Below are 57,182 nucleotides of genomic sequence, written 5' to 3'. Positions count from 1 at the left end.
CTTCAGGAAGACCGCGGTGCCGCCGGACTGCTCCGAGACGCCGTCGAGCACGTCCTGGCTGTCCTGGTAGATCGAGACGAGCTTCGTGTAGGTCTCGTTCGAGGCGTCGTCGGCGCGGGCGGCGAAGACGTTCGTGTAGAGCAGGGAGGCGGGGTCGCTCGGGTCGTCCTGGGCGATCGCGTCCTCGGCGTTCAGCCCGGCGTTCTCGATGAAGTCGTTGTTGATGACCGCGGCGGCCACGTCCGGGAGCGACGTCGGGGTGAGCGAGGCCTCGAGCGCGGTGACCTGGACCTTCGAGGAGGGCTCCACGTCGTCGACGTTCGAGAGCACTCCGCCGCCGTCCTTCAGCTCCACGAGCCCGGCCGACTGCAGCACCAGCAGCGCGCGCGCCTGGTTGGTCTCGTCGTTGGGGATCGCGATGGTGGAGCCGGCCGGGATGTCGGCGACGTCGTCGTACTTCGAGGAGTAGAGGCCGAGCGGGTAGATCGCGGTCGCGCCGATCGGGACGAGGTCGGCGTCGGCCGAGGTGTTGTACTGCGCCAGGTAGGCGATGTGCTGGAACTGGTTGAGGTCGATCTCGCCCTCGGTGAGAGCCGGATTGGGCTGGTTGTAGTCGCTGAAGTCGACGATCTCGATGTCGATCCCGGCGTCGGCGGCGGCCTTCTCGTAGGTGGCCCAGTAGGGATCGCTCGCGCCGACGACGCCGATGCGGACGGTGTCGTCGCCACCGCCCGCGCCGGAGCAGCCGGCGAGGAGGAGGGCGGCGGAGGCGGCGATCGCGGAGGTCGCGAGGAGTCGGGTGCGCAGAGTCATGGCTGTGGGGATCCTTCCGTGGAGAGGATCCGGGCACTCGGCGCCGGCCGGGCGGTGCTGGTCACCGCCGGCGCTGCGACCGGCCTTCCGGTCGCTCGGCGCCGCGACTGCGCGGATCCCGGGGATCACCTTATGAAGGTGGCCGGACCCGCGCGAAGGCCGCGCGTAACACGGCGACTCGGAGCGGCGCCGCCGCGCGCTCAGCTCGCGAGTGCGCCGTCCTCGCCCGCCGACGCCTCGTGCGTGGCGATCCGCTTCGCGATCGCGTCGCGCTCGGCCCGGAGCGACGCGATGGTCGGCTTGTCCAGGCGGGGGTCGGCCAGGTCGGCGAAGGGGCTCGCGGCGCCGGTGCGCGCGGACACGAGCGCGGCGTACGTCTTCGTCGCGGCGCGGAGCTCGGCTCCGGCCCGCTCGACCTTCCGCGGCTTCGACTCCTTGTCCGACACGAGTCGGGCGTGCTTGTCGAGGGCCTCTACCAGTGCGCGGTGCGCAGCGTCAATCTTCTTGCTCATAGGCGCATTATGGCGCAAGATCGGCGCACAGCACCGAACGCGATCCCGCACCCGCCCTCCGTCACCCTTCGCGAGATGCCACCTGTGACGACGACACGCCGTGGCGGGGCGTCACAGGTGGCATCTCGCGGGGAGAGGACGGACGGGTCAGCGGGCGACCGGCGTGGAGACGGACGACGCGCCCGCGCTGGTGGCGACCGCGTCGAGGACCCGCTGCACGTCGAGGGCGTCCGCGAACGTGGGCGTGACGGCGGTGCCGCCGGCGATCGCCTCGACGAGGTCGACGACCTGGTGCGTGAAGAGGTGCTCGTAGCCGATGCCGTGCCCGGTCGGCCACCAGGCCGACATGTACGGGTGCGCCGGCTCGGTGACCTGGATGCGCCGGAAGCCCTGCGCCTCCTCGGGGTCGCGGGCGTCGTAGTACTCGAGCTCGTTCATCCGCTCGAAGTCGAACGCGATCGAGCCGAGCTCGCCGTTCACCTCGATGCGGTTGGCGTTGCGGCGGCCGGTCGCGACGCGGGTGGCCTCGAAGACGCCCAGAGCGCCGCCCTCGAAGGAGGCGGTGAAGGCCGCGGCGTCGTCGACGGTCACGGCGCCGCGCGGGGCGTCGGCACCGGCGCGGCCGCCGAGGCCGACCTGCTCGCTGAGCACGGGGCGCTCGGTGGTGAAGGTGCGCATCGTCGCCGAGACGGAGGTGATGCCGCGGCCGGTCAGCCACTGGGCGGTGTCGATGCTGTGCGCGCCGATGTCGCCGAGGGCGCCCGAGCCGGCGCGCTCCTTCTGCAGGCGCCAGGTCAGCGGCGCCTCGGAGTCGGACAGCCAGTCCTGCAGGTACTGGGCGCGGACGTGGCGGATGTCGCCGAGGCGGCCCTCCTCGATGAAGCGCTTGGCGAGGGCGAGGGCCGGGGTGCGGCGGTAGCTGAAGCCGCACATCGCGACCTTGCCGGAGGCGGCGGCCGCGGCGACCATCCGCTCCGCCTCCTCGACCGAGTTGGCGAGGGGCTTCTCGCACAGCACGTGCTTGCCGGCCTCGAGGGCCGCGACGGCGATCTCGGCGTGCGTGTCGCCCGGGGTGCAGATGTCGACGAGGTCGATGTCGTCGCGGGCGATGACGGCCCGCCAGTCGGTGGAGGCCTCGCTCCAGCCCAGCCGCTCGGCGCGCTCGGCGGTCGAGTCGGGGTTGCTCCCCACGAGCACGGCGAGCTCGGGGCGGAGGGGGAGGGGGAAGAAGCGGGAGGCGGTGCGCCAGGCGTGCGAGTGGGTGCGGCCCATGAAGGCGGTCCCCACCATCGCGACGCGCAGGGCTCGGTCGTTCGACATCGTCGTCCTTTCGTCGGCCGTACGACCCTGCCACGGGTCGGGGCGCGGGCGCTACCGCGCTCGGCGAGGCCGCCTCCACGGCGACGCGCCCGGGCTGCACGGACAGGAGCGTGTTCATAGGGTTCGGAGAGCGCTCTATCACGGACGGAATGTCTCAACCGCCGCCGTCAGATGTCGCGTAATCCCGCGGATCCCCGCCCTGACGCGGTAGCAGGGAGCCCTCCGGGCGACTGGGCGATCACCGCAACCGCCTTCGAATCGGTTCAGAACTTTTGCTTGACCCGCGACGTAAGTGGAAGTAGCTTCATCCGCATGGTCACCGCAGACCCCCGCAGCACTGCTGCACAGCCTCTTCCCCGCACCTCCGACGAGTCTCAGCAGCTGCTTCTGCAGATGCGCGGCATCGTGAAGGTCTTCCCCGGCGCCCGTGCTCTCGACGGCGTCGACCTCGATGTCCGACCCGGTGAGGTGCACTGCCTCCTCGGCCAGAACGGCGCCGGCAAGTCCACCCTCATCAAGACCCTCGCCGGGGCCCACCAGCCCACCGAGGGCGAGATCCTCGTCGACGGGAACGTCGTCACGATCCCGTCCCCGACGGCGGCCCTCGCCCTGGGCATCGCGACGATGTACCAGGAGCTCGACGTCGTCGACGGCCTCTCCGTCGCCGAGAACATCTTCCTCGGCCACGAGCTCTCCCGCGGCGGCTTCACCGCCCGGGCGAAGGCCACGAGGATCACCCGCGAGCTGATGGAGCGCCTCGGCCACTCCGAGATCTCGCCGAACCGCGAGGTCGGCACGCTCTCCGCCGCCGGCAAGCAGATCGTGCAGATGGCCCGCGCCCTCTCGCACGACGCGCGGGTCATCATCATGGACGAGCCCTCCGCGGTGCTCGACTCCGAGGAGGTGGAGAACCTCTTCCACGTGGTGCGCCAGCTCACCGCCTCCGGTGTCGCCATCGTCTACATCTCGCACCGCCTCGACGAGATCCGCGCCATCGGCGACCGGATCACCGTGATCAAGGACGGCGCCACCGTCGCGCAGAACCTCGCGGTCGCCGACACCCCCACCTCGAAGCTCATCACCCTGATGACCGGCCGCGCGGTCGAGTACGTCTTCCCGGACCGCCAGGAGCTCGACGTCGAGGCCGAGACGCTGCTGAAGGTCGAGAAGCTGGGCCTGCAGGGCTCCTTCTCGGACGTCTCCCTCGAGATCCGCGCCGGCGAGGTCGTCGGCCTCGCGGGGCTGGTCGGCTCCGGCCGCTCCGAGATCCTCGAGACCATCTACGGGGCGCGCCGCGCCAGCACCGGGACGGTCAGCGTGGCGGGCAAGCGCCTGCGCGCCGGGTCCGTCACCTCGGCGGTCGACGCCGGCATCGGCCTCTGCCCGGAGGAGCGCAAGAGCCAGGGCCTGCTCCTGGACGAGCCGGTCTACCGCAACATCACCCTCTCGACCTTCGACCGCTTCGCCAAGCGCGGCTTCCTCGACGAGCGCTCCGAGCGCGCGGCGGCGGCCGAGCAGGCGGTCTCCCTCGACCTGCGGCCCTCCGGGGTCGACCGCGACGCCCGCACCCTCTCCGGAGGCAACCAGCAGAAGGCGCTCCTCGCCCGCTGGCTGGTGCGCGGCTGCCGCGTCCTGCTGCTCGACGAGCCGACCCGCGGGGTCGACGTCGGCGCGCGGGCCGAGATCTACACCCTGATCAGGGACCTCGCGACCAACGGCGCCGCCGTGCTCGTGGTCTCCAGCGAGATCGGCGAGGTCCTCGGACTCTCCGACCGAGTGCTCGTGATCTCCGACGGCGCCGTGGTCCACGAGGGCCCGGCCGATTCGATCGACGAGCACCGCGTGCTCGATCTCGTCATGGAAGGAAGTGCAGCGTGAGCGGACAGCTCGACACCGCGTCGCCGTCGATCGGCGGTCCGCAGGAGGACGCCGCCCGTCACGCGTCGGCCGCGACCGGAGGCGCCTCCGGGGGCGTCCCGACCAAGGACTCCCGCTCCGGGGTCGCCCGCCTCATGCAGGGCTCCCTCGGCCGCAACGTCGGGCTGCTGCTCGCGCTGGTGATCCTCTGCATCGTCGGATTCGCGACCGCGGGGGAGCGCTTCGCCAGCGTCGACAACGTGCTCACGATCCTCCGCCTCGCCGCCGTCATCGGCGTGCTGAGCATCGGCATGACCTTCGTCATCACCTCCGGCGGCATCGACCTCTCGGTCGGCTCCGTGATGGGGCTCGCGACGGTCTGGGCGAGCACGGTCTCGACCCAGTACTACGCGGCCAACACCTCCTGGCTGGTGATCGTGCTCACCGCGGTCGTCGTCGGCCTCGTCTGCGGCCTGATCAACGGCGCGCTGATCGCCTACGGCCGGGTCGTCGCCTTCATGGCCACCCTGGCGATGCTCGTCGCCGCCCGCGGCTTCGCCGAGCTGATCTCGAACCGCCAGACGCAGGTCGTCACGGTCACGCCGTTCCTCGACTTCTTCCGCGCCGACGTGCTCGGCATCCCGGTGCTCGTGCTGATCTTCGTGGTCGTCGCCGTCGCCGGCTGGATCCTGCTCAACCGCACCACCTTCGGACGCCGCACCATCGCGGTCGGCGGCAACCCGGAGGCGGCCCGTCTCGCCGGCATCAAGGTCCGCCGCCACACCATGTACGTCTACGGCCTCGCCGGGCTCACCGCCGGCATCGCCGCCGTCATGATGCTCGCCCGCACCACCGCCGGCAGCTCGACCAACGGCCTCCTCTACGAGCTCGACGCCATCGCGGCGGTCGTCGTCGGAGGCACGCTGCTGGCCGGCGGCCGCGGCACCATCGTCGGCACCGTGTTCGGCGTCCTCATCTTCACGACCCTGACCAACGTGTTCACGCAGAACAACATGTCGACCTCGACTCAGGCCGTCGCGAAGGGCGCGATCATCGTCGCCGCCGTCCTGCTGCAGCAGCGGTTCGCCGCCCGCGGCAGGAAGTCCTGACCCCGGGGCTCCGGCCCCGCTCCTCCACACACAGCAACCCACCCGACCACTCAGGTCACCTCTCCGCAGGACACGTGTGCCCTCGGACCCCTCGGATCGATCGAAGGAGATCACTTCCATGCCCGCACGCCCCTCCACCCGCAGCCGCCTCTCCCGCACCGCCCGACTCGGCTCGGCCGGCGTCGCCTTCGGCGCCGTCGCGCTGATGCTCACCGGCTGCATCTCGAACGCCCCGGTCGAGACCGGCAACGCCGCCTCCGGCGGGACCGCCGCCGCCGTGGCCGCCTCGGACAACGACGCCTCCGGCGACAACGTCGTCATCGGCTTCACCGCTCCCGCCGCCGACCACGGCTGGATGGGCGCGGTCAGCCGCGCCGCCATCGCCGAGGCCGAGAAGTACGACGACGTGGAGCTCCGCACCGCGGAGGGGACGAACGACGTCAACCTCCAGATCAGCCAGGTCGAGACCTTCATCAACGACGGAGTCGACGCGATCGTGCTGCTGCCGATCGACGGGGCCGCGCTCACGCAGGTCGCCACCCAGGCGATGGACGCGGGCATCACGGTCATCAACGTCGACCGCGAGTTCTCCAGCCCCTTCGCCGCCCGGTCGACCATCCTCGGCGACAACTACGGCATGGGCGTCAGCGCCGGCACCTACATCTGCGAGGAGCTCGGCGACAACCCCGACGCCGTCGTCGCCGAGATCGCCGGCATCGACTCCCTCCCTCTGACGCAGGAGCGCAGCCAGGGCTTCGCCGACGCGCTCGACGGCTGCGGACTCGACGTCGACAACCGCGTCGCCGCCGACTTCACCGTCCAGGGCGGAGAGCAGGCCGCGGCCAACCTCCTCCAGGCCGCGCCGAAGATCGACGCCATCTGGAACCACGACGACGACCAGGGCGTCGGCGTCCTCGCGGCGATCGACACCGCCGGTCGCGACGAGTTCCTCTTCGTCGGCGGCGCCGGCTCGGCCAACGTGATGCGCGCGATCGAGGCCGACGACTCCGTCGTCAAGGCCACGGTCGTCTACCCCTCGACCCAGGCCGCGGACGGCATCAAGCTCGCCCGCCTCGTCGAGCAGAACAAGTCGATGGCGGACACCAGCTCGCTCGGCGTCCCGCGCCAGATCCAGCTCTTCGCGCCGGTCGTCACCAAGGACAACGTCTCCGAGTACCTCCCCTCGGCCTTCGAGTCCTGATCGACCCCACCAGCCCGGGTCGGCGCGGGAACCACCCCGCGCCGGCCCCACCTCGGCGCCGCTCCGGGATCACTGACGACCCGCAGCGCAGCGCCACCGGCATCCGCGAGAGGAGGAGGAGTGCAAGACACCGGCCCCAGGGCCGGACAGGAGGAGACCGGATCCGCTCAGTCGTGCGGACAGCGACGGACCCGGCCTCTGCGATGAACACCTCATTGAAGGAATCACATCACGCATGAATGGTAAGCGATCCTCGAGAAGAAGCATCAGGCGTCTTCTCGCACTCGGCATCGCCGGGATGGTGACGGTCTCCGGACTCACCGCCCTCGGCCTGCCCGCCTCGGCCCACGACGGAGTGGACCACGGTTCCGAGGGCGGCGCAGCCGCACTCGACTGGACCAACTACGAGAAGGTCCTGCTGACGAAGAACGTCGGCGAGCCCCTCGACCTGGCTGTCCTCCCGGACAAGTCGGTGCTCCACACCGCTCGGAACGGCGAGATCCGCCACACCGACCCCAAGACCGGCACCACGCGCGTGGTCAACACGATCCCCGTGTACCAGAACTCGGAGGACGGGCTGCAGTCCGTCGGCATCGACCCCGACTTCGCGGAGAACAACTGGGTCTACCTGGTCTACGCACCCCCCGGGAACACGCCGACCGGTGCGGCCCCGAACATGCTGCCCGAGGGCGCGACCGACAGCTACTGGGACCAGTGGAAGGGCATCAACCGCCTCTCCCGGTTCAAGTGGACCGGGTCGGGCCTCGACCTCGCGAGCGAGCAGAAGATCATCGACATCGAGACCCAGCGCGGGCAGTGCTGCCACGTGGGCGCCGACTTCGACTGGGACGCCGACGGCAACCTGTACCTCTCCACCGGTGACAACACGCCGGCGAGCGCGCCGGGTGCCGCGGGTTTCGCGCCGAACAACGACGCGCCCCGCATGAACCCGGGCTTCGACTCGCGCCGCGGCGCCGGCAACACGAACGACCTCCGCGGCAAGATCCTCCGGATCACCGTGCAGGAGGACGGCTCGTACACGATCCCCGAGGGCAACCTCTTCCCGGTGGGAACCGAGAAGACCCGCCCCGAGATCTTCGTGATGGGCGTCCGGAACCCGTTCAAGATCGACGTGGACGCCGAGACGAACACCCTCTCCTGGGGCGACTACGGCCCCGACGCCACGAAGGCCGCTGCGGCCGACGGCGTCCGCGGCCCGATGGGCTTCGTGGAGTGGAACGCGACCGGACTGGACGAGCCGCACAACTCCGGCTGGCCCTACGTCCACGGACCCAACGCGCCGTACAACGAGTGGAACTTCGAGACGGCGACGCCCCGCGGCTTCTTCGACCCGGACAACCTGAAGAACAACTCGCGCTGGAACACCGGCCTCGTCGACATCCCGGACGCCAAGGCGGCGACCCTCTACTACGGCGACAACCCCGGCGACCAGCCGTTCGACGAGCTCGTCAACTTCGGCACCAGCACCGGCCAGGGCCCCATGGGCGGACCGGTCTACCACTACGACGCGGACAACACCTCCACGTCGAAGTTCCCGGAGTACTGGGACAAGAAGACCTTCTTCGGCGAGTTCTCGCAGGACTACATCGCGGCGTTCACGCTCGATGAGCAGCGCGCGGTCACGCACATCGAGGACTTCCTCCCCAACGCGGCGCTCAGTCAGGCCGCTCAGCCGATCCACGACAACCCGATGGACATGGAGTTCGGCCCCGACGGGTCGATGTACGTGATCGAGTACGGCGACGGGTTCTTCCGCGCCAACCCCGACGCGGGCCTCTACCGGATCGACTACGCCGAGGGCAACAAGGCGCCGCAGGCCCGCTTCACCGCGACCCCCCTGTCCGCCTCGCAGACCCCGCTCGAGGTCACGTTCGACGCCAAGGGATCGACCGATCCCGAGGGCGACGCGCTGACCTACGACTGGGACTTCGACGGCAACGGCACCTTCGACGCCACCGGAGTGACCGTCAAGAAGACCTACACCGAGCTCGGACAGTTCACGGCCCGTCTGCGCGTCACCGACGCCAAGGGCAAGTTCAGCCTGACCTCGCGGGTCATCTCGGTCGGCAACCAGGCACCGCAGATCCAGATCCAGACGCCCGGCAACGGCGCGTTCTTCAACTGGGGCGACGCGATCCCCTACCAGGTGACCGGCAAGGACGCTGAGGACGGCGACCAGATCGTCAGCAGCCGCGTGGGCTGGACCTACGGCCTCGGCCACGACGAGCACGCCCACCCCGAGGTCACCGGCACCGGTGCCAAGGGAGCGTTCCCGACGTCCAAGGACTCGCCCGAGCACGGCCCCGGCGCGCTGCTGTACGGCACCGTCGTCGTGACCTACACGGACGGCGGCTTCAACGGCCTGCCCCCGGCTGCGGCCGAGGCGACCCTGCGGCTGAACCCGAAGACGCAGGAGGCGGAGCACGCCGCCCGTGAGGGCGTCCTGCCCTACGCGGACACCACCGCCAGCGGCGGCAACGCCGTCAGCGGACTCGGTGCAGGATCCTTCCTGCGCTGGGACCCGGTGAACTTCGCCAACCTGACCGGCGTCGTGGTCCGCGCCACCGGTGAGGGCACCGTCGACCTCCGCTGGAACGCTGCCGACGCAGCGCCCTTCGGAACGGCGACCATCCCCGCCGGAGCCGGCTGGAAGGACGTCCTCGTCCCCTTCGGCACGAACCTGCCCCGCGGCACCGGCTCGCTCTACGTGACCTCGCCCAGCGGCCTGTCGCTCGACTCCCTCACCTTCCAGGGTGCGGGTGCCGGTGACAAGACGGCTCCGACCGTCACCGCGACCCTCGACCCGGCAGCGCCTGCGGGCGTCGGCGGCGTCTACAACAAGCCCGTCACCCTCGGCCTCGCCGCCGCGGACAACGGTGCGATCTCGACCGTGCAGTACTCCGCCGACAACGGAACGACGTGGACCACCGTCCGCGCCGTCAACGGCGCGTACTCGGTTCCGTTCACCACGAACGGCGCCCGGACGATCCAGTACCGCGCCACCGACACGGGCGGCAACGTCTCGGCGGTCGGCACGGTGACGTTCACGATCGACCTGGCCGCGGCGAACGCCCCGACCGCCGCGTCGACCACCACCGTGGCGCTCTCGGCTCCCCGCGTGACCTTCGGGGCACCGGGCGAGGCGACCGTCACGGTCACCGGTCAGGGTGGGAACCCGGGCGGAGAGGTCGTCCTCTACGAGGGCGCCACCGAGCTGGGCCGCGCGACGCTGAAGGACGGCACGGCGACCTTCGCCCTGCCGAAGACCCTCGGCGCCGGCACCCACACCTTCCGTGCGGCGTACGGCTCGGACGCCACCTTCAAGGCCTCGGAGGGCACCGCCCGCCTGATCGTCTCGAAGGCCGCCTCGGAGCTCACCGCGACCGTCTCGCCCAACCCGGTCAAGCCGGGCGCCAGCGCGCAGGTCACGGTCGACGCGAAGTCCTCGACGGGTGTCGCCGGCACCGGTCAGGTGAGCGTGATGGTGAAGAGGAACCTCTCCACCGTCGCGATGCTCACCGGGACCCTCGACGAGAACGGGCACGTCGTGGTGACGCTCCCGAAGCTCGCGGCGGGCAGCTACAAGCTGACCGTCACCCACACCGCCACGGCGGACACCAACGCCGCGTCGGCACTGCTGAACCTCACCGTCCAGCAGTAGCCCTCGCGCACAGGGGCCGGCCGGCTCGACCGGGCCGGCCGGCCCCCCACCCCCCGCACCACCTGCCATTTCGAAGGAGAAATGATGCACCACCACCACGCATCCATCACGGCCAAGCCGATGAGCCGACGCTCGCTGATGACGGCCCTGGCCGCCTCGACGGTCGCGGTCGGCGTCGGAGCGGGAGCCCTCGCGGCACCCGCCGGGGCCGCACCCGCGCCCTCGTCCGGATCCACGCGCCTGGTCCCGATCAACCGCATCGGCATCCAGCTCTTCAGCGTCCGCGACAAGGTCTCCTCGCTCGGCTTCCGGGCCGTCTTCGAGGAGCTCGGCCGCATCGGCTACAGCGAGATCGAGTTCGCCGGGTACACCCAGGGCAACGTCGGAGCGATCACGCCGCAGCAGATCCGCCAGCTGCTGGACGACAACGGCCTCCGCGCCGTCGGCTCGCACGTCGGCACCAACCTCCTCCGCTCGGAGCTGGGCAAGCAGATCGAGATCGCGCAGATCCTCGGCACGCCGCACCTCGGCACCGGCAACGCGCCCACCAACGTCAACACCAAGGCGGGCTACCTCGCCGCGGCGGAGGAGTGGAACCGCTGGGGCCAGCAGGTCTCGGCCGCGGGCATGAAGCTCTACCAGCACAACCACGCGGGCGAGTTCGGCTTCGCCACGGACGACCCGTCGTCCCGCCTGTACGACCTGTTCTACGACAACACCGACCCGCGCCACGTGTACCTCGAGATGGACGTCTACTGGGCGTACGTCGGCAAGAAGCTCTACCCGGGCTTCGAGCCGCTCGACTACATCAAGCGCAACCCGCGCCGCTACCCGATCCTGCACCTCAAGGACGGCAAGACGAACAACGCCAACACCAACGGCTACGACATCGTCGAGTTCGGTGCGGGCAACCTGCCCTACCAGGCGTTCCTCTCGGAGCTGCGCGACCGAGGCCAGCGCTTCGGCGTCTGGGAGCAGGACACCGCTCCCACGCTGGCGACGCCGCCGAGCACGGGGAACTCCCTCGAGGCCGCTTCCCGCAGCTACTCCGCGATCGCTGCGCTCCGTGGCTGAGCGCACCCCGCGCCGCGCGCGCCGCACCGACAGCACCACCACCAGCACGACGCGCACGAGCGCACCGAGGAGAACCCCCATGAAGTGGAAGACGCCCACGGCGGTCCTCGCGGCCGCCTCCCTCGCGATGGTCGCCGCGCCGTCCGCCTTCGCGGCGACGACGGACTGCACCACCGAGCTCGGCAACCAGACGATCACCGGCGACCTCAACGTCGCCGCGGGTCAGACCTGCGTGCTGGGCAACGTGACCGTCACCGGCAACGTCATCGTCGGCGACGACGCCTGGCTGGACGCCACCTCGGCGACCATCGGCGGAGACGTCATCGGCACCGACGCCTACGGCATCTCGATCGACGGCACCAGCGTCGCCGGAGACGTCGTGTCGTTCTCGGAGGGCAGCCGTAACGGCTTCCTCTACCTGCGCGACCTCACGGTCGGCGGCATGGTGGAGGCCGGCGGGATCGACGTCGAATTCAGCGACCTCTCGGTCGAGGGCGGCGTGAGCACCGCGGCGGCGAACTACGTCGACGTGGACCGCACGAGCGTGGGCGGCGACGCCGTCTTCGCCGACAGCGACTTCGGCGTGAACGTGCAGGGCGCGATCGTCGGCGGCTCGCTCTCGGTCACCGGCTCCTCGCGCGGCGTCCTCCTGGGCGCGAACGAGGACGGCTCGGCCGCGGCCCTCGGCAACACGGTGGGCGGGGACCTCACGCTCTCGGGCAACTCCGGCAACGTCCAGCTCGCGGGCTCGACGGTCGGCGGACGCATCGCGCTCGCCGACAACGCGCCGGCGGTCAACTTCGGCGCGGGCAACACCGCCGCCGGCGTCGACGGCACCTTCACGGGAACGGCGGCGGGCGCTGCGGCGGCCGGCGACCAGGCCGTGGCGGTCATCGTCCCCGAGCCCGGCAAGGGCGAGCTGACCTGGACGCTCGAGGGCACCAGCAACCTGGTGAACCTCGGGGTCGCCGAAGAGGTCGGCGACCACTTCGAGGCCTCCGGTGAGCTCGTGCCGGTCCGTGTGACCGACACCCGCCTCAACGGCCCGGCCTGGTCGGTCACCGGCCAGCTGAGCGACTTCCGCTCCGGCGAGAAGACGTTCTCGGGCAAGCACCTCGGCTGGACCCCCGAGGTCCTGGAGAACACGGGCGGTGCCGTCGCCGGCGCGGCCGTGCCCTCCGGGTTCGACTCGGGCAACGGCCTCGCCACGCCCCGCGTCCTCGGCTCCGCCGCGGCGCAGCACCCGACCGGATCCTCGGTCCTGGGCGCCGACCTCGACCTGAAGCTCCCGCTCTCGGTCGGAACCGGCACCTACACCGCGACGCTGACGCTCACCGCGCTCGGCTAGCACCGGTGGGGCGGCCTCCGGGCCGCTCCACCCTCCCCCCGTCTCCCCGCGAGACGCCGCTCCGGTCCGCCCCGCTCGTCGGGCCGCGACCGCAGTGGCGTCTCGCGGGGAGGCATCCCCCCTTGCAACGGAAGCCTGATCGATGCCGCTCATGCCACGCACCTCCCGCACCACCGCCGCCCTGCTGCTGATGACGCTCCTCGCAGCCGGCGGCCTCTCGGCTCAGGCGGGTGCCCAGGAGGCGGACCCCGCCTCCACGCCGGTCACCTGGGGGGTGCGCCCCGCCGACACCGAGCAGGGCAGCGACCGGCCGAACTACGCGTACGCCCTCGATCCCGGCGGCCGCCTCAGCGACGCCCTGATCGTCTCCAACTACGACGACGAGGAGCAGACCTTCCGCGTCTACGGCTCCGACGGCTTCATCACCGAGGCCGGCCAGCTCGACCTGCTCCCCGCCGCGGAGCCCTCGACGCAGCTCGGCAGCTGGATCGCGTTCCCCGAGCCCGAGGTCACCGTGCCCGCCGGCGAGAGCGTGCAGGTCCCGTTCGACGTCGTCGTCCCCGACGACGTGACCCCGGGCGACTACGCCGCGGGCGTCGTCTCCTCGATCCTGGTGCAGGGCGAGACCGGAGTCTCGGTCGACCGGCGCCTGGGCTCGCGCATGTACCTCCGCGTCGGCGGCGAGCTCGCCCCGCGCCTGTCGATCGACGGCCTCGCCGTCTCGTACGACGGCGGCTGGAACCCCTTCGCCCCCGGCTCCGCGACCGTCGACTACACCGTCACCAACGCGGGCAACACCCGCATCGCGCCGGGCGCCGAGATCAGCGTCGCCGGCCTCTTCGGCCTCGCGCCGGTGTCCGCCACCGACCCGGAGCCGCTGCCCGAGCTCCTCCCCGGCACCTCCGTCTCGCGCACCGTGACCGTCGCCGGCGTCTGGCCGCTCTTCGTCGCGACCGCCCGCGCCGCGCTCTCGGGCACCGTCGTCACCGCCGACCAGGCCGCCCAGGCCGACTCCGCCGTCGTCGTCCCCGACGTGCCGGTCGCCACCGCCGAGACCTCGGCCGCGGCCGTGCCGTGGAGCGCCGTGCTCCTCCTGGCCCTGCTCATCGGGCTCCTCGTGCTGACCGTCGTCCGCCGCCGCCGCCGGGCCGCGGGGGAGCAGGCGCGCATCGACGCCGCCGTCGCCGCCGCTCTCGGCGCCCAGCCGGAGGACGCCGACCGCGCGGAGGTCCGCTCCTGACCGGGTGCGGCCGGTGCGCTCTGCAGGGGATCGCGCCGTCGTGGCCCTCTCCCGCCCGCCGCGCGCCCGCCGCACGCCGGATCCCCTGCGGATCGCACACCACTCCCGCTCGTCCAGCGCTAGCGGACCACCCGTCCCTCGGCGCGCAGCTGCTCGAGGAAGCCGTCCACCACGGCGGGACTGAGCAGGTGCCCGCGGAGCATCAGCGCCGCACCGCGCACGCCTCCGCTGCCGCCCAGCTCGGCGGTCACCACGTCGAGCCGCTGCGTCGCCAGAGGGAGGGAGCGCTCGTCGATCACCGAGCGCACGGCCGTCAGGATCTCCGGACTGGCGAGGGCGACCGCGCCGCCCAGCACGATGACGGACGGATTCAGCAGGCTCACGCAGGTGGCCAGCACCTCGCCGAGCTGGAGGCCCGCGATCCGCGCCGCCTCGACGGCCTCGGGATCGCGCGCCTTCAGCAGGTCGATCAGCTCGCGCACGGACTGCACGTCGCGGCCCGCCCGGGCCAGCCCGGCGGCCAGAGCGGAGCCGCCCGCGACCGCCTCGAGGTCGCCCTCCTGACCGCCCGCCGCGGCGGGGGCCGTGCGCGGCACCTGGACGTGGCCGAGGTCGCCGGCGGAGCCGAGGGCTCCGCGCTGGAGCAGCCCGGACGAGACGATGCCCGCGCCGATGCCGGTGCCGACCTTCACGAACAGCAGATCGAGGGCGTGCGGGAAGCGCGAGGCCCGCTCGCCGAGAGCCAGCAGGTTCACGTCGTTGTCGACGAGCACCGTGGTGTCGTAGCGCCGGCGAACGAAGGCGGGGATGTCGAAGCCGTCCCAGCCGGGCATGATCGGCGGCCGCACCGGGCGGCCGCTCGCGTGCTCCACCGGGCCGGGCACGCCGACTCCGATGCCTGCGAGCGCGGAGCTGTCGACTCCGGCCGCGGCGAGGATCCCGTCGCAGACGTCGAGCGCGTGGCCGAGCACCGCCACGGGCCCCTGCGCGATGTCGAGCTCCTCGCGGCGCTCCGCGATGATGCGGCCGTCGAAGTCGGTCAGCGCGATGGTCGAGTGCGCCGCACCCAGGTCGATGGCCAGGAGCGAGCGGACGGCCGGGTCGAAGACGAGGCGGGCGGAGGGGCGTCCGCCGGTCGACGGCGCGCGGTCGAGGTGCGCGATCAGGCCGAGCTCGAAGAAGAGGTCCAGTCGCGTCATCACCGCGGTCCGCGCGAGGCCGGTCTCCTCCACCAGCTCGGCGCGGGTGCGCGGTCGACCGTCGGCGAACAGCCTCAGCATGTCGCCGGTCGCGGTACCCGCGCGCTCGGCCACGCTCAGCTCCTTCTCTCGGCCCGGAAGACGGGTTCGGGGGACAGCACACCTGAGGAAACCAGGCGTCGCACGGTCGCGCAATCTCAGCGGGCCCCCCTTGCGGGTCGTGCGCAAGACGGCCATCCGGCGGCGCGCCCCGTGCCCCGCCGAGGCCCCTCCCCACTCCGATCGCCCGGGTGCGCCCCCGCGATCGCCGCCCAGCAAGCCCTTCCAGACAGGAGAGAACGATGACCTCGTCCGACACCACCACCACAGGCGCCCCCCGATCGAGCGGGCGCATCGGCCTCTGGCTGATCGGGGCCCGGGGCAGCGTCGCCACCACGGCCGCCGTGGGCCTGCACGCCATCGCCGCCGGAGCCGCGCCCAGCTCGGGCTGCGCCACCGCGACCCCCGCCTTCGAGGACGTCCCGCTCGCCGGGTTCGCCGACATCGTCGTCGGCGGCCACGACGTCTCGCCGACTCCGCTGCTCGAGAAGGCCACGGGCCTCGCGGCCGGCGGCATGTTCCCGACCTCGGTCGTCGCCGAGGTGGCCGACCGGATCGACGCGACCGACGCCGAGATCCGCCTCGCCCCCGCCGACGCCGCGTCGCAGCAGGAGGAGATCGACCGCAGGGCCGCCGACATCGTCGCCTTCCGCGAGCGCCACGGCCTGGCCCGGGTCGTCGTGATCGACGTCGCCTCGACCGAGGTGCTGCCGGCCGACCGACCGGAGTTCCACGACCTCGCCGCCCTGCGCGCCGCCCTGGCGCGTCCGGGTGAGCGCCTCCTGCCGCCGAGCTCGATCGCCGCCCTCTCGGCCGTCGTCGCGGGCGCGGCCTACGCCTGCTTCACCCCGTCGACCGCGCTGGCCCTGCCGGCGCTGGAGGAGTGGGCGGCCGAGGCCGGGATCCCGATCGCCGGCCAGGACGGCAAGACGGGGGAGACCCTGCTCCGCAGCGTGCTCGCTCCGATGTTCACGGCGCGCGGGATGCGCGTGCTCTCGTGGGCGGGAGCGAACCTCCTCGGCGGCGGCGACGGGCAGACCCTCGCCGACCCGGAGGCGGTGCGCTCGAAGCTCGTCTCGAAGAACCGCGGTCTCCGCAGCCTCCTCGGCGACGACGTCGTCACTCCGCTCCACATCGACAACGTGCCGGACCTCGGCGACGTCAAGACGGCGTGGGACCACGTGCACGCCGAGGGCTTCCTCGGCTCGCGGATCACGGTGCAGACGATCTGGTCGGCGTACGACTCGGCCCTCGCGGCGCCGCTGATCCTCGACCTCGCCCGCCTGCTGGCGCTCGCGGACGAGGCCGGCGTCTCGGGCCCCGTCGGCGAGCTCGGCTTCTTCTTCAAGGACCCGTGGGGCAGCGACGTGCACGGCTTCGCCGAGCAGACCGCGGAGCTGGTGGCCTGGTCCGCCCGCACCGGCGCCCTCGTCGCCGAGCGCCGCACCCCGGTGACGAGCGGGACGCGGAGCGATGGCTGAGCTGCGCGACTACCTCGAGCTCGTCCGCGCGAAGGCCGCGCTGACCGTGATCGGCGACACCGTCGCGGGCGGAGCCTGGGCGGACCGCGGAGTCGGGGTGCGCACTCTCGCGCTCCCGCTGTCCTCGGCGCTGCTCTACTCGGCGGGCATGGCGCTCAACGACTACGCGGACGCCGAGCTCGACGCCCGCGAGCGACCCGAGCGGCCGATCCCCTCGGGGCGCATCCGGCGCTCGGCGGCGCTGGGCACGGCGGCCGCGCTGACCGCGGCGGGGATCGCCGTCGCCGCCGCCGTCGACGGGCGCCGCTCGCTCGCGCTCTCGCTGCCGCTCGCGGCCGGGATCTGGTCGTACGACCTGCTCGCGAAGCCGACTCCGCTGGGCCCGGTCGTGATGGCGGCCTGCCGCGGTCTCGACGTGCTGCTCGGCGCGGGCGTCGACGGCGTGCGCGCGGCGGGCCCCGCCTCCGCCGCCGTGGCCGCGCACACGCTCGGCGTCACCGTGCTCTCGCGCGGCGAGGTGCACGGCACCACTCCGGTCGCGGCGGGAGCGGTCTCGACCGGCACCGCGGCGATCGCGCTGTCCACTGCGGCCGGCGCCCTGGCTGAGCGCCGGGCCGCCCCCGCCGCGGTCGTCGCTGCCGGCCTCGGGCGCTGGCTCCTGCTCGTGCTCACCGCGCAGCTGCAGGCCGTGCGGACGCCGACGGCAGCGGCCGCGCGGAGGGCCACCCGCGCGGGCATCACGGGGATGATCCCGCTGCAGGCCGCGCTCGCCGGCCTGAAGCGGCCGGAGCTGGGGGCGGCGCTGCTCGCGCTCGACGCGCTCGGCTCCCTCCTGCTCCGCCGCCCGCGGACGGCGGACATCACATGAGCGCCACCGGGCCCGTCCTCGGCTACGGCACCAACGGCTTCGCCGACCACGCGCTCGACGACGCGCTCACGGTGATCCACGCCGCGGGGTACCGCGCCGTCGCGCTCACCCTCGGGCACCCGCACCTGGATCCCTTCGCAGCCGACTGGCGCGAGCGGACGCTGGCGCTCCGGTCGCGGCTCGACGAGCTGGGCCTGCGCGTGGTCGTCGAGACGGGCGCGCGCTACCTGCTCGACCCGTTCGCGAAGCACCGCCCCACGCTGGTCGACGAGGAGGCGGGCCCCCGGGTCCGCTTCCTCGAGCGGGCGATCGAGATCGCCGCCCTGCTGGGCGCCGACGCCGTCTCCCTCTGGTCGGGGGTCGTCCCGGCGGGCGCCGATGCGGCGGCGGCCTGGAGGCTGCTCGTGGAGCGGATGCGCGGCGTCGTCGCGACGGCCGAGCGCCACGGCGTGCGCCTGGCCGTCGAGCCCGAGCCGGGGATGCTGGTGGAGACGGTGGCCGACGCGCTGCTGCTGCGCCGCGAGCTCGGCGATCCGGAGTCGGTCGGGCTGACGGTCGACTTCGGCCACTGCGTCGTGGTCGAGCCGGACGGCGTGGTCGGAGCCCTCCGCAGCGCCGGGGACCTGCTGCTGAACGTGCAGGTCGACGACATGCTCCCGGAGCGGCACGAGCACCTCGAGCTCGGCACCGGATCGCTCGACCTCGCGGCCGCCTTCGCGACCCTCGCCGAGATCGGCTACCGCGGGATCGCCGCCGTCGAGCTGCCCCGGCACTCGCACGACGCGCCCCGCCTGGCCGTGGCGAGCCTCGCGGCGATGGAGGAGGCGCTCGGCGGCGCCTCGACGCACGCCGAGCATCCGTGGACCGCGGCCGCCCGCACCGCCGTCCTCGAGCGCCCGTCGCGGATCGAGCGCTTCTTCCCCGCGGCGGGCCGCGAGGCCGGGCGCGAGCCGCTCCGGCCCGCCGAGGACCCGCACGGCCTCGTCCACGGCACGCACGACGACGCGGCCCGCGCCTCCCTGGTGCAGGCCGCCGCGCAGGCGCTCGGCGACGACGACCTGGCCGCTCTCCTCCTCCGCCTCTACCGGGGCGGGGACGGCGCCGAGCGCCGCGGAGTGCTGGCCGGGCTGAACGCCCTCGGCGACCCGGGACCGGCGACGACCCTCGCCGGCCTCGAGCTGACCTCCGACGCCCTGCGCGCCAACGACACCCGGCTCGTCGCCGTGGCGATGGGGTCCTTCGCCCGCCGCCACCTCGACGCGCACGCCTGGCGGCACGGGGTGCTCAAGCTCGTCTTCCTCGGCATCCCGCTCGCGGCGGTCGCCGGGCTGGAGGAGCGCAGCGACGCCGAGCTGCGCGCGATGGCCGGCCGCTTCGCCGACGAGCGCCGCGCGGCCGGGCGCCCGCTCCCGGACGATCTGGCGGTGCTCCTGCCGAGCTGACCGCCCCCGAACGCCGCCCCGACCGCGGGGCACCACCACCGATGAGAAAGGCGCGACGATGCGCATCTTCGACCCGCACATCCACATGACCTCCCGCACCACCGACGACTACCAGGCGATGTTCGACGCCGGCGTCCGCGCGGTCGTCGAACCCTCCTTCTGGCTCGGCCAGCCGCGCACGAACGTCGGCTCGTTCACCGACTACTTCGACGCCCTGATCGGCTGGGAGCGCTTCCGCGCCGCGCAGTTCGGCATCCGCCACCACTGCACCATCGGGCTCAACCCGAAGGAGGCGAACGACCCGCGCTGCCGGGCCGTCCTCCCCGAGCTCGACCGCTACCTCGCCAAGGACGGCGTCGTCGCGGTCGGCGAGACCGGCTACGACTCGCTCACCCCGGAGGAGGACCAGGTCTTCCGCCAGCAGCTCGAGCTCGCCGGCGAGCACGGCCTCCCCGCGATGGTGCACACCCCGCACCGCGACAAGGAGTCGGGCACCCGCCGGACCCTCGAGGTCGTCGCGGACTCGGGGCTCGAGCCCGGGCAGGTCCTCGTCGACCACCTCAACGAGGTCACCGTCGACGCGGTCCGCGACTCCGGCTGCTGGATGGGCTTCTCCATCTACCCCGACACCAAGATGGACGAGACCCGCCTGGTGACGCTGGTCGAGCGGATCGGGCTGGACCGCGTGCTGGTCAACTCCGCCGCCGACTGGGGCCGCTCCGATCCGCTCACGACCGCGAAGACCGGCCGCCTCCTCCTCGTCGCCGGCTTCAGCGCGGGCGACGTGGACCGGCTGCTGTGGCAGAACCCGGTCGAGTTCTACGGGCAGAGCGGACGCCTGGACCTCTCGCCCGTCGCGGGCTTCGACGTGCAGGAGTCGGTCGGCCGCACCTTCGAGGGCAACTCCGTGCTCCGGGGCGCGCCGCGCGTGGCGGAGGTCGTGTGATGCATCTCTCCTACTGCACCAACGTCCATCCCGCCGAGGACCTGGCCGGAGTCGTCCGCCAGCTCGACGTGTACGCCGGACCCGCGCGCGTGGCCGCCGGGCTCGCCCTGGTCGGAGTCGGCCTGTGGATCCCGCGCGACCTCGCGGCCCGCCTGGTCGCCAGCGCCGAGGACCGCGCCGTCCTCCGCGCGGCCCTGCAGCGCAACGGCCTGGAGGTGCGCACGCTCAACGCCTTCCCGTACGCGGCGTTCCACGCCGAGGTCGTGAAGCTCGACGTCTACCGCCCCGACTGGACCACCCCGGAGCGCCTGCAGTACACGATCGACTGCGCGAGGATCCTGGCCGACCTGCTGCCCGCGGGCGCCGACGGCAGCATCTCGACGCTGCCGCTGGGCTGGCGCGAGGGCTGGGGACGGGAGCAGGACGAGGCGGCCTGCCGCAACCTCGCCCGGCTCGTCGAGGAGCTGCGCGACCTGCGCCGCTCCACGGGCCACGCGATCCGCCTGGCGATCGAGCCCGAGCCCGGCTGCATCCTCGACACCGTGGACGACGTCGTCGACTGGCTGCACCCGCGGATCGGAGTGGTCGACCCGGCCTACGTGGGCGTCTGCCTGGACACCTGCCACCTCGCCGTCTCCTTCGCCGACCCGGCCTCGGCCGTGCGCCGCATCCGCGACGCGGGCCTGCGCGTGGTCAAGGTGCAGGCCTCCGCCGCGCTCCACCTGGAGGACCCCTCGGGCCGCGCCGCGCTCACCCCGTTCGTCGAGAAGCGCTACCTGCACCAGACCCGCGAGAACGGGATCGACGGAGTGCTCCGCGTCGACGACCTGCCCGAGGCGCTGGACACGCTCCCCGGCACCGGTCCCTGGCGCGTGCACTTCCACGTGCCGCTGCACCACCGGCCGGAGGCGCCGCTCTCGGCGACCACGGCCGTCCTGGCGGAGGCCGTCTCGGCGGTCGACGCCGCCTGGCCCTACGACGAGATCCACCTCGACGTCGAGACCTACACCTGGTCGGTGCTCGCCGACGCCCCGAGCGACCTCTCGACGGGCATCGGCGCCGAGCTCGCCTGGGCGGCCGCGCACCTGCTCACGCCCGCCTCCCGAGAGGCGCTGCTGGCGCCCCTCCTCCCGCAGGCGGCGGCGCTGTGAGGCCGGTGCTGCTGCTCGACGTGGTCGGGCTGACCTCGACGGCGCTCGCCGACATGCCCCGCCTCTCGCGCCTGGCCCGCGGGGGCGGGCGCCTGCCGCTGGACACGGTCCTGCCCGCGGTCACCTGCAGCGTGCAGTCGACCATGCTCACCGGCTCGATGCCCGCGCAGCACGGGATCGTCGGCAACGGCTGGTACTTCCGCGACCTCGGCGAGGTGCACCTGTGGCGCCAGCACAACCGCCTGGTCACGGGGGAGAAGGTCTGGGAGACCGCGCGCCGGCTGAGCGGGGAGCCGTACCGCGCGGCCAACATCGGCTGGTGGTACGCGATGGGGGCGACGACCGACGTGACCGTCACTCCGCGCCCGATCTACCACGCCGACGGCCGCAAGTCGCCGGACGCGTACGTGCGTCCGCCGGCGCTGCACGACGAGCTGGTCTCGCGCTTCGGCGCGTTCCCGCTGTTCCAGTACTGGGGGCCCACCGCGTCGCTCCGCTCGACCCAGTGGATGGTCGACGCCACCCGGCACGTGCTGGCGGGCGACGGCTCCGGACCGCCCGAGCTGACCACGGCGTACCTGCCGCACCTCGACTACGACCTCCAGCGCTTCGGACCTGACTCGCCCGAGGCGCGCCGGGCCGCCTCGGAGCTCGACGTGGTGCTCGCTCCGCTGCTCGACGACGCGGAGGCGCTGGGCGCCTCGGTGATCGTGGTCGCCGAGTACGGGATCGCCGACGCGGACACCCCGGTCGACGTCAACCGGGCACTCCGGCGCGAGGGCCTGCTCGAGGTCTACGTGCAGGACGGCCGGGAGCAGCTGGACCCGTGGACGTCGCGCGCGTTCGCCGTCGCCGACCACCAGGTCGCCCACGTCTACGTGCAGGACGCGGCGGACCTGCCGCGGGTGCGCTCGATCCTCGAGGGGCTCGACGGCGTCGACGAGGTGCTCGACCAGGAGGCGCAGGCCCGCTACGGACTCGACCACGAGCGCTCGGGCGAGTTCGTCGTGGTCGCACGGCCGGGGGCGTGGTTCACCTACTACTACTGGCTCGACGACGACCGCGCGCCCGACTTCGCCCGCGGCGTCGACATCCACCGCAAGCCCGGCTACGACCCGGCCGAGCTCTTCTTCGATCCGGCCGACCCGCTGGTGAAGGCGAAGGCGGCGGGCAACCTGGCCAAGAAGGCGCTGGGGCTGCGCTACGCGATGAATCTGGTGCCGCTGGACGCGTCGCTGGTGCGCGGCACGCACGGGAGGCTGCCGTCCTCGTCGGCCGACACTCCGCTCGTGCTGGCCTCGGACGCGGACCTGCTGCCGGCCGGAGCCGCGTCGCTCCCGGCCACCGCGGTGCGCGACCTGGTGCTCGCGGCGCACGGCCCGGCCCTCGCGAAGGAGGCGTCGGCGCTCGCGCGCTGAGGGAGGGGACGCCCGGCGGCCTGCGCTCGCGTGCGGGCCGTCGGGCGGTGCGGGGTCGCTGCGGGCGGTCCCGGGCTCCGGTCCTCGCCGCGGGCCCACCCGGGCGGCCGGCGGCTCAGCGCGGCACGAGCCCGGTGAGCCGCGCCGTCAGCCGCTCGACGGGGCCGGCGCCGAGGAACCGCCACCACAGCACGGCGGCCGCGCACAGCCCGAGCACCAGGGCGAGAGCGGCGAGCGGGGTGTCGGCGGAGTAGCCGAGGCCCGCCCGGGCGAGTGCCGCGACGAGCGCCACCTGCAGCACGTAGACCGAGAGCGCGAGCGTGCCGATCGCCCGGAGCGGCACCAGCAGCCGTCGGACCGCGGTGGAGCGCGACGTGGTCAGCAGCACCACCGCGACGTAGGCCAGGAGCACGAGCCCGAGGTCGTGGAGGGTGTCCGGGAGGCTGCCGGAGGGCGACTCGAGGCCGAGCAGGAGCTCGATCAGCGGCCGCAGCGGGTAGACGACGACGGCGACCGTCGCGAGCACCGGCAGCAGCCGGTCGCGCCGGGCACCGTGGCGCAGCAGCAGGGCGCCGAGGAGGAAGAAGGGGAGCAGGTTCGTCACCCGGTAGCTCGGGCCCGTGAACAGCCAGAGCGTGAGCGGCGAGCCGGGTGCCGCGGCGGCCACGGCGGCGTTCAGAGGTCCGGCGACGAGCGCCAGCAGGGCGGCCACGGCGGCGACGACCCGCGAGCGGAGCAGGAGCAGCGGCGTGCCGAGCACGAGCACGACGCCGAGGTACTGCAGCACGATCGCGATCCAGCTGCCCCAGGTCTCGAGCCAGACGCCGAGCGCCACGAGCACGGCCCCGCGGATCGCGTTCCGCAGCAGCACCCGCCCGGGCGAGGCGCCGGGCCGCGCGAGCACCAGGGCCGCCGACATCCCCATCACCAGCGCGAACAGCGGCGACGCGAGGTCGTTCACGTTCCAGGCCAGGAACCCGACGGGTCCCGTCCGCGCGCTCGGCACGAGGGGCATCGCGTGGGCGACGAGCATGGCCGCCACCGCCACTCCGCGCAGCACGTCGGGGGCGACCAGGCGGTCGTGCCGGAGTCGCGGAGCCGTCGCAGTCATCCCGCGAGAGTAGGCGCGCGCCGGCCGCCGCGCCCCGCGCGAGCGCACCTCGCGCCACCGGCCGTCCCGGCCGGGCCGCCGGCCGCCCGGCCTCATCGCCGGCCGCGCGCTGCCGCCCGCTCCGCTCCGTCGGCCAGGGTCTCGGGCCGCCCCGCGGCGATCCGTCGGGAACGGCCCGTCCCGCCTTCCTGCACGGGCCGTTCGCGACGGATCAGCGCACGCCCGCGCCGCCGCCCGCTCTGCGCCGCCGACGCCTCGCGCTCGGCACCGCCGCGACGTTCCGGCCGTGCCCCGGCCTGCTCCGATGCGTCACGAACGGTCCCTTCCGCCCTTCCGAAGCGACCGTTCGCGACCCCTCGGCGCCTCCCTCCCGCCCGCGCGCGCGAGCGCCCCGCACTCGGCCCGCACCGAGCCCGACCGGGCATGCTGGACGGATGACCGACGCCGCCCCGTCCCCCGACCGCCCGCGCCGGGCCCGCAGCCAGCACGTCCTCACCGTGCTCCGGACCGAGCGCCTCACCGGCCACCTGGTCCGCGTGCACCTCGGCGGCGACGGGCTCGACGCGTTCCTCGCCGAGTCCGACCCCGAGCGACTCGCTGCGACCGACCGCTACGTGAAGCTCCTGCTCCCGCCGCGCGGCTCCGACCTCCAGCCGCCCTTCGACCTCGACGCGCTCCGGGCGACCGTCGCCCCCGAGCAGCTGCCCGTGCGCCGCACCTACACCGTCCGCTCGGTCGACCTCGAGGAGCGCTCGGTCGCCGTCGACTTCGTCGTGCACGGCGACGAGGGAGTGGCGGGGCCGTGGGCGCTCGCCGCGGCTCCCGGCGACCGGATCGCCCTCTCCGCGCCCGGCGGCGCCTGGTCCCCGAGCGCCGACCCCGAGGCCGTGCACCTGCTGCTCGGCGACGACTCCGCTCTGCCGGCGATCGCCTCCGCCCTCGAGGGGATGCCCGCGCACGCCCGCGGACTGGTCCTGATCGAGGTGGACTCGGCCGCCGACGAGCTCGATCTTCCCGCTCCGGCCGGAGTGGAGGTGCGCTGGCTGCACCGCGGCGGTCTCGAGGCCGGCCGGTCGCTGGTCGCCGCCGTGCGGGCCGAGCCGAGGCCCGCAGGCGTGCTCGAGGTCTTCGCGCACGGCGAGCGCACCGCGATGAAGCAGCTGCGCGCCCTCCTGCAGGACGAGTGGGGCGTGGAGCGCCGGGCGCTCTCGCTCTCGGCCTACTGGGCTCTCGGCCGCGCCGAGGACCGCTTCCAGGCCGAGAAGCGCGAGCCGGTCGGCGCGATCTTCGCCGACTGACGGGGGAGCGCACTCCGTCCGCGGATCGCCGGGAAGGGACTAGCCTCGGACCCACCTCTACTCCGGTCCCCACGACCGGTCCGCCCGATGGCGTTCCGGCCCTGCGAGCCTCGTGCCCGCCGCCCCCGCCGTCCCGCGGGCTGCTCGACCGAGAAGATGAGGAGGGCCCCCGTGGGAGTGCTGATCTTCGGTGCCTGGCGGCGCCGGATCGAGTTCGAGGACCGGACGCTCGCGCACGTGCGGATCGCGGTGCGCGCGCGGATGGAGCAGGGACTGCCGTTCCGCCTGACCTGGAGGACGCTGCAGGAGGCGGAGCCGCGCTCGCACGCGATCCTCGTGCAGCCGAACGCGGTGCTGGAGTACCGATTCGATCATCCCCGGCTGAACGCCGTGAACCGCCTCTGGCTGCGCGAGCTCCTCACCCCCGCGTCCGGGCGCGACATGGTCGTCGCCGCCGAGCCCGAGCAGGCGCCGCTCCTCGGTGACGACCGTCCGTCCCCGATCCCCGAGGGAGGGGTCGCGGCCTAGTCGGAGCGGAGCCGTTCAGCGCCGGGCGAGGCCGACCGGGAGCCCGCCCGCGAGGGCGGCGGCGGATCCGAAGAGCAGTGCCCCCACCCCGCCGAGGGCGGTGGCGACGACGGTGTTCAGCACCGCGCCGACGAGCGCGACGCCCAGCACGTCCGACAGCCCGCGGTCCGCCGAGGGCCCGTCCTCTCCGGCGGGCGGTCGACGCGGATCGCCGCCTGCTGCGTGCAGGACCTCCCTCGCGCAGTGGATCCTGCCCGGACACGGAGCGCCGCGCAGGACGCCGCGGCCACCGCGCCTGCAGGACTCCCGCCGCGGATGTCGCATCGCCGTGGCAGCCGGACATGTACCTGTGACTCCGCGAAAGGGGAACCATGAGCATCCGCTCCCGAGACGACTTCTCCGAGCTGTACCGCGCCCACTACGACGACCTGCTCCGTATCGTCCGCCGCCGCGCTCCCGCCGCGACGGTCGACGACGTCGTCGGCGAGACCTTCCTCGCCGCCTGGCGTCGCCGGCAGGACCTGCCGGAGAACGTGCGGCCCTGGCTGTTCGGCACGGCCCGGCACGCGATCGTCAACGCCGCCCGCGGCGAGAACCGCCGGCAGGCGTTGGCCGTGCGGATCGGGTCCCTCGCCCCGGAGGAGCAGGCGGATCCGTCGGTCGGCGACCGCCTCGACCTGGAGAGCGCGTGGAAGCGGCTCCCCCTCGCCGAGCAGGAGGCTCTGGCCCTCCACGTCTGGGAGGACCTCCCGCAGGCCGAGGCCGCACAGGTGCTCGGCTGCTCCCGGGCCGCCTACGCGATGCGGCTCACCCGCGCGAAGCGGCGTCGGCCACTTCGTGCAGCGGGAGGCCCCCGGGGCGGTCGCGGCCGCGATCCTCCGGCACCTCCGACCGCTCGACTCGCACCCGCGCCTCCGGTGACGCGCTAGAGCGTCGGGGCCCGGAGTCGTCCTCCGGGCCCCGTCGCTCACACCTGGGCGGTGCCGCTGTCCTCGACCGGGCCGGTCGCGTCCGACTCCTCGGCGATCTCGGTGCCGGTCTCGTCCGCGCGGGCGCGGAGTGCGTCGGCCATCGCGCCGGCGCCCTCGGCTCCGTGGTCGTGCTCGACCTGGTCGATCAGGCCGCCGAGCTTCTCGTCGTTGCCGGCGTCCTCGGCTCCGTCCATCACGGGGCTGTTCTGCTCGTTGTCGCTCATGGCGCTCCTCCTGGGTCGACCGGCCTCTGCGCCGGTGGTCCGACGCTACGCGCGCGGCCCGTGCGGTGCAGGTGATCGACGGGAATCGGCCAGTCCGCTATCGGGGTGCCGACCGACGTTCCCGAGTTCCCCCGAATCGAGCGGATATCGCTTCCGCCCCGCTGGAGAAGTGAGCGGATATCGTCTGCCGAATGAGCGCCTATCGCTTTCCGGCGAGATGAACTGTTCTCTCAGACAAGGACCCCTCAGGTGCCCTCCCTGCTATGATCGGGCGACTTCTGCACCAGGGACCGGGGGTCGTTCTCGGCGGACGATCGATCATCCACACGCCTGTTATCTCGATCATCACCAGTGAAGGCGCGTATGGCTTCGTATCTGTTCGTCTGCTCCGGCGGCGGGCATCTCAAGGAGATGTTCGCCCTGTCGGGGCTCCTCGGAGTCGACCCGGAGGAGCAGCACTGGGCGACCGTCGACAGCGCCCTCAGCCGCACCCTCCTCGCCGACCGGCGCGTGACCCACCTCGCTGATCCGCCGCCCCGCGCCGTGGTGCCGGTGCTCCGCAACGCGATGATCGCCCGCTCCCTGCTGGCCCGCGGCTCCTTCGACGCCGTCTTCAGCACCGGCGCCAGCCCCGCCCTCTCCTTCCTCCCGCTCGCGGCCTCGCGCGGCATACCCGCGCACTACATCGAGAGCGCCGCCCGCGTGCTCGGCCCGTCGATGACCGGTCGGATCCTCGCCCGGGTCCCCGCCGTCTCGACCTACACGCAGTACCGCTCCTGGGCCGACGACCGCTGGAGCTTCGGCGGCTCGATCTTCGACACCTACCGCGTCGAGGACGTCGTCCCGCAGCCGATCCGCCGCGCCGTGGTCTCGGTCGGCACGCAGGACGGCTACCCGTTCCCCCGCTTCTTCGCCGCGCTCGCGCCGCTGCTCGAGGGCGTGGAGGTGCTCTGGCAGACCGGAGCGAACGACGTCTCCGGACTCGGGATCGACGGCCGCCACTCCGTGCCGCACGACGAGCTCAACGCCGCGATGAAGGCGGCCGACGTCGTCATCGCGCACGGGGGAGTGGGCACCGCGCTCAGCGCCATCGAGCAGGGCCGGGTGCCGATCCTGGTCCCGCGCCGCGCCTCGTTCGGCGAGCACGTCGACGACCACCAGGTGCAGATCGCCACACGCCTGGCCGACTCCGGCCTCGCGGTCACCGTCGACATCGAGGGCCTCTCCCGCGAGACGCTCGAACTCGCCGCGGCGAGGCGGGTCGTCTCCGCCGATTCCGCCGTGCCCTTCGTGGTGCACGAGACGGCCGAGAAGTCCTCGGGCCTCTCCCGCCGACTCTTCCCCTCCTCCCGCTGATCCCCGCCCGCGCGACCAGACGTGATGAGAACGACATCCGCGCGTCATCCGCGGCCCGTACACTCTCGAATGGGTTGGGGGGCCGGACGTCACTTCATGTGCGTCGAATTCGGAATGGTCGGCCGACTCGACACTGATGGCGAAAGCTCCGAAGGATTCTCGATATGACTGACACCCCGCGCGGCCTCTCGCGCCGCCTCCTACTCGCCGCCTCCGCTGTCGGAGCCGCCGCGACCGCCTCCGCGCTGGTGGCGACCCCGGCGCTCGCCGCGCCGAACTACAGCGTCATCCCGAGGCTCCCGGGCGAGGTCTCGCGCCTCGACACCAATTTCTCGAGGGACGGCAAAAAGCCGTACGAGGTCATCGACGTGAAGATCGGCAACGACCTCACTCAGCTCTTCGTCCCGCACTCGGCGAAGCCGGGATCCGGCTCCCCGGTTCCGGTGGCGTGGTTCTACCACGCCAGTGGCAGCGCCTACACGGCGCTCTACAATGCGTACAACTACTCGGCCGACCCGCTCGTCGATCTGGGCTTCGTCAGCATCTGCCCGAACTTCGGCGGCCCGAGCAACTACACCAACCCCACGGCGCTCGCCGTGCAGACGGCCGCCACGGCCTGGGTGCAGAGTCTCTGGAACGTCCGCGGGAGCTTCCTCCGCTCGAACTCCGGCGGCGGAGCGATGATGTGCTGGGCCTACGCGAAGAAGATGGTGCCGAACATCTACGGGGCGTACCACGCCAGCAGCGTCTTCGACGTCGAGGACCTCGCGGCGCGCGACGACAGCCAGCCGAACCGCGTCCTCGCGGTGTACGGCGGAGACCGGGCGCTGATGCGCGCGACCAACCCCGCCCGGCTGCCGCAGTCCGCCTGGCAGGGCATGCGTCTGCGCGTCAGCGCCGGCACGGCCGACCAGCTCGCTCCCGCGGAGCTGCACGGCGGACGCCTCCGCCGCCTCGCGCTCCCCGTCGCCAAGGAGGCGACGATCGCGTATCACAGCAGCGACGGCTTCAAGGGTGGCCACACCGTCCCGCCCTTCACCAACAAGGACTCGGTCGAGACCTTCCGCCGCTGGCTCCAGGAGGGCCCCGCCTGATCCGCGGCAGGACCGACGCGACCCCTCCTCCCCGGGGGTCGGCGCCAGGGTCGAGCAGTGGAGGAGGAGGGCACGGCATCGCAGGCGTCCCAGCCGCCGAGAGGCGGCTCGCGAGGGCATCGCGATCCTCATCGAGGCCGACGGGACCACTCCCGTGAGCGCCGCACCGCCCGCCCCATCCTCCACCACTCCGCTCCGACGCCAGAAGGACTCCCTGACGTGATCGACATCCTCCCGCGACGACTCCTCGTCGGCGCGCTCTTCTCGGTCGCCCTGGTGATCGTCCTCGGGATGGGGTACATCTTCTCGACCCGGGAGCCGGCCACCGGCCTCCTGGTGATCGCCGCCGGAATCGGCGGGATCATCGGCGCCTTCGTGCTGCTGCGGGTCCCCGCGCACTGGCTGCCGGCGATGGCGCTCGCGTTCTTCGCGCTCGTCCCGACGCCGCTGACCCCCTCGACCCTGACGTTCCGCATGACGCTCTGGGCGGTCATCCTCGTGATCTGGGCGATCCGGCGCGGGCTCGCTCCCGAGCTGTGGCGCGCCCCCGTCAAGGCGTGGACCCGCGAGCTCGTGCTCTCCCCGTGGCGGGCCGTGGTGATCCTCGCGTTCATCGCCCTCATGCTCTGGTCCGCCGTGGCGACGGTGCGCAGCTCCTTCGCGAGCGAGGGCGTCTCGTGGCTGTTCAGCTTCGCCATCTGCGTGGGCGTGCCGATGCTCGTCTTCGACGCCCAGCGCGAGGCCGTGCTGCTGCGCAAGACGTGGGTGATCCTCTCGGGGCTGCTCGCCCTCTACGCCGCCCTCGAGCTGGTCGCGCAGAGCTCCCCGATCCTCGGGGCCGTCTACGGCGCCCTCGGCTACGAGCAGGACCAGCACTGGTCGCTCTACCGCGCCGAGATCACCTTCGGCCACCCGCTGCTCGCCGGCACCTTCCTCACCGTGGGCGCCGGGCTCGCCTTCGGCTCCTGGCTCCAGGGCTCCCGCAAGTCGGACCTGCTGCTGGGCATCCTGGCCTCGGGCGGCGTCGTCGCGACCGTCTCGCGCGGACCGATGGCGGCCATCGCCGTCGCCGTCGTCGTCGCGCTCGTCGCCGTCGGCTTCCTCAACCCGGACCGCTCGCTGCTCCGGCCCGGCTCGATCCTGATCGCCGGCCTCATCGCGGGCGTCGGAGTCCTCAACTTCGAGCCCGTCACCGCCCGCAACAACAACCTCGACGCCTCCATCTCGGCCGGTGCCCGCGACCTCGCGGTGACCGTGTCGCTCAAGGCGGCGGAGCTCACGCACTGGCTCGGCTCCGGAGCGGCGACGTCCGGCATCAGCGGCAGGCGGTTCTCGGACGTGGTCATCGAGAACTCGTTCCTGCAGCTGCTGATCAGCGTCGGCATCCCCGGCCTGCTGTTCTTCGTGATCATGGTGGCCGCGATGTTCGGCGCCGCGCTCAGCCGTCGGGACGTCGGCCCTGCGGCCGGCCTGCTCGGCTTCATGGTCTGCCTCGCCGGCTACAACGCCATCGACGCGGTCCGCCCCAGCCACCTGCTCCTGGGCTTCCTCGTCATCATCTGCCTGAACCCGGTGCACGTCCCCGACTTCTCCAAGGGCATCCGGATGCGCCAGCCGCTCGGGGCGCGGATCTTCGACGCGCCGATGGCCGTCGGGATGCGGGGCGAGCGGTGAGCCGCCGCTCGCGCAGGAACGACTCGTCGCCGGCCGCGCTCGTCGTCCAGCAGTCGCTCGCTCCGCCGGACTCGACCACGCAGTACGTCGACTCGATCGTCGACGGCCTGGCGCCCGGCGTCGAGCTGCTGTTCTTCTCCTGGCGCAGCGCCCTGCTCGCCGACTACGACGTGCTGCACGTGCACTGGCCCGAGCTGATGATCCGCGGCCGCAGCCCGGTGCACCGCTTCCTGCGCCGCCGCGCTCTCGACGTGCTGCTGGTGCGCCTCGCGCTCCAGCGCATCCCGCTCGTGCGCACGGTGCACAACCTGCACCCGCACGAGCTCGGTCCCGCCGCCGAGCGCCGCTCGCTCGCCCGGATCGACCGAGCGACCGACCTGTTCGTCCGCCTGAACCCCACGACCGTCACTCCCGGCCGGGCGCCCGCCGTCACCGTGCTGCACGGCCACTACCGCGACCAGTTCGCCCAGCACCCGCTGCCCGAGCGCGAGCACGGCCGCGTGCTCTACTTCGGCATCATCCGCCCGTACAAGGGCGTCGTCGAGCTGATGGACGTGTTCCACGGCGTGGAGGACGACTCCCTGTCCCTGCACGTGGTCGGCAGCCCCAGCACCGGCCAGCGCGAGCTGGTCGAGGAGCGGGCCGCCCGCGACACCCGGGTGCGCACCACGCTCCGCCGGGTCGACGACGCCGAGATGGTCGACGAGATCGGCCGGGCCGAGCTGATCGTCCTGCCCTACCGCGAGATGCACAACTCCGGGTCGATCCTGGTCGCCCTCTCGCTCGGCCGGCCGATCCTGGTGCCCCGCACGCCCACCAACACGGCTCTGGCCGAGGAGGTCGGCAGCGACTGGGTGATCGAGTACGACGGCGATCTCACTCCCGAGCTGATCACCTCCGCGCTCGAGCGCACGCGCACCCGCCCGCCGGAGGGGCTCCCCGCGCTCTCCGGTCGCGACTGGGACGTGCTCGGACTCCAGCTCAAGAAGGCCTACGAGGGCGCGATCGCCACCAAGAAGGGCTCGACCCGATGAGCGAGACCATCCGGAAGCCGTCCCCGAGCCTCGGCCGCTCCGCGAGCCGCGGCGCCGCCGTCACCATCGGCGGGCAGGCGATCCGCATCGCCGTCCAGCTGGGCAGCATCGTCGTCCTCGCGCGCCTGCTCGCGCCGGCCGACTACGGCCTGCTCGCGATGGTCACGGCGATCATCGGCATCGGCGAGATCTTCCGCGACTTCGGCCTCTCCTCCGCCGCCATCCAGGCGAAGGAGATCACGCCGGGCCAGAAGAGCAACCTGTTCTGGATGAACGCGGGCATCGGCCTCACCCTCACCCTGCTGGTCATCGCGGCCTCGTGGCCGATCGCCGCGCTCTACGGCGACGACCGGCTCCAGCTGCTGACCGTCGTGCTCTCCTCGACGTTCCTGCTCAACGGGATCTCGACGCAGTTCCGCGCCGACCTCGCCCGGCACCTCCGCTTCGTGAAGCTCACCCTGGTCGACATCGTCGGCCAGGTGCTGGGCCTCGTGGTCGGCGTGCTGATGGCGCTCGGCGGCGCCGGCTACTGGGCGCTGGCCGCGAGCCAGGTCGTGCAGCCGCTCATCGGCGTGCTGATGCTGGTCTTCATCACCGGCTGGCGGCCCGGCCGCTACCGCCGCGGAGAGGCGATGGGCCACTTCCTCCGCTACGGAGGCGGCGTCTTCGCGACCCAGGCGCTGACCTACGCGAGCAAGAACGTCGACTCCGTCATCATCGGCGCGCGCTTCGGCCCGGTCGACCTGGGCCTCTACAACCGCGCGTTCCAGCTGATGATGCTGCCGCTGCAGCAGCTCAACGCCCCGGCGCAGCGCGTGGCCCTGCCCGTGCTCTCCAAGCTGCAGGACGAGCGCGAGCGGTTCCGCACGTTCATCCTCTTCGGCCAGTCGGCGATGCTGACGGTGATGGGCCTCGTGCTCGCCGTCCTCGGCTCCCAGTCCGACTCGGTCATCCGGATCCTGCTGGGGGAGCGCTGGCTCGCCTCGGTCCCGATCTTCCAGATCCTGCTCGTGGCCGGGTTCTTCCAGGCCACGGCGTACTGCTCCTGGTGGGTGTTCCTCTCCAAGGGCCTGGTGCGCCAGAGCGTCTGGTACAGCCTGGCGACCCGCCCGCTGATGGTCGTCCTGATCCTGCTCGGCTCCAACTGGGGAGTGACGGGCGTCGCGATCGCGTACGCCGGCTCGCTCGCCCTCACCTGGCCGATCGCGCTGATCTGGATCGGCCGCACCTCCGACGCCCCCGCCCGCGAGATGTTCACCAACGGCCTCCGCAGCGGCATCGCGTTCGGATCGATCACGGTCGGCTCCTTCTTCTCCACCGTCTGGATCCCCGCCGACCAGCCCGTCCTCCGCCTCCTCGTGGGCGGCGCCGCCGTCCTGGTCGGGGTGGGGCTCTGGATGCTGATCCTCCCCGCGTTCCGCCGCCAGATCCTCGGCCTCGCCGACCTGCGCCGTCACTTCCGCCGCAGCCGCCCGGCCGCCGCTCCCGCCCCGGCCACGGTCGACGCCACCAGCCCCACCGGTGACAGCGCGCTGGTCGACGGGGCCGTCACGGCCGGCACTCCCGACTCCGAGCGGCCTCCCGCCGCCGTCCCCCCCACCGAAAGAGATCGATGAAACTCAAGCTCGGCGTCGTCAAGTCCTGGAAGAAGGACTTCGTCACGACGACCCGCCTGCCCGCCCGTCGCGACGCGGCGGTGCTCCGCGCCGCCCTCGCGGACCTCCGCCCCGAGCCCGAGTCGCACCTCGTGATCGCCGCTCCCGGCAGCGGCAACATCGGCGACCAGGCGATGCTGGAGGCGTTCCTCGAGAACACCACCGGTCCCGTCGTGGTGATCCAGCGCTACGCCGGCGACGTCGTGATCCCCGAGGAGCAGGCCGACCGCGTCGAGGTCGTCGAGCTCCCGCACCTGGTCTACGGAGTGGGCGACGCGCACGCCGCCGACCTCCGCGCCTACGCCGCGCTGATCCGCCGCGCCCGCTCGGTCTCGGTCGTCGGCGCCGACATGATGGACGGCAAGTACAGCCTCCGCGGCTCGGTCCGCCGCTCCCTGCTCGCGCAGGCGGCCGCCGAGGCCGGGGTGCCCACGCGCATCCTCGGCTTCTCCTGGAACGCCGCGGCCCGCCTCGCCGCCCGCCGCTCCCTGATCGCCGCCTCCCGCGCCGGCGTCGTCCCGATGCTCCGAGACCCGCTCTCGGCGGAGCGCGCTCGGAGCATCGGCGTGCAGCGCGTCGAGGAGGTCACGGACATCGTCTTCTCGGCGCGCACCCGCGACCGCAGCTTCCGCGAGGGGCTGGGACTGCCGGAGGGCGTCCCCTTCGCTCTCGTGAACGCGAGCGCCCTCGTCGCCGGCATGGTCGACCAGGTGCCGGAGTACGAGCGCATCGTCGACCGCCTCCGCGCCGCCGGCGTGCACGTCGTGCTCCTCCCGCACGTCTCCCGCCCCATCGGCGACGACAAGGTGGCCGTCCGCGCGGTCGCCGAGCGCGTGGGATCCGAGGGCGTCACCGTCGTCGACCGCGTGCTCATGCCCGCCGAGATCCGCGGCCTCGCCGAGGACGCCCTGCTGACCGTCACCGGCCGCATGCACCTCGCGATCATGTCGCTCTCGCTCGGCGTCCCCGCGATCACTCTCGCCACCCAGGGCAAGGTCGAGGGCATCATGCGCCTCATCGGCCTGCCGCAGCTGTGCGTCGAGCCGGTCCCCGGCTTCGCCGACCGCGTCCTCCCGGTGATCGACCGCATCCTCGCGGAGCCGGGCGACGGCGGCGTGCGCGCCACCATCGACGCGGCCATGCCCGAGGTGCGCCGCCTCTCGGCGCTCAACACCCGCGGCCTCGGCGCGGAGGTCGTGCGATGAGCGCGGCGCAGGAGAAGGGACCGCGCATGCGGATCATGTTCGTCGTCACGTCGCTGCACGGCGGCGGGGCCGAGTTCGTCGCCCGCACCTGGATGGGCTGGCTCCTCGAGCAGGGCCACCACGTCGACGTCGTCACCACCTCGGTGAAGGGCACCGACGAGTACCTCCCCGAGGGCGCGGTGCTGCACCGCATCGGCGAGGGCAAGGGCCACGTCGGCAAGGCGCGGATGCTCAAGGAGCTGTTCCGCCGCCGCACCCCCGACGTCGCGGTCGCCCTGCAGGGCTACCCGAACATCGTGCTCCTGGCCTCGGCCGAGATGACCGCGAAGGCGGACCGTCCGAAGACCATCGTGAGCGAGCGCAACCTCGTCTCGCTCGGCATCCCGGGCTTCTCGAAGACCCAGAAGGTGCAGCTCGGGCTCGCCAAGACGCTCTACCGCCGCGCCGACCACGTCATCGCGATCTCGCACCCCGTCGCAGGCGAGCTCGTCGCCGGCTTCGGCGTCTCGGGCGAGCGCTGCACCGTCGTGCCGAACCCGGCGACCGCCAAGGTCGACCGCTCACGCCAGGTCTCGCGCACCCCCGGCACCGCGGCGGGCCTGCAGATCGTGCTGCCCTGCCGCCTCGTCGTCCAGAAGCGCCCCGAGCTCGCGATCCTCGCGGCCGAGGAGCTGGAGCGCCGCGGCATCCCCGCGAAGGTCGTCTCCTTCGGCGGCGGCCCGCTGCTCGGGAGCATGAAGGCGGAGGGGACCGCGCGCGGCGTGGACTTCCAGGACATGGGCTGGGTCGAGGACTGGTTCCACCACTTCGACGAGAACGCCGTCGTGCTCCTCCCGTCGCTGCGCGAGGGCTTCGGCAACGTGCTGGTCGAGGCGGCCGCCGCCGGCGTCCCCTCGGTCGCCGTGTCCGGGGCGCTCGGAGTCGCGGACGCGATCGTCCCCGGCCTCACCGGCGAGCTCGCGCTCACCCCGTCCGCCTCCGACCTCGCCGATGCGCTGATCCGCGCGAGCGAGCTCGAGATCACCGGCATCGACCGCTGGCTCGACCGCTTCTCGCTGGAGTCGAGCGGCCGCGACCTCGAGACGGTGCTCCGCCGGGTCGTGGGGCAGAAGTGACCCTCGTCTCGGTCGTCGTCCCGGCGCACCAGGAGGAGGCGCACCTCGCCTCCGCTCTGGAGCGCCTGCTGCGGCAGACCCACGCCGAGCTCGAGATCCTCGTGGTCGACGACGCCTCGACCGACGGGACCGAGGCGATCGGTCGCGCGTTCGCCGACGAGCACGAGCGGATCCGCTACCTCCGCCAGGACGAGAACCAGGGCGTCGCCGCCGCTCGCGAGCGCGCCGTCGGCGAGGCCGCCGGCGAGTGGGTCTGGCTGGTCGACGCCGATGACGAGTGGCCGGAGACCGCGGTCGAGGCCATGCTCACCGCGGGGGAGGCGGGCCGCGCCGACGTGGTGGTCGCCCAGGCGGTCACGGTCGACTCGACCGGATCCACGCCCGTCGGCTCCCTGCGCGGCCCGCTCGCGCTCTCGGGCCGGGGCGCCTTCACCGCGCTCCTGGTCGGCGAGCTGACCGGGCACCTCTGGAACAAGCTGTTCCGCCGCGAGCTGTTCGACGGCATCGACTTCACGCGGATCCGCCAGCACTCGGACCAGGCGCAGGTCGCGCAGCTGCTCGCCGCGGCCGACGAGGTCGTCGTCGTCCCCGACTCCGTCTACGAGTACCGCCTCCGGTCCGGCTCGATCATCCGGTCGGGCGCGAAGCGCGCCGACTCGCTCGCCGGGCTCGCCGCGGTGATCGAGCGGACGGCCCGCGGGCTCGACCCGCGCATCCTCGACTCGCAGGACTACTCCTACTACCGCGCGCGCTTCTCCCTGCTCTCCCGCTTCAAGGACGCCACCTCGGGCGCGCACAGCCCCGAGGAGGCCGACCGGCTCTGGCGGGCCGCGCACGACGAGGCGGGGCTCCGGCACCTGGTCGCGCTCGTGCGCCGGCGCGACCTCAAGCGCTCCGTCCTCTTCGGGCTCGCCGCCGCGGCGCCCGCGCTCTACCGTGCGGCGATGAGCGCCGGGAACGGACGCCGGTGACCGTCGTCTCCCCGGTGAGCGGAAAGGCCGGAGTGCATGTCCCGGCACTCGAGTCCTCGTCACTATTCCGCCGAATGTGCGGCGCGGACGACACACCCTTAGTCTTGATCGTCGGTCGCGTTCTGCGACCGAGCCTGCGTGCTTCTCTGAGCCTTGTTCACCTCGGGTGGAATTCACGAGCGGTCCGGCCGGGCACAAGGGGGAGAAAATGAAGCTGCTGAAGCCTGCGGGCGGAGCCCGACGCGAATGGGTGGATTTCGCCAAGGGCGCCGCCATCCTGATGGTCGTCTACTACCACACGTCGCTGTACCTCGGTGACATCGGGGTCGAGAACACTCTCGGCCGCATCAAGGTCGTGTTCGAGCTGTTCCCGATGCCCCTCTTCTTCCTGGTGTCCGGCCTCTTCGGCTCGCGCATCCGCACCTGGAGCTTCCGCGACCTCTGGCGCCGCAGGCTGTACCCGCTGCTCTGGCTCTACGTGGTCTGGTCCGTGATCCGCATGGCCTTCTACCTGGTCGTGCCGCTCGCGAACGGCGGCCTCGGCGAGCTCCCCGCGACCGATCCGCTCAACCTGCTCCTGCTGTTCTTCTGGCCCAGCAGCAGCTACTGGTTCATCTACGGCCTCGTCCTCTTCACGCTCGGCGCGTGGCTCCTGCGGAAGGTCGACCACCGCGTGCAGGTCGCTCTCGCCGCGGTGATGGGGACGATGTTCACCACCGGTCTCCTCAACACGACCAATGTGGGCTGGAACCGCATCGGCGCCCTGTTCGTCTTCTTCCTCGTGGGCACGCTCTACTCGAAGAGGATCATCGACTTCGTCGAGCAGAAGGGGAGCCGCGCGTTCCTCTACGTCACTCCGGTCTTCGTCGTGCTGAGCGCGGTGCTCTTCCTCTTCCCGATCCGCTGGGTGCCGTTCCTCGCCCTCGCCGGCCAGATGGCCGCCGTCGCGATGGGCATCCTCGTGTCGCGGGCCCTCTCCCGGGTGCGCTTCCTGAACTTCTTCACGATCTGCGGCGAGCGCAGCCTGCACATCTACCTGCTGCACCTCTACTTCATCGTGATCGCCATCACGGTCCTGCGGGTGATCCTCCCCGAGGACCGCTCCGAGCTCGGCGGCTTCGAGGTGCCGCTGCTGCTGGTCGTCATGGTGCTGGCGGTCGTCCTCTCGCTCTTCGTGACCCGCTACCTCTCGAAGGTCAAGTGGATCTACGTCCCCCCGGCCGCCCTCGGCGGCCCCGGCAAGCGGCGCACGCCCGTGCCCGTCCCTGCGCGCGGCCCCGGAGCCGTCTCCGACCCCGCCGCGGTCCCGGCCGATGAGCCCGGTACCTCCCCCAGTTACGAGAAGAAGAGAGCGGAGTCCCACGAGTGAAGACGACACGAGCACGCAGCGCCGGAGTCCTGGCGGCCGTCGTGGCCGTCGCCCTCGGGCTCGCCGGCTGCTCCTCGCAGCCCGAGCCCGTCCGCACGCCCGACGGCTTCACGACGGAGAAGGCGATCGAGTACCGCTCGGTCGACGGCGTCTCGCTGAAGGCCGACGCCTGCCTCCCCACCGAGGGCGGCACCGACCGGCCCGCGCTGCTGATGCTGCACGGCGGAGGATTCGTCGACGGCGCCCGCGACGAGGGCGGGATGACCGAGCTGTGCGAGTACTACGCCGAGCGCGGCTTCGTCTCGGTCTCCGTCGACTACCGCCTCCTCCAGGACAGCCGGTACCCCGGCCAGATCGAGGACGCGCAGGCCGCCGTCGAGTGGCTGCGCGACCCCGCGCAGGTCACGCGCTTCGGCCTCGACCCCGCCCGCATCGGCGTGATGGGCAGCTCCGCCGGAGCGATCATCGGAGCGACCATGGGCACGCTCGGCGAGGGGTCCCTCACCGAGGGCTCGCGGGTCAAGACGGTCGTCGCCTTCTCGGCGGTCGCCGACATGACCGAGACCGGGATGTCGCTGGGCTCGCCGGTGCCCGAGGCGAAGGAGCAGATCCTCGCCTACCTGGACTGCGACGAGATCGACTCGACGAGCTGCCCGCAGAGCATCCCCGCGTCGCCGATCACGTCGGTCGACTCCACGGACGCCCCGCAGATCTGGCTCACCTCCGAGGACGAGCTCGTCCCGGTCGAGCAGGCCGACGCGATGCAGGTCGCCCTGCAGGACGCCGGAGTGGCGTCCGAGGTCGGCGTGGACGGCTCCGGCCACCACGGGCTCCAGAACAACACCCCGAACAACAAGAAGGCGATCCTCGCCTTCCTGCAGGCCCACCTCTGATCCACCGCTTCCGCGCGAAACCTCGCGGCCGGTTCCGCGCAACGCGGACGACACATCACGACGCTACAGTCAGACCCCCTGCACTCCGGTGCAGTCGACGAAAGGGACACCACACACCATGACCTTGAACGGACTGTTCGCCGGCATCGGCCGGAGGTGGGTCTACATCGTCGCCTTCGCTCTGCTCGGCGCCGTGGCGGCCCTGGTACTCAACGCCGTCCTCCTCCCGCAGTACAAGGCGGACGCGCGCGTGTACGTCGCGGTCTCCTCCACCGGGGTCCTCTCGACCGCGGACCGCGTCGCGGCCAACAGCGCCGCCGCCCAGGCCACGGTCACCTCCGTCGCCCTCGGCACCTCGGACACCGTCCTGCAGGGCGTCATCGACGGCCTCGGCATCGACGAGCCCATCGAGGACTTCGCCAAGCGCGTGACCGTCCTCGCCGAGCCGGAGTCCGTGGTCATCACGATCTCGGCCACCGACCCCTCGCCCGAGCAGGCCGCGGTCATCGCCAACGCGGTCGCCGCCCAGCTCGACGCGGCCGTGAAGGGCTCCGACCCGGCGACGACCACCACGAACGGCGTCGCCGTCCCGCAGATCCAGCTCCAGGTGCTCAGCCAGGCGCTCCCGCCGGAGCTGCCGGTCACCGGAGGCATCCTCGTCCTGCTCGCGCTCGGCATCCTCGGCGGCGCCGTGGTCGGCGTGGGAGTGGCGATCGTGATGACCGCCCTCGACCGCCGCCTCCGCAGCGGCGACGACGTCCGCTCCGCGATCGACCGGCCGCTGCTGGGCATCGTCCCGGTCAAGGCCACCAAGCTCGACGAGATGCTGAACTCGACCGAGATCCCGGCCCGCTACTCGGCCGTGGCGTTCGAGCTCTCCGCCATCGCGCGCACCCGCTCGTACTCCTCCTTCGCGATCGCTCCGGCGTCCGAGAAGACCCCGCACACCGCCACCGCGGTGCTGCTCGCCAAGGCGCTGGCCGTGCTCGGCTCGTCCGTCGTGATCGTGGACGGCACCGCCGAGGGCTCGGCTCTCGCCTCGGCCTCGGGCGGACGCCCGGGTCTGCGCGAGGTGCTCGCCGGATCCGCCTCGCTCGACGACGCGATCATCAAGCGCTCGACCGACCGCCTCGACCTGCTCCCCGCGGGCGGCGCCCAGGCGGGCACGCCGATGCCGACCGACGCCCTCCGTGCGCTGGTCGAGGAACTCGAGAAGGTCTACGACATCGTCCTGATCGTCACCGGCACCCTCGGCGCGACCGAGCAGTCGCCGACCTTCCGCGGCGTGGCCGACGGCGCCGTCCTCGTGCTGATCGAGGGCAAGGTCGACTCGCCCCAGGCCGCCGCCGACGTGCACTGGATCGAGACCGCCGGCACCCCTGTGGTCGGCGCGGTCGTCCTGGCCCGCCACAAGCTGCAGAAGGCCCCCGCGATCGTCTGATCGCGTCCTCGCACGCTGCGGAGAGCGCACCCCGGCCCCGGCCGCGGTGCGCTCTTCCGTGTCCGGGGCGCGCGCGGTGCCCTCCGGGGCCCGCCCGCCCCGACGTCGGTGCCCAGACGGCGGACAGCCCACTCCGGCGGCTGGGCGGCCCCTCCGGCGCCCACGCGGCTCCTCCGGCGCTCAGACGGCTCCTCGGGCGCCCGGACGGCTCCTCGGGCGCCCGGACGGCTCCTCCGGCGCCCGGACGGCCCCTCCGGCCCCTCTCCGTCCCCCGCTCGCCGCGCAGGCCCGCAGAGGTCGCGCGGTACTCGCGGGCGACCCCGCCGACTCCTGCGTGCTCGAGAGGAGCGGGCGCGTCGGTCGGCTCCCGTCCCGTCCCCGTCCGCCCGCCCCGTCCCGCGGTCCCGGAGGCGCCGAGCGCCCGCCCACGCCCTCGCCGACTCCGCAGAAGTCGCGGAAGCCGCGGCAGTCGCGCTGGGCCCCGGCCGACCGTGCGCGGTCGACGGGAGCAGAGCACACGCAGAACCGCCGCCGTCGAGGGGACGACGGCGGCGGTTCTGCGCGCGGGGAGCGGATCAGGTCACGGCGTGCAGGCCACGTTCCCGATCAGGTCCTTCCCGGAGTTGGAGCAGCTCAGCGAGTTGCCGCTGGTGGACCAGTTGGACGGCTGGTGGAGGTACACCACGGCGTCCCGGGTCTTCAGCGCGAGGTTGCCGCTGATGGTGTTGTCGTTGCCCGAGCCGTCGGCGCGGGTGATCACCTGGTAGCCGTAGGTGGTGGTGCCCGCGGCGGAGTTGCCCGCGGCCAGCCAGCCGTTGCCCGAGACCAGGATCAGCGAGACGACGTCCGAGGCGAGGCGGGACCCTCCGACCACGGTGTTCCCGAGGATGTCCCCGTCGAGGGTGCCCTCCTTGGCCTCGATCGGCTCGGCGCCGGTGTCGCTGATCGTGTTGTCCACGACGGCGATGCGGGCCGTGCGGTCCGGGTCGCAGTCGTTGAACTCGCACCAGTTGCGGTCCGAGGTGCCCACGTAGACGCCCTCGCCGTACTTGGCGGCGACGAGACCGGTGCGGCGGATGGTGCTGCCGACGATCAGCGAGTCGGTGGTCTGGCTGCGGAAGTGGACCGCCTCGTAGCCGATCTCGCTCACCGTCAGGCCGGCCATCTGGACGCCCGTGCTGGCGAGCACCTGGATGCCCTGGAAGGAGCTGCGGACCGAGAAGCCCACGAGGTGGACGTCGCTCACCGTGTTCAGGATGAGCGCGGTGCCGCTCGAGGTGGATCCGGAGGTCAGGACCGCGTTGGGCGAGCCGCAGATCCAGATCGAGCCGGGCTGGGCAGCGGTGCCGCGGAGGGCGAACTTGCCGGTGTAGACGCCGTCGGCCAGGCGGATGACGTCACCCGAGCGCGGGTTGGCCAGGGCGGTGACGAGCTGCGCGGAGTTCGTCACCGTCTTGGTGGCGGCGGGGCAGTCGAACGCGGCGAGCAGCGAGTCGCGGGAGTCGAGGAGGTCGGCCGTGGTGGTGGCCGACTCCGTCAACCGGGAGTCGCGGCCCGCGTCGTCGGTGGCCGAGACGGTGTACGTGTAGGCGCGTCCCGCCTCGGCGGTCTCGTCGCGGTACTGGCGGATCGGGTCGGCGACCGTGCCGACGACGGTGTCGCCGGAGCCGTCCTCGTTCGAGCGGTGCACGTCGTACGAGACGACCCGCGAGCTGAACGGCGCGTCCCAGGCGACGGTGTAGCCGTCGGTCAGGGGGGAGAGCTCGACGGCGTGGGTCGCGAGGCCGTCCTCGGCGAGCACGAACGCGTCGATGATCAGGTTCTTGTCGGTCGAACTGGAGTTCTTCGTCCCGGTGTAGGAGATGGTCACGGTGTGCGTGCCCTCGGCGAGGCCGGTCGTCTCGTAGACCGGCACCTGGTACTGCGCGGTCGAGCTGTAGCGGTCGACCTTGGTGACGGGCCCGCCGTCGACCGAGACCGCGGCGATGCCGGAGGAGGAGGTCTTCCGGCTGATCCAGCGCCACGACGTGCCGACGAAGGTGAACTGCACCGATCCGGCGGAGGTCAGGTACTTCATCCCGCCGCCGCTGTCGCCGCCCGCCATCGACCTCCACGAGCCGGTGTACTGCAGCGCGGGGTCGGTCTCCTGCACGAGGAGGCTGGTCGCTCCGGAGGGGTCGAGCACGGGTCCGTCGTCGCCGCCGCCGGTCTCGTCGGTCGGCTCCTCGGTGGCGGGAGTCGCGCGGGTGATGTCGAACGCGTCGATGACGAGGTTCTTGTCGCTCGCAGAGCTGTTGGCCCTGCCGCTCCAGGCGATCTTGACGGTGTGGACGGTGTCGGCGAGGTCCTTGTTCGTGAACACCGGGACCTGGTACGCCGTGGTCTTCGTGTACCGGTCGACCGAGGTGCTCGCGCCGTCGACCGTGACGGTGGCGATGCCGGCGGAGGCGGTGGTGCGGCTGATCCAGCTGAAGCCGGTGCCGCGGAAGCTGAACGAGACGGAGCCGGTGCTGTTGAGGAACTTGATCCCGCCGCCGCTGTCGCCGCCCGTCATCGTGCGCCACGAGCCGCTGTAGGTCAGCGAGGAGTTCGTCTCCTGGATCCGCGTGCTCTGCCCGGCGCCCGGGTCGAGGGTGGCCGCGGAGGCGGCCGGGGCCGTGAGGGGAGCGACCAGGATGCCGAGAGCGGCGATCAGAGCGGTCGTGAGGGAGAGGCGTGCGCGTCGTCGGCGGGGGCGGGGCGGGTCTGGCGTCGTCTGAGGATTCACGATCGGCTCCGGGTCTTCGAGGGGGCGTCGGGGGCGGTTCGAGGGGGCTGCTCAAGGGGGTGGTGCTGGTCCTCCCGACGCTATAGACGGGCCGTGCGACTGACGGCTGGATGAGACGGATTCAGGTTGTAGTACCCCGTTCGGGCGTGGTGGTCGGGCTCGTACCAGCGATTCGGCTGAAGGACTGGCTAACCGCCGAGGCCGCGTGTACGCGGGACGGTCACACACGGTGTCGACGACGGATCGGAGGGCGGAGGTCGGATCGGGAGGGGACTCCGGGAACGCCCGTCCGCGGTGTGGACGAGGGGAGCGCTGCTCGGTCGAGGAACGGCGACCCTATCCGGCCACTCTGGACACGGCCCCGGTCCGGGCCGCCGGCCGAGAGAATTGACCGGGCGTTCACCGGGCCGACCCCGCGCCGAAACACTGCGATGATGGGCTGTCCACTGGTGATCGCCGTCGCACCCGCGTCGCGGATCACCCGCCGCGGTCGAGCGGCGGTCCCGACGAGAGGGAGGACGCGATGGACACGGCCACGACCGCGACCGGCGACCGTCCGTCCACCCCGCCCGCCCGGGAGCGCCCGCGACGCCGCCGGATCCGCGCGCGCACCGTGATCGGACGGCTCCTGCTCGTCCCCCTCGTGGTGCTCGCCCTCTTCGGCGCCGGGATCCCCCTCTACGTCACGCCCCCGATCGATCCGATCCCCGAGCAGGCGGACGCGGTCTTCGTGCTGGGCCCGTCCACGAGGGCGCGCGTCGAGTTCGCCCGCCGGATCATCACCTCCGGAGCGACGGACACGATGGTGCTCTCGGTCGGCCCCGGCGAGATGAACGCGCCCCACGACGACAAGAAGTACAAGAAGTGCAACGAGCCCGGCGGCGACGTCCTCTGCTACTCCGCCGACCCGCTCACCACGCAGGGAGAGGCCCGGCAGCTGCGCGACATGGCCGAGCAGAACGGCTGGGACCACGTCATCGTGATCACCAGCGCCCCCCACCTCGTGCGCGCCGAGATGATCATCGGGCGCTGCTACTCCGGCGAGCTCTCGATGGTGCCCTCGGGGGAGCCCATGGGCCTGGACTACCTGGTGAACCAGTACGTCTACCAGACGGGCGCGTTCCTCAAGGCCTTCCTGGTCACCAACGGCTGTTGACGCGAGCACTCCTCCTCGAGCCGCCGAGCCGGCCTGCGCTAGTCTGCCCGGGGCGCCATCGGCCCCGAGCCCGCTCCTGCGGAGCCCGGCCGGCCCGGCCCACGACGGCAGCGCGGCAGGAGGATCGGCCGGGGAGACCCGCGACGCTCCCCGCTCCGCACCGGTCACCCCCACGCGACCCCCTCCGAAAGGCCCGCCCGTGACACCTGCCCGATCGATCTTCGCCGTCGGCCGCGGCCAGTACGAGAACATCGGCGACATCATCCTGCGCCGCCAGCTCCTCGACTGGCTCCGCGAGTCGGGTCCGCTCCACGTCTACGTCGGCCACTCGCCGTGGGGCTACGACGACGGCCTGCGCCTGGGCCCGGACGACACGGTGTACCGCTCGCTCCTGCGCTGGTACGCGGCGCTCGCCCGCGAGGCCCTCGCCGGCCGGGCGAACTCGGTGTTCAAGCCGGGCGAGATCCAGCTGACCCTGATCGGGATGAAGGAGCACCTCGTGATGCTCCCGGGCATCGCCCTCGTGCGCCTCGGCGGCGGCCGCGTGATCCGCGCCGGCGTGGGCACCCGCAACTTCGCTCCGTTGCCCCGCGCGATCATGTGGCCCTCGATGGCGCTCTCGAGCTACACCCGCTGGCGCGACGACAAGACCGCCGGCTACATGCGCGTCGGCGCCGCCATGCCCGACCTCGGCTACGGCGAGGGCTCGAGCGACGCGGAGCTGACCGCGTTCGCCGCGCAGCCCGACGAGGAGCGGCGCGTGCTCGTCCTCTCCCTCCGCGAGGACCACGAGGTGGACGCCCGCCCCTACCCCGAGCAGGAGTGGCTGGCCGCGATCAAGGGCTTCGCCGAGCGCGAGGACCTCGACATCGTCGTGGTCACGCAGGTCGCCGTCGACGCCGAGCGCTCCCGCCGTCTCGCCGCCGACCTGGACGCGGACATCCTCGACTGGGATCCGGCGCACACCCACGACGAGCACGAGATCCTGCTGCGCGAGCTCTACCGCACCGCCCGAGTCGCGATGAGCGACCGGCTGCACGTGATCATCATGGCGTTCACCGAGGGCGCGGCTCCGGTGAGCCTGCAGATGGACGGATCGACGAAGGCCTCGCGCCACTTCGAGACCATCGGGATCCACGACGTCACGGTCGACATGTCCCGGACGACGCCGGCCGTCGGCGTCGAGACCTTCTCCGCCGTGGTCGCGCGGCGCAGCGAGCTGCTCGAGAAGCTGCTCGTCGCCCGCGGACGCCTCCGCGGCGTCCGCGACGACATCCAGGCGCTGCTCGCCGTGCCGCCCCGCAGCCGCCCGGCCGCTGCGGGTGCCCCTGCCGCCCCTGCCGGCCCGAAGACGCGGGTGTACCACGTCGGCCGCAGCGGAGAGGTCCCCGGAGGCATGACGCAGGTCGTCAACGGGTACCTGCGCTGGCCGTTCGAGCGCTCCGACGTCCGGGTGATCTCCTCCCGCACCGCTCCGGGCGAGCACGTCGCCGCGGCCCGCCTGGCCGCGGGCGCCGCAGCCCGCATCGTCGCGATCGCGCGCCGCGAGCCCGGCAGCGTGATCGTCGTCCACCTCTCGGAGCGCGGCTCGTTCCTCCGCGAGGGATCGCTCCTCCGCCTCGCGCACCGCCTGGGCCTGCGGACGGTCGCCCACCTGCACGGCAGCGAGTTCGCCGCTTTCACCGCCGCGCACCCGCGCCTGGTGAAGGACGTGCTGCGCAGCGCGGACGAGATCATCTCGCTCTCGGAGGAGACCTCGGCGATCTGCCGCCGGTACGTCCCCGCCGACCGCGTGCACCTCGTGCCGAACGCGCTCGAGCAGGGCACCCCGCGCGAGAAGACCCGCACCGTCGTCTTCGGCGGCGTCGTCAGCCACCGCAAGGGCGTCGACGTGCTGCAGAAGGCGTGGGCGAAGGTCGAGGGCAAGGAGGGCTGGCGCCTGCTGGTCGCCGGTCCGATCCGCGAGCCGGAGGTCGTCGACCGCGGCGTCCCGGGGATCGAGTTCCTGGGCTCGCTCGAGAACGCCCGCCTGCTCGCTCTGCTCGACGAGGCGTCCCTCGCCGTCCTGCCCTCGCGTGACGAGGCGATGCCGATCTTCATCCTCGAGGCCCTCGCCCGCGACGCGGCCGTCGTCTCGACCGCGGTCGGCGGCATCCCCGAGGTCCTCGGCGACGGCTGCGGCCGGGTGGTCGCGCCCGGAGACGTGGACGGCCTCGCCGCCGCGCTGACCGAGCTCATCACCGACGAGGACGCGCGGGCCGAGGTCGTCGAGAAGGCCGGGGCGCGCTTCCGCGAGCGCTTCTCCGCCGACGCCGTGTTCCCGCGGGTCGAGGAGGTCTGGCTCGGCTGAGCCGCCTGCGACTTCGCCCCGGATCGCGCCCCGGGCCGCGCTCCGGGCCTGGGCGGAGCCGCGGGAGCGTAAAATCGCTGGAGTCCGCGGCGCCGAGCCGTTGTGCGCCCAGCCGTCCGCTCCCGGACGCCTTCTCCCTCCACCCCAGAGAGGCTCGACCGTGGCCATCGCCGCCGACTCCGACCGCCGCCTGTGGACCCTGCCCCTCGCGCGCGCCGTGATCGCGGCGGTCGCCGGCTGCGTCGTCACCTTCTCGCCCGACCACGGGCCCGCGTTCGGCCTCGCCGTCTTCGGGGGCTTCGCGATCGCGACCGGCGCCGTCTCGCTCGCTCTCGGGCTCCGCGCCTGGAGCGGCCGGGCCCGCCCGCTCGCCCTCGGCTCCGCGGTGCTCACCCTGGTCGCCGGCGTCGCGGCGCTCGTCGCGCTCCCCGTGGCCAACCTGCTCTCCTTCGTGGCCCTCGTCGCCGGCTGGGCGCTGCTCTCCGGCTTCCTGGAGTTCTCGAGCGGTCGCCGCGGTCAGGGCCTCGCCGCCCGCGACTCCGTGATCGTGGGCATCGGCACGATGCTCCTCGGCGCCGCCTTCGGACTCCTCCCGCCTCACCCCGTCGTCACCGTCGGCCTCCTCGGCGCGTACGCCGTGATGGTCGCCGTCTTCCTCGCCATCGCGGCGTTCTCGCTCAAATGGGCCGCCGGCGCCGACGCAGCCACCGGACACGATCCCGTCGCCCCCACGACACCGACCTCCGGAGGAGACCGATGACCGCCGAAGGCCAGCAGCCCGACCCCGCCTCTCCCGCCGACCGCGCCTCGGCGGCCGACTCCGCCCCGCCGCGCGACCCGAGCGAGTTCACGCCCCGCACGTTCCAGCCGACCCGCAAGGACCGCCTGCGCCCGCTCGAGCTCATCGGCTTCTCCGCGGTGATGGCGGCCTTCGTCGGCCTCGTCGTCATGCTCTCGACCCGCGAGCCGGTCGTCGCGCTCATCTCGTTCGGCGTCGCCTTCATCGTCGTGCTCGTCGCGATCGCCATGTTCTCGCTGACCTTCAAGCCCGACGAGGCCGAGATCGCGGACATCGACGAGCAGGACTCCGCTCACTAGGTGGGGGACGGCTCCGCCGTCCCCCACCGCAGTCGGCCGGGAGCGTGGCTGAGCGGGTGGAGCGTCCCGCGTCCGCTCCGCGGAATCGCTTGGCACGCGATTCCGCGATGCGCTCGCGCCGATCCGCACGACTCGGGAGCGCCCGCCCCCGCTTTGCTGATCGAGCAGCCCGCAGGGCGTATCGAGATCCCCCTGCGGTCGCGAGCGCCGCGGCTCCGCGTCGGTGGTCGCGCGTAGCGTGCGGAGGGTGGCGGAGTCGATCGGGCGGTGGTGGCAGCGGCGGCGGTTCTCGCGCGGCGCCGACGTCCCCTACGCGGTCGGCACCTACCGGGAGGCCTGGGCGTCCTACCCCGTCCTGGTGCGGCAGTACCGGCCCGAGTACAACGAGGGCATCGTGCTCAGCCAGATCCCGCCCGCGGCCGATGTGTACCTGTGCTGGCTCTGCGACGCCGGTCACGTCTTCGTCGCCACTCCCGAGGAGCAGCGCCACCGTCCCGGCCGGGAGCGGCGCCGCTCCTCCTGGTGCCCCGACTGCGCGGAGCTCGCCTCGCCGCGCGTGCCCCGGGCCGCGCCGATGATCGGCGGTCGGCTCGCCGAGGTGCTGGCGCCGACGTCCGATCCCGGTCCCGATCCGGATCCGGATCCCGAGGCAGGCTCCTTCGCTCTCGTCGCTCCGCCCGCTGTGATCGCCCGGAGGCTCGCGTCGACCGCGCCGCCCGCCGCTCGACCGGCACGGGCCCGCTCCCGTCCCGCGCGCGTCTGCCCGAAGACCCCGGATCTCCCCGTCGGGGAGCCCTTCGCCAGCCGGTGCGCGCCGCCGCCGGCCTCCGCGGTCGAGGCCCGACTCCGCGCGCTGCTCGCCGAGCGGCTCGTCTTCGACCCGGCGCACACGGCGGTCCGTCTCGCGCGGCCGTTCTTCGAGCACTGCGAGGCGTGGCCCGACCTGGTGCTCGGGGAGCTGCGCGTCGCGATCGAGTACGACTCGACCGGTCGGCACGGCCTCGAGCACGTCGGGCACCGCGAGGAGGCGGACCGGCGGAAGGACCGCGCGCTCCGCTCGGCCGGGTGGGAGGTGGTGCGCATCCGAACGGGGAAGCTGCTGCCCCTCGGCCCCTACGACCTGGTCGCGACGGGTGTCACGGCCGCACTGGCGGACCGCCTGGTCGACCGGCTCCGCGACGTCCGCGGGCCGCTGCTCGTCGATGCCTGGGGCCGTTGACCGGCCGCGCGGGTCAGATCCGGAGGGCGAGGGCCTCGCTGCGCCAGCGGCGGTGGAGGGCCCAGGGGTCCGGCTCTCCGGCGCGGACGGTCTCGATGTGGGCGTCGAGCGCGGGGCTGCGGGTGAACCACTCGGTGCGCTCCAGGCGCTCGTCGGCGAACTGGGCGTGCCGGTGCTGCTCGAGCGCCCGCCCGCCGCGCTCGAACGCGAGGAGCTCCTCGTGCCGGAGCCGGTGGAGGCGCTGCCTCGGGTTGCCGCTGGTGCCGATCTTGATCCGCTCGCCGAAGCGGATGTAGTAGACGACGTCGACCCGGGGAGGGGGCAGCTCGCCGTCGGGAGCATCGCCGAGCCGCCACTCGCAGGCGGCGCAGAGCCACGCGGAGGGGAACCGGACGCCCAGGCGCGACCCGCACGCCGCGCACGGCGACGGCAGCGCGTCGACCACGCCGTCCTCCCGGGCGACCCAGTCGTGTGCCAGCCCGAGGTGCGCGGCGCACAGCGCGAGCGGGGCGCCCCGTTCGACGGCAGAGGCGCACCCTCCGATCGCGCACGCTGCCATGCCGCCGACGCTAGGCGCGACCCCCGACATCCGCACCCGTCCGTCCGGGCGCCGCGCCGGCTCCGCCACGCCCCCGCGAGTCCGCGGAACTCGCCGTGCTCGCGCGCGAGTACCGCGACATCCGCGTGGTCGCGGGGCCGGGCGTCAGCTCAGGCGGTCGACCAGCGCCGAGGCGAGGCCCGTGTAGCCGCCCGGCGTCAGCGCCAGCAGGCGCTCCTTCGCCGCGTCGCCGATGTCGAGGCCCTGCACGAAGACCGCGAGGTCGTCGGCGCCGAGGCGCTTGCCGCGGGTCAGGTCCTTCAGCAGCGCGTACGGGTCGGTGATCGAGGACCGGCCGGCCGCCACCTCCGCGCGGATCACCGTCTGGATCGCCTCGGCCAGCACCTCCCAGTTGCCGTCGAGGTCGGCGGCGAGGGCGGTCGGGTCGAGGTCGATCTCGAGCAGGCCGCGCGCGATGTTGTCGAGGGCGAGGAGGGAGTGGCCGAACGCGACGCCGATATTGCGCTGCGTGGTCGAGTCGGTGAGGTCGCGCTGGAGGCGCGAGGTGACCAGGGTCTGCGCGAGCGAGTCGAGCAGGGCGCTGGAGAGCTCGAGGTTCGCCTCGGCGTTCTCGAAGCGGATCGGGTTGATCTTGTGCGGCATCGTGGACGAGCCGGTCGCCCCGGCCTGGGGGATCTGCCGGAAGTAGCCGAGCGAGATGTAGGTCCAGACGTCGGTGCAGACGTTGTGCAGGATGCGGTTCGCGTGCGCGGCCCTGCCGTAGAGCTCGGCCTGCCAGTCGTGCGACTCGATCTGGGTGGTCAGCGGGTTGAAGACGAGGCCGAGGGAGGTGACGAACTCCTCCGCGAGGGCGGGCCAGTCGGTGCCGGGGTCGGCGGCGAGGTGCGCGGCGAACGTGCCCGTCGCTCCGCTGAACTTGCCCAGGTACTCCGTCGCCTCGATCTGCGCGACGACCCGCTCGAGCCGGTACGCGTAGACGGCGAACTCCTTGCCCATCGTGGTCGGCGTCGCGGGCTGGCCGTGGGTGCGGCTGAGCATCGACTCGTCGCGGTAGCGGACGGCCAGCTCTCGGAGCGACGCGACGACCGAGCGCAGCTTCGGCAGCCAGATCTCGTCGACGGCCCGGCGGACCACGATCGCGTAGGAGAGGTTGTTGATGTCCTCGCTGGTGGCGGCGAAGTGGGTGAGCTCGGCGATCCGCTGCAGGCCCAGCTCCTCGAGCCACTGGCGGACGAGGTACTCCACGGCCTTCACGTCGTGGCGGGTGCGGGCCTCGAGAGCCGCCAGCTCGTCGATCTCGGGCTGTCCGAAGTCACGGGCGCGGCGGCGCAGCTCCTCGGCGGTCGCGGCGTCGACGGGCTCGGAGCCGAAGAGGCGGCGGTCGGTCAGCGCCAGCAGCCACTCGACCTCGACGTGCACCCGCGCGCGGTTCAGCCCCGCCTCCGAGAGGTACTCGCCGAGCGACGAGACGGCACCGCTGTAGCGGCCGTCGAGGGGGCTCAGCGGCTGGGTGGGGAGCGAGGTCATGCGGTGGTGCCTTCCGGTTCTCAGGTGTCCTGCGCGAGGGCGGCGCGCGCGTCGGTGGAGTCGGGGCGGACCGAGCGGTTGCCGCGCAGTCCTGGTTCGATCTGGGCGAAGAGGGCCCGGCAGGCGCGCTCGATGAGCGCGAGCACCGAGTCGAACGCCGCCGCATCGGAATAGTAGGGGTCGGGGACGTCGCCCTGCGGGGAGAGGCCGGGCTCGAAGTCGAGCAGGCGGCGGACCTTCTGCCGGTCGACGTCGGTGCGCGCCCAGGAGCGCAGCGCCCGCTCGTGCCCGTGGTCGAGCGCGACGACCAGGTCGAACTCGGCGAAGCGGGACGGGTCGAAGAGCTGGGCGCGGTGACGGCCCCCGTCGAACCCGTGCCGCTCCAGCGCCGCGAGGGCGCGGCTGTCGGCGTGCTCGCCGAGGTGCCACTCGCCGGTGCCGGCCGAGCTGATCTCGATCGCGGAGCCGAGCCCCGCCTGCTCCGCCAGGGAGCGCAGCACCACCTCGGCCATCGGCGACCGGCAGATGTTGCCGGTGCAGACGAAGCACACGGCGAAGGCCGAGGGCGCGGGGGAGTCGGGGGTCACCCGCCCATCATGGCGCACCGCGGCTCCTCCACAGCAGGCCGATCCCGGCATCGTCCACCGATGGCGCGCGTCGCCTCCCGGGGGGCGGCGACGGGGCCGATGCCGGGTGCCGACGCCGCGGTGTCAGTCCTGACGGCGGCGGAGGAAGGGGCGCAGGAGGAGGCCGATGAACCAGTTCACCAGGGCGAGAACGAGGGCGCCGAGCACGCCCCACCAGAATCCGTCCACGACGAGGCCGAAGCCGAAGAGGCCGCTGATCCAGGCGGTCAGGAGCAGCAGGAGGCCGTTGACGAGGAACGAGACCAGGCCGAGAGTCAGCAGGTACAGGGGGAACGCGACCACCCGCACCACTCCGCCGACGACGGCGTTGACGACGCCGAAGATCACCGCCACCAGCAGGTACGTGAGGACCGCCGCGGCGGGGCCCTCCTCGTACGGGTCCACGCGCACGCCCGCCACGACCAGGGTCGTGAGCCAGATCGCGACGGCGTTGGTCAGGAGGCCGAGGAGGAGTCTGCTCATGCCTCCACTATCCCCGCAGGCGGGGCGGGCCGCGAGCCGGGGCTCAGGTGAGGGGCCCGCCGATGGTCGGCTCCGGGGCGGGAGTGCAGAGGCGGGGGTCGTCGGCGCAGGTCCGCGGAGGGAGCACGGCGGTGGGCTCGGGCTGCGGCAGGGGCTCCGCCGTCGGCTGCGGGGCCTCGGTCGGCTCGGGAGCGGGCGCGGGTTCGGGAGCCTGCTCCGGAGCCGGGGGCTCGGGCGCGGGCTCCTGCGTGGGCGCGGGCGCCGTGGTCGGCCGGGGAGCGGCGGGAGGCGCGGGTCGCGGGGGAGGAGCGAATCCGCTGCCCGGCTCCGGGACGAGCGGCTCGCGCGCCTCGATCACGGCGACGGCGGCCGGGGCGACCGCGGCTCCCGAGGCGAGGACGCTCCGGAGCTGCTCGACCGCGTCGGTCAGCACCGCCCGCCGGGACGTCGATCCGCGACCGGAGGCGAGGGTCGAGGTGGCGAGGCCGAGCACGCGCTCGGCCAGCGCCGTCCGCTGCTCCCCGGCCGCGGTCGTCGCGGTGGTGATCGCGTCGGCCGAGACTCCCTCGAGCGATGCGTTGAGGGCACCGATCGCCACCAGCAGATCGGTGCGGGCCGCGCCCGCGACGGTGCCGTCGGTCGCGGTGAGGAGCGCGAGCGAGTCGTCCCGCAGCGCGAGGCCGGCCTCGCGCGCGGCGGTGTAGGCCGGGGGAGCGGCCACGTCGATGGACGTCTCCCGGAGCGTCGGGGTCGCCTGCGTGCCCTCCGCGGCGGGCGTGCACCCGGTGAGCGCGCCGGCGGCGACGAGCAGGGCGATCGCGGCCGTGGCGCCCCGGAGGAGCGGGCGCGCACCCCCGCGCCGCTCGGCTCGCCCTCGACTCCGCATCACTGCACCCTAATCGGGGGACGGGCGCCGTGGGTGCTGGTCAGTGGGGCGGTTCGTGCATCCGAGACCCGGGTCGGCCGCACCTCCGGGCCGCACCGGCGGCGCTCGACCGCGGGGAAGGGGGCTCGCCGAGCACCACTCGAGGGCGGGGGCGGCGCGCGCGGGACGGCGGGGCGTCCACCGCCGCGCCGCCTAGCATGGGGCGGGTGACCGACCAGCAGGAGCCTCCCGTCCGCCTCCGCCCCGAGATCCTGGCGCTCCCCGCCTACAAGCAGGGCCGCGCGGCCGCCGCCGACGCCTTCAAGCTCTCCTCCAACGAGAACCCGTTCGACCCGCTGCCCTCCGTGCTCGCGCGGGTCCGCGAGGTGGACGACTTCAACCGGTACCCGGACGCGGCCGCGACAGCCCTGCGCACGGCGCTCGCCGCGGAGTACGGCGTCCCGATCGAGGAGGTGATCGTCGGAGCCGGCTCCGTCGCGGTCATCGCCCAGCTCATCACCGCGGCGGCGGGCCCGGGCGACGAGGTCGTCCACGCGTGGCGCTCGTTCGAGGCCTACCCCTCGCTCGTCACGACCGCGGGCGCCACCAGCGTGCGCGTGCCGCTGCGCGCCGACGACACCCACGACCTCGACGCCATGGCGCAGGCCGTCACGGAGCGCACCCGCCTGCTGATCGTCTGCAGCCCGAACAACCCCACCGGCACGGTCGCCACCGCCGACGACGTCGAGGCGCTCCTCGAGCGCGTCCCGGGAGACGTCCTCGTGCTCCTCGACGAGGCCTACGCCGAATTCGTCGACGACGAGCGGGCCGTGGACGGCACCCGCCTGCTCGGCCGCTACCCGAACCTCGTGATCGCCCGCACCTTCTCCAAGGCATACGGCCTCGCCGGCCTCCGCGTCGGCTACGCGATCGGCCACGCGCGGATCCTCGACGCCGCCCGCTCCACCGCCATCCCGCTCTCGGTCACCCGGTTCGCCGAGACCGCGGCGGTCGCCTCCCTCGAGCACCGCGAGGAGCTCCTCGAGCGCGTCCACCGCATCACCCGCCTCCGCGACGACCTCTGGCGGGCGCTCCTCGACCAGGGCTGGACGATCCCGGAGTCGCAGGCGAACTTCCTCTGGTTCGACACCCGCGAGGACACGGCGCGCGCCGCCGAGGTCTTCGAGCGCGCCGGGGTCGTGGTCCGCGCGTTCCCGCCGGAGGGGATCCGCGTCTCCGTCGGCGAGGCGCGCTCTGTCGACAAGCTCCTCAGCGCGGCGGCCGAGATTGTGGCTTCCCTCCCCGAGGGCCACCCCGCGAGACGGATAGGTTAGTCGGGTGGTAGCCACCAGCACGGAGTCGCCGACTGTCCAGTTCCTCTCCGCGGACGGGCGGTTCTCACCGACCCCCGCGGCCGAGCAGTACGCCTCCTACCTCGACGAGGTGGACGAGGCGCAGCACCGCTCCTTCTACCGCGAGATGGCGGTGGTCCGCCGGTTCGACACCGAGGCCGCGAACCTGCAGCGCCAGGGCCAGCTCGGACTGTGGGTCCCGAGCCACGGCCAGGAGGCGGCGCAGGTCGGCTCCGCGTTCGCGATGCGCCCGCAGGACCACGTGTTCCCCTCCTACCGCGAGCACGTCGTCGGCAAGATCCGCGGCATCGACCTGCTCGGCGTCCTCGCGCTCCTTCGCGGCACGACGCACGGCGGCTGGGACCCGACCGATCCGACGAACGGGAACTTCCACCTCTACACGCTGGTGCTCGGCTCGCAGGCCCTGCACGCGACCGGCTACGCGATGGGCCTCACCCTCGACGGAGCGACCGGCACGGGCGACCCCGAGAAGGACGCGGCCGTCGTGGTCTACTTCGGCGACGGCGCCTCCAGCCAGGGCGACGTCAGCGAGGCGATGGTCTTCGCCGCGAGCTACCAGGCCCCCGAGGTCTTCTTCCTCCAGAACAACCACTACGCGATCTCGGTCCCCGTGGCCACGCAGTCGCGCAGCCCCCTCTACCTCCGCTCCTCCGGCTTCGGCATCCCCGGCGTGCAGATCGACGGCAACGACGTGCTCGCGAGCTACGCCGTCACCGCGAAGCACCTGCAGGACGCCCGCTCCGGCGGAGGCCCCCAGTTCATCGAGGCGCTGACCTACCGGATCGGCGCGCACACCTCGAGCGACGACCCGACGAAGTACCGCACCGACGACGAGCTCGCCTCGTGGGTCGCGAAGGACCCGATCACCCGCTTCGCCGCGTACCTGCGGAGCGAGGGCGTGGAGCAGTCCTTCTTCGACGAGGTCGACGAGGAGGCGAAGGACTTCGCGTCCGACATCCGCCGCCGCCTCCTCGCCCTCGAGGTCCCGCCCACGGGCGTCATGTTCGACCACGTCTACTCGGAGCCGCACGTGCTCGTCGAGGAGCAGAAGGCGTGGCTGCAGCGCTACGAAGAATCGTTCGGAGGCGAGTGATGACGATCGACACCAGCACGACGGCCGCGCAGCCGCCCCTCACCGGGTCGCAGCTCGAGTCCATGTCCATGGCCAAGGCGCTCAACGCCGGCCTCCGCCGCGCGATGACGCAGGACGACCGCGTCCTGCTGATGGGCGAGGACATCGGCCCCCTGGGCGGCGTCTTCCGCATCACCGAGGGCCTGCACGCCGAGTTCGGGGCGAAGCGCGTGCTCGACACGCCGCTCGCCGAGTCCGGCATCGTCGGCACCGCGATCGGTCTCGCGATGCGCGGGTTCCGCCCGGTCTGCGAGATCCAGTTCGACGGGTTCATCTACCCGGCGTTCGACCAGATCACCTCGCAGCTGGCCAAGATGACCAACCGCCACGAGGGCGCGATCACCATGCCCGTCGTCATCCGCGTGCCCTACGGCGGGCACATCGGAGCGGTCGAGCACCACCAGGAGAGCAACGAGGCGTACTTCGCGCACACCGCGGGCCTGCGCGCGGTCAGCCCGTCGACCCCGAACGACGCCTACTGGATGATCCAGGAAGCCATCGCCTCGGACGACCCCGTGATGTTCTTCGAGCCCAAGAGCCGCTACTGGCCCAAGGGCGACGTCGACCTCAGCGGATCCGCCGCGCCGCTGCACGCCAGCCGCGTCGTCCGCCCGGGCACCGAGGTCACGCTGGTCGGCTGGGGCCCGATGGTCGCCGTCCTCCTCCAGGCCGCCGAGCTCGCGGGCGAGGAGGGCACGAGCGTCGAGGTCGTCGACCTGCGCTCGCTCTCCCCGATCGACTGGGAGCCGCTGCTCGCCTCGGTCCGCAGGACCGGCCGGCTCGTCGTCGCGCAGGAGGCGTCCGCCAACGTGAGCCTCGGCTCCGAGATCGCGGCGACCGTCACCGAGCGCGCCTTCTTCTCGCTGGAGGCGCCGGTCCTCCGGGTCGCCGGCTTCGACACCCCCTTCCCGCCCGCCAAGGTCGAGAAGCTCTTCCTCCCCGACGTCGACCGAGTGCTCGAGGCCGTCGACCGCTCGCTCGCGTACTGACGCGCGCGACATCCGCCCGCACGAGCCCACAGGAGTCCCCCCGATGACAGAGCAGTTCCTCCTCCCCGACGTCGGCGAGGGCCTCACCGAGGCCGAGATCGTGGCCTGGAAGGTCAAGGTCGGCGACGAGGTGGCCGTCAACCAGGTCCTCGTCGAGATCGAGACCGCCAAGTCGCTCGTCGAGCTCCCCTCGCCGTTCAGCGGCACCGTGGTCGACGTGCTCGTCGACGAGGGCCAGACGGTCGACGTCGGCACCGCGATCATCACCGTCCGGGCCGGAGCCGGCTCGATCGGCTCCGAGGTGCCGGCGATCCCCGCCCACCCCGCGCAGGCCGCCGC

At 72.9% G+C, this 57,182-nt stretch carries 49 protein-coding genes (1 of these 49 running past the window's edge); 36 read left to right on the top strand and 13 right to left on the bottom strand.

Translation table 11 applies throughout. The features are described from left to right. The 3 genes from C5D08_RS03740 to C5D08_RS03730 form a co-directional block, all read right to left on the bottom strand. On the bottom strand, positions 1-813 hold the 5' portion of the coding sequence (locus C5D08_RS03740; protein ID WP_104275887.1) for a MetQ/NlpA family ABC transporter substrate-binding protein. Its footprint begins 66 nt before the window's first position; 813 of the gene's 879 nt are visible here — the first part of the coding sequence; its start codon is at positions 811-813; the stop codon falls past the left edge of the window. A gap of 200 nt (positions 814-1,013) precedes the next feature. Further along, positions 1,014-1,325: a hypothetical protein gene (locus C5D08_RS03735; RefSeq protein WP_104275886.1), complete on the bottom strand. Its 312-nt coding sequence runs from the start codon at positions 1,323-1,325 to the stop codon at positions 1,014-1,016. Between the two features lie 147 nt (positions 1,326-1,472). Continuing rightward, positions 1,473-2,645, bottom strand: coding sequence for a Gfo/Idh/MocA family protein (locus C5D08_RS03730; RefSeq protein ID WP_104275885.1), 1,173 nt, complete (start codon positions 2,643-2,645; stop codon positions 1,473-1,475). Positions 2,646-3,038: 393 nt separating this feature from the next. Between C5D08_RS03730 and C5D08_RS03725 the strand changes: the two genes are divergently transcribed. From C5D08_RS03725 to C5D08_RS03695, 7 genes are all read left to right on the top strand, one after another. Beyond that, positions 3,039-4,523, top strand: coding sequence for a sugar ABC transporter ATP-binding protein (locus C5D08_RS03725; protein WP_208543410.1), 1,485 nt, complete (start codon positions 3,039-3,041; stop codon positions 4,521-4,523). Between the two features lie 134 nt (positions 4,524-4,657). Further along, the gene (locus C5D08_RS03720; RefSeq protein ID WP_068256795.1) at positions 4,658-5,611 is read left to right on the top strand and encodes an ABC transporter permease; all 954 of its coding nucleotides are present in this window, start codon (positions 4,658-4,660) and stop codon (positions 5,609-5,611) included. A gap of 118 nt (positions 5,612-5,729) precedes the next feature. After that, positions 5,730-6,812, top strand: coding sequence for a substrate-binding domain-containing protein (locus tag C5D08_RS03715; protein ID WP_104275884.1), 1,083 nt, complete (start codon positions 5,730-5,732; stop codon positions 6,810-6,812). Positions 6,813-7,047: 235 nt separating this feature from the next. Then, positions 7,048-10,494, top strand: coding sequence for a PQQ-dependent sugar dehydrogenase (locus tag C5D08_RS03710; protein WP_146087934.1), 3,447 nt, complete (start codon positions 7,048-7,050; stop codon positions 10,492-10,494). An 84-nt stretch (positions 10,495-10,578) separates the two neighbouring features. Further along, positions 10,579-11,568 carry a sugar phosphate isomerase/epimerase gene (locus tag C5D08_RS03705; RefSeq protein WP_219812815.1) on the top strand — a complete coding sequence of 330 codons (990 nt, stop codon included), beginning with the start codon at positions 10,579-10,581 and terminating at the stop codon, positions 11,566-11,568. Positions 11,569-11,647: 79 nt separating this feature from the next. Further along, positions 11,648-12,916 carry a hypothetical protein gene (locus C5D08_RS03700; protein ID WP_104275882.1) on the top strand — a complete coding sequence of 423 codons (1,269 nt, stop codon included), beginning with the start codon at positions 11,648-11,650 and terminating at the stop codon, positions 12,914-12,916. A 151-nt stretch (positions 12,917-13,067) separates the two neighbouring features. Further along, a complete protein-coding gene (locus C5D08_RS03695; protein WP_146086091.1) occupies positions 13,068-14,156 on the top strand; it encodes a hypothetical protein in 1,089 nt (362 codons plus the stop codon). 119 nt (positions 14,157-14,275) lie between these two features. On the opposite strand, the gene C5D08_RS03690 is transcribed toward C5D08_RS03695, so the two are convergent. Then, the gene (locus tag C5D08_RS03690) at positions 14,276-15,469 is read right to left on the bottom strand and encodes an ROK family protein (protein ID WP_258065011.1); all 1,194 of its coding nucleotides are present in this window, start codon (positions 15,467-15,469) and stop codon (positions 14,276-14,278) included. 227 nt (positions 15,470-15,696) lie between these two features. Between C5D08_RS03690 and C5D08_RS03685 the strand changes: the two genes are divergently transcribed. From C5D08_RS03685 to C5D08_RS03660, 6 genes are read left to right on the top strand one after another with little or no spacing between them, the layout of a single operon-like run. Then, on the top strand, positions 15,697-16,935 hold the full coding sequence (locus C5D08_RS03685) for an inositol-3-phosphate synthase (protein WP_104275879.1): 1,239 nt from the start codon (positions 15,697-15,699) through the stop codon (positions 16,933-16,935). Next, on the top strand, positions 16,928-17,803 hold the full coding sequence (locus C5D08_RS03680) for an SCO3242 family prenyltransferase (RefSeq protein WP_219815147.1): 876 nt from the start codon (positions 16,928-16,930) through the stop codon (positions 17,801-17,803). The genes C5D08_RS03685 and C5D08_RS03680 overlap by 8 nt, the downstream gene beginning before the upstream one ends. After that, positions 17,800-19,245, top strand: a complete 1,446-nt coding sequence (locus tag C5D08_RS17265) for an EboA domain-containing protein (RefSeq protein ID WP_104275878.1) — start codon at positions 17,800-17,802, stop codon at positions 19,243-19,245. Before C5D08_RS03680 ends, C5D08_RS17265 begins: the two co-directional genes overlap by 4 nt. Before the next feature lie 58 nt (positions 19,246-19,303). Then, a complete protein-coding gene (locus C5D08_RS03670) occupies positions 19,304-20,191 on the top strand; it encodes a TatD family hydrolase (RefSeq protein ID WP_104275877.1) in 888 nt (295 codons plus the stop codon). Beyond that, positions 20,191-21,342, top strand: a complete 1,152-nt coding sequence (gene eboE / locus C5D08_RS03665) for a metabolite traffic protein EboE (protein WP_104226604.1) — start codon at positions 20,191-20,193, stop codon at positions 21,340-21,342. The genes C5D08_RS03670 and eboE overlap by 1 nt, the downstream gene beginning before the upstream one ends. After that, complete coding sequence (locus C5D08_RS03660; protein WP_104275876.1) at positions 21,339-22,760, top strand: alkaline phosphatase family protein; 1,422 nt, start codon at positions 21,339-21,341, stop codon at positions 22,758-22,760. The genes eboE and C5D08_RS03660 overlap by 4 nt, the downstream gene beginning before the upstream one ends. A gap of 115 nt (positions 22,761-22,875) precedes the next feature. Here the strand turns inward: C5D08_RS03660 and C5D08_RS03655 are convergent, their stop codons facing one another. Then, entirely contained in the window at positions 22,876-23,871 is a 996-nt protein-coding gene (locus C5D08_RS03655; RefSeq protein WP_181110136.1) for a DUF418 domain-containing protein, read from the bottom strand. A 434-nt stretch (positions 23,872-24,305) separates the two neighbouring features. On the opposite strand from C5D08_RS03655, the gene C5D08_RS03650 reads away from it, so the two are divergent. After that, on the top strand, positions 24,306-25,169 hold the full coding sequence (locus C5D08_RS03650; RefSeq protein ID WP_104275874.1) for a siderophore-interacting protein: 864 nt from the start codon (positions 24,306-24,308) through the stop codon (positions 25,167-25,169). Positions 25,170-25,340: 171 nt separating this feature from the next. Then, positions 25,341-25,697: a hypothetical protein gene (locus C5D08_RS03645; RefSeq protein WP_104275873.1), complete on the top strand. Its 357-nt coding sequence runs from the start codon at positions 25,341-25,343 to the stop codon at positions 25,695-25,697. Between the two features lie 15 nt (positions 25,698-25,712). Here the strand turns inward: C5D08_RS03645 and C5D08_RS16905 are convergent, their stop codons facing one another. Beyond that, entirely contained in the window at positions 25,713-25,847 is a 135-nt protein-coding gene (locus tag C5D08_RS16905; RefSeq protein ID WP_181110138.1) for a DUF3566 domain-containing protein, read from the bottom strand. 221 nt (positions 25,848-26,068) lie between these two features. Between C5D08_RS16905 and C5D08_RS03635 the strand changes: the two genes are divergently transcribed. Further along, complete coding sequence (locus C5D08_RS03635) at positions 26,069-26,626, top strand: RNA polymerase sigma factor (RefSeq protein ID WP_104275871.1); 558 nt, start codon at positions 26,069-26,071, stop codon at positions 26,624-26,626. 38 nt (positions 26,627-26,664) lie between these two features. Here the strand turns inward: C5D08_RS03635 and C5D08_RS03630 are convergent, their stop codons facing one another. Further along, positions 26,665-26,892 (bottom strand): hypothetical protein, encoded by a 228-nt coding sequence (locus tag C5D08_RS03630; protein WP_104275870.1) that lies wholly within the window; start codon positions 26,890-26,892, stop codon positions 26,665-26,667. A gap of 363 nt (positions 26,893-27,255) precedes the next feature. On the opposite strand from C5D08_RS03630, the gene C5D08_RS03625 reads away from it, so the two are divergent. The 11 genes from C5D08_RS03625 to C5D08_RS03575 all read left to right on the top strand — a co-directional run bounded on the left by C5D08_RS03625 (position 27,256) and on the right by C5D08_RS03575 (position 40,699). Beyond that, entirely contained in the window at positions 27,256-28,248 is a 993-nt protein-coding gene (locus C5D08_RS03625) for a glycosyltransferase (RefSeq protein WP_104275869.1), read from the top strand. Positions 28,249-28,412: 164 nt separating this feature from the next. Continuing rightward, complete coding sequence (locus tag C5D08_RS03620; RefSeq protein ID WP_104275868.1) at positions 28,413-29,342, top strand: S9 family peptidase; 930 nt, start codon at positions 28,413-28,415, stop codon at positions 29,340-29,342. 219 nt (positions 29,343-29,561) lie between these two features. Beyond that, a complete protein-coding gene (locus C5D08_RS03615) occupies positions 29,562-31,016 on the top strand; it encodes an O-antigen ligase (protein WP_104275867.1) in 1,455 nt (484 codons plus the stop codon). After that, positions 31,013-32,050 carry a glycosyltransferase gene (locus C5D08_RS03610; protein ID WP_104275866.1) on the top strand — a complete coding sequence of 346 codons (1,038 nt, stop codon included), beginning with the start codon at positions 31,013-31,015 and terminating at the stop codon, positions 32,048-32,050. Before C5D08_RS03615 ends, C5D08_RS03610 begins: the two co-directional genes overlap by 4 nt. After that, complete coding sequence (locus C5D08_RS03605; RefSeq protein ID WP_104304180.1) at positions 32,047-33,666, top strand: lipopolysaccharide biosynthesis protein; 1,620 nt, start codon at positions 32,047-32,049, stop codon at positions 33,664-33,666. Before C5D08_RS03610 ends, C5D08_RS03605 begins: the two co-directional genes overlap by 4 nt. Beyond that, positions 33,663-34,910 (top strand): polysaccharide pyruvyl transferase family protein, encoded by a 1,248-nt coding sequence (locus C5D08_RS03600; RefSeq protein ID WP_104275865.1) that lies wholly within the window; start codon positions 33,663-33,665, stop codon positions 34,908-34,910. The genes C5D08_RS03605 and C5D08_RS03600 overlap by 4 nt, the downstream gene beginning before the upstream one ends. Beyond that, a complete protein-coding gene (locus C5D08_RS03595) occupies positions 34,907-36,025 on the top strand; it encodes a glycosyltransferase (RefSeq protein WP_104275864.1) in 1,119 nt (372 codons plus the stop codon). Before C5D08_RS03600 ends, C5D08_RS03595 begins: the two co-directional genes overlap by 4 nt. Continuing rightward, positions 36,022-36,996: a glycosyltransferase family 2 protein gene (locus tag C5D08_RS03590; RefSeq protein ID WP_104275863.1), complete on the top strand. Its 975-nt coding sequence runs from the start codon at positions 36,022-36,024 to the stop codon at positions 36,994-36,996. Before C5D08_RS03595 ends, C5D08_RS03590 begins: the two co-directional genes overlap by 4 nt. Before the next feature lie 208 nt (positions 36,997-37,204). Further along, a complete protein-coding gene (locus C5D08_RS03585) occupies positions 37,205-38,365 on the top strand; it encodes an acyltransferase family protein (RefSeq protein ID WP_104275862.1) in 1,161 nt (386 codons plus the stop codon). Then, a complete protein-coding gene (locus tag C5D08_RS03580; RefSeq protein ID WP_104275861.1) occupies positions 38,362-39,258 on the top strand; it encodes an alpha/beta hydrolase in 897 nt (298 codons plus the stop codon). Before C5D08_RS03585 ends, C5D08_RS03580 begins: the two co-directional genes overlap by 4 nt. 118 nt (positions 39,259-39,376) lie before the next feature. Next, positions 39,377-40,699 carry a Wzz/FepE/Etk N-terminal domain-containing protein gene (locus tag C5D08_RS03575; protein WP_104275860.1) on the top strand — a complete coding sequence of 441 codons (1,323 nt, stop codon included), beginning with the start codon at positions 39,377-39,379 and terminating at the stop codon, positions 40,697-40,699. Between the two features lie 580 nt (positions 40,700-41,279). On the opposite strand, the gene C5D08_RS03570 is transcribed toward C5D08_RS03575, so the two are convergent. Next, the gene (locus tag C5D08_RS03570; RefSeq protein ID WP_104275859.1) at positions 41,280-43,466 is read right to left on the bottom strand and encodes a hypothetical protein; all 2,187 of its coding nucleotides are present in this window, start codon (positions 43,464-43,466) and stop codon (positions 41,280-41,282) included. Between the two features lie 523 nt (positions 43,467-43,989). Between C5D08_RS03570 and C5D08_RS03565 the strand changes: the two genes are divergently transcribed. The 5 genes from C5D08_RS03565 to C5D08_RS03545 all read left to right on the top strand — a co-directional run bounded on the left by C5D08_RS03565 (position 43,990) and on the right by C5D08_RS03545 (position 49,289). Beyond that, positions 43,990-44,622 carry a YdcF family protein gene (locus C5D08_RS03565; RefSeq protein WP_104275858.1) on the top strand — a complete coding sequence of 211 codons (633 nt, stop codon included), beginning with the start codon at positions 43,990-43,992 and terminating at the stop codon, positions 44,620-44,622. Positions 44,623-44,821: 199 nt separating this feature from the next. Beyond that, positions 44,822-46,972, top strand: a complete 2,151-nt coding sequence (locus tag C5D08_RS03560) for a glycosyltransferase family 4 protein (RefSeq protein WP_104275857.1) — start codon at positions 44,822-44,824, stop codon at positions 46,970-46,972. 160 nt (positions 46,973-47,132) lie between these two features. Beyond that, the gene (locus C5D08_RS03555; protein ID WP_104275856.1) at positions 47,133-47,732 is read left to right on the top strand and encodes a DUF308 domain-containing protein; all 600 of its coding nucleotides are present in this window, start codon (positions 47,133-47,135) and stop codon (positions 47,730-47,732) included. After that, positions 47,729-48,070 (top strand): hypothetical protein, encoded by a 342-nt coding sequence (locus C5D08_RS17260; RefSeq protein WP_258065010.1) that lies wholly within the window; start codon positions 47,729-47,731, stop codon positions 48,068-48,070. The genes C5D08_RS03555 and C5D08_RS17260 overlap by 4 nt, the downstream gene beginning before the upstream one ends. Before the next feature lie 247 nt (positions 48,071-48,317). Beyond that, positions 48,318-49,289 carry a hypothetical protein gene (locus tag C5D08_RS03545; protein ID WP_104275855.1) on the top strand — a complete coding sequence of 324 codons (972 nt, stop codon included), beginning with the start codon at positions 48,318-48,320 and terminating at the stop codon, positions 49,287-49,289. 13 nt (positions 49,290-49,302) lie between these two features. Here C5D08_RS03545 and C5D08_RS03540 read toward each other — a convergent pair whose 3' ends face one another. From C5D08_RS03540 to C5D08_RS03520, 5 genes are all read right to left on the bottom strand, one after another. Further along, positions 49,303-49,848, bottom strand: a complete 546-nt coding sequence (locus tag C5D08_RS03540; RefSeq protein ID WP_104275854.1) for a GIY-YIG nuclease family protein — start codon at positions 49,846-49,848, stop codon at positions 49,303-49,305. A gap of 144 nt (positions 49,849-49,992) precedes the next feature. Continuing rightward, entirely contained in the window at positions 49,993-51,375 is a 1,383-nt protein-coding gene (purB, locus tag C5D08_RS03535; RefSeq protein WP_104275853.1) for an adenylosuccinate lyase, read from the bottom strand. A gap of 20 nt (positions 51,376-51,395) precedes the next feature. Further along, a complete protein-coding gene (locus C5D08_RS03530; protein WP_258065009.1) occupies positions 51,396-51,962 on the bottom strand; it encodes a low molecular weight protein-tyrosine-phosphatase in 567 nt (188 codons plus the stop codon). Between the two features lie 123 nt (positions 51,963-52,085). After that, on the bottom strand, positions 52,086-52,484 hold the full coding sequence (locus C5D08_RS03525) for a phage holin family protein (protein ID WP_104275851.1): 399 nt from the start codon (positions 52,482-52,484) through the stop codon (positions 52,086-52,088). 43 nt (positions 52,485-52,527) lie between these two features. Continuing rightward, positions 52,528-53,370 carry a hypothetical protein gene (locus C5D08_RS03520; protein WP_146086166.1) on the bottom strand — a complete coding sequence of 281 codons (843 nt, stop codon included), beginning with the start codon at positions 53,368-53,370 and terminating at the stop codon, positions 52,528-52,530. 197 nt (positions 53,371-53,567) lie between these two features. Here C5D08_RS03520 and hisC point away from each other — a divergent pair, with 197 nt between their 5' ends. From hisC to C5D08_RS03500, 4 genes are all read left to right on the top strand, one after another. Continuing rightward, positions 53,568-54,683: a histidinol-phosphate transaminase gene (gene hisC / locus C5D08_RS03515; RefSeq protein ID WP_104275849.1), complete on the top strand. Its 1,116-nt coding sequence runs from the start codon at positions 53,568-53,570 to the stop codon at positions 54,681-54,683. A gap of 4 nt (positions 54,684-54,687) precedes the next feature. Further along, positions 54,688-55,815, top strand: a complete 1,128-nt coding sequence (locus C5D08_RS03510) for a thiamine pyrophosphate-dependent dehydrogenase E1 component subunit alpha (protein ID WP_104275848.1) — start codon at positions 54,688-54,690, stop codon at positions 55,813-55,815. A gap of 62 nt (positions 55,816-55,877) precedes the next feature. After that, positions 55,878-56,843 (top strand): alpha-ketoacid dehydrogenase subunit beta, encoded by a 966-nt coding sequence (locus tag C5D08_RS03505; protein WP_181028888.1) that lies wholly within the window; start codon positions 55,878-55,880, stop codon positions 56,841-56,843. Positions 56,844-56,886: 43 nt separating this feature from the next. Beyond that, the coding region (locus tag C5D08_RS03500) for a biotin/lipoyl-containing protein (RefSeq protein WP_308471623.1) at positions 56,887-57,182 on the top strand (296 nt) is incomplete at its 3' end.

The organism is Rathayibacter sp. AY1B6 (genome assembly GCF_002932755.1).
GTDB lineage: Bacteria > Actinomycetota > Actinomycetes > Actinomycetales > Microbacteriaceae > Rathayibacter.
The sequence above is the reverse complement of the archived record's forward strand: the minus strand, read 5'-3'. Positions and strand labels throughout refer to the sequence as shown.

What these genes read in the sequence shown, in the direction of transcription:
- C5D08_RS03735 (WP_104275886.1), bottom strand. Translation starts at nt 1,325, where the DNA reads ATGAGCAAGAAGATTGACGCTGCGCACCGCGCACTGGTAGAGGCCCTC.
- C5D08_RS03730 (WP_104275885.1), bottom strand. Translation starts at nt 2,645, where the DNA reads ATGTCGAACGACCGAGCCCTGCGCGTCGCGATGGTGGGGACCGCCTTC.
- C5D08_RS03725 (WP_208543410.1), top strand. Translation starts at nt 3,039, where the DNA reads ATGCGCGGCATCGTGAAGGTCTTCCCCGGCGCCCGTGCTCTCGACGGC.
- C5D08_RS03720 (WP_068256795.1), top strand. Translation starts at nt 4,658, where the DNA reads ATGCAGGGCTCCCTCGGCCGCAACGTCGGGCTGCTGCTCGCGCTGGTG.
- C5D08_RS03715 (WP_104275884.1), top strand. Translation starts at nt 5,730, where the DNA reads ATGCCCGCACGCCCCTCCACCCGCAGCCGCCTCTCCCGCACCGCCCGA.
- C5D08_RS03710 (WP_146087934.1), top strand. Translation starts at nt 7,048, where the DNA reads ATGAATGGTAAGCGATCCTCGAGAAGAAGCATCAGGCGTCTTCTCGCA.
- C5D08_RS03705 (WP_219812815.1), top strand. Translation starts at nt 10,579, where the DNA reads ATGCACCACCACCACGCATCCATCACGGCCAAGCCGATGAGCCGACGC.
- C5D08_RS03700 (WP_104275882.1), top strand. Translation starts at nt 11,648, where the DNA reads ATGAAGTGGAAGACGCCCACGGCGGTCCTCGCGGCCGCCTCCCTCGCG.
- C5D08_RS03695 (WP_146086091.1), top strand. Translation starts at nt 13,068, where the DNA reads ATGCCACGCACCTCCCGCACCACCGCCGCCCTGCTGCTGATGACGCTC.
- C5D08_RS03685 (WP_104275879.1), top strand. Translation starts at nt 15,697, where the DNA reads ATGACCTCGTCCGACACCACCACCACAGGCGCCCCCCGATCGAGCGGG.
- C5D08_RS03680 (WP_219815147.1), top strand. Translation starts at nt 16,928, where the DNA reads ATGGCTGAGCTGCGCGACTACCTCGAGCTCGTCCGCGCGAAGGCCGCG.
- C5D08_RS17265 (WP_104275878.1), top strand. Translation starts at nt 17,800, where the DNA reads ATGAGCGCCACCGGGCCCGTCCTCGGCTACGGCACCAACGGCTTCGCC.
- C5D08_RS03670 (WP_104275877.1), top strand. Translation starts at nt 19,304, where the DNA reads ATGCGCATCTTCGACCCGCACATCCACATGACCTCCCGCACCACCGAC.
- eboE (WP_104226604.1), top strand. Translation starts at nt 20,191, where the DNA reads ATGCATCTCTCCTACTGCACCAACGTCCATCCCGCCGAGGACCTGGCC.
- C5D08_RS03655 (WP_181110136.1), bottom strand. Translation starts at nt 23,871, where the DNA reads ATGACTGCGACGGCTCCGCGACTCCGGCACGACCGCCTGGTCGCCCCC.
- C5D08_RS03650 (WP_104275874.1), top strand. Translation starts at nt 24,306, where the DNA reads ATGACCGACGCCGCCCCGTCCCCCGACCGCCCGCGCCGGGCCCGCAGC.
- C5D08_RS03635 (WP_104275871.1), top strand. Translation starts at nt 26,069, where the DNA reads ATGAGCATCCGCTCCCGAGACGACTTCTCCGAGCTGTACCGCGCCCAC.
- C5D08_RS03630 (WP_104275870.1), bottom strand. Translation starts at nt 26,892, where the DNA reads ATGAGCGACAACGAGCAGAACAGCCCCGTGATGGACGGAGCCGAGGAC.
- C5D08_RS03625 (WP_104275869.1), top strand. Translation starts at nt 27,256, where the DNA reads ATGGCTTCGTATCTGTTCGTCTGCTCCGGCGGCGGGCATCTCAAGGAG.
- C5D08_RS03620 (WP_104275868.1), top strand. Translation starts at nt 28,413, where the DNA reads ATGACTGACACCCCGCGCGGCCTCTCGCGCCGCCTCCTACTCGCCGCC.
- C5D08_RS03605 (WP_104304180.1), top strand. Translation starts at nt 32,047, where the DNA reads ATGAGCGAGACCATCCGGAAGCCGTCCCCGAGCCTCGGCCGCTCCGCG.
- C5D08_RS03600 (WP_104275865.1), top strand. Translation starts at nt 33,663, where the DNA reads ATGAAACTCAAGCTCGGCGTCGTCAAGTCCTGGAAGAAGGACTTCGTC.
- C5D08_RS03595 (WP_104275864.1), top strand. Translation starts at nt 34,907, where the DNA reads ATGAGCGCGGCGCAGGAGAAGGGACCGCGCATGCGGATCATGTTCGTC.
- C5D08_RS03585 (WP_104275862.1), top strand. Translation starts at nt 37,205, where the DNA reads ATGAAGCTGCTGAAGCCTGCGGGCGGAGCCCGACGCGAATGGGTGGAT.
- C5D08_RS03575 (WP_104275860.1), top strand. Translation starts at nt 39,377, where the DNA reads ATGACCTTGAACGGACTGTTCGCCGGCATCGGCCGGAGGTGGGTCTAC.
- C5D08_RS03565 (WP_104275858.1), top strand. Translation starts at nt 43,990, where the DNA reads ATGGACACGGCCACGACCGCGACCGGCGACCGTCCGTCCACCCCGCCC.
- C5D08_RS17260 (WP_258065010.1), top strand. Translation starts at nt 47,729, where the DNA reads ATGACCGCCGAAGGCCAGCAGCCCGACCCCGCCTCTCCCGCCGACCGC.
- C5D08_RS03540 (WP_104275854.1), bottom strand. Translation starts at nt 49,848, where the DNA reads ATGGCAGCGTGCGCGATCGGAGGGTGCGCCTCTGCCGTCGAACGGGGC.
- purB (WP_104275853.1), bottom strand. Translation starts at nt 51,375, where the DNA reads ATGACCTCGCTCCCCACCCAGCCGCTGAGCCCCCTCGACGGCCGCTAC.
- C5D08_RS03525 (WP_104275851.1), bottom strand. Translation starts at nt 52,484, where the DNA reads ATGAGCAGACTCCTCCTCGGCCTCCTGACCAACGCCGTCGCGATCTGG.
- C5D08_RS03520 (WP_146086166.1), bottom strand. Translation starts at nt 53,370, where the DNA reads ATGCGGAGTCGAGGGCGAGCCGAGCGGCGCGGGGGTGCGCGCCCGCTC.
- hisC (WP_104275849.1), top strand. Translation starts at nt 53,568, where the DNA reads ATGGGGCGGGTGACCGACCAGCAGGAGCCTCCCGTCCGCCTCCGCCCC.
- C5D08_RS03505 (WP_181028888.1), top strand. Translation starts at nt 55,878, where the DNA reads ATGTCCATGGCCAAGGCGCTCAACGCCGGCCTCCGCCGCGCGATGACG.